Annotated in this window: 47 protein-coding genes and 2 pseudogenes (1 of these 49 running past the window's edge); 21 read left to right on the top strand and 28 right to left on the bottom strand. The window is 61.2% G+C overall.

What is annotated here, in order from left to right:
• The 7 genes in view from V6M90_RS28205 to tssA are tightly spaced (at most 32 nt apart) and all read right to left on the bottom strand, a layout consistent with a single transcriptional unit that may run on beyond the window.
• Positions 1-748, bottom strand: the 5' end (the start) of a protein-coding gene (locus tag V6M90_RS28205; protein WP_332847513.1) for an AAA family ATPase. Its footprint begins 1,685 nt before the window's first position; 748 of the gene's 2,433 nt are visible here — the first part of the coding sequence; the start codon lies at positions 746-748; its stop codon lies beyond the left edge, outside the window.
• A gap of 12 nt (positions 749-760) precedes the next feature.
• Entirely contained in the window at positions 761-1,768 is a 1,008-nt protein-coding gene (gene tssG, locus V6M90_RS28200) for a type VI secretion system baseplate subunit TssG (RefSeq protein WP_003174377.1), read from the bottom strand.
• On the bottom strand, positions 1,732-3,519 hold the full coding sequence (gene tssF, locus V6M90_RS28195) for a type VI secretion system baseplate subunit TssF (protein ID WP_332847512.1): 1,788 nt from the start codon (positions 3,517-3,519) through the stop codon (positions 1,732-1,734). The genes tssG and tssF overlap by 37 nt, the downstream gene beginning before the upstream one ends.
• On the bottom strand, positions 3,509-3,910 hold the full coding sequence (gene tssE / locus V6M90_RS28190) for a type VI secretion system baseplate subunit TssE (RefSeq protein ID WP_332847511.1): 402 nt from the start codon (positions 3,908-3,910) through the stop codon (positions 3,509-3,511). The genes tssF and tssE overlap by 11 nt, the downstream gene beginning before the upstream one ends.
• Positions 3,911-3,924: 14 nt before the next feature.
• Positions 3,925-5,400 carry a type VI secretion system contractile sheath large subunit gene (tssC, locus tag V6M90_RS28185; protein WP_003174380.1) on the bottom strand — a complete coding sequence of 492 codons (1,476 nt, stop codon included), beginning with the start codon at positions 5,398-5,400 and terminating at the stop codon, positions 3,925-3,927.
• 26 nt (positions 5,401-5,426) lie between these two features.
• A complete protein-coding gene (tssB, locus tag V6M90_RS28180) occupies positions 5,427-5,924 on the bottom strand; it encodes a type VI secretion system contractile sheath small subunit (RefSeq protein WP_305427278.1) in 498 nt (165 codons plus the stop codon).
• 32 nt (positions 5,925-5,956) lie between these two features.
• Positions 5,957-7,501: a type VI secretion system protein TssA gene (gene tssA / locus V6M90_RS28175; RefSeq protein ID WP_332847510.1), complete on the bottom strand. Its 1,545-nt coding sequence runs from the start codon at positions 7,499-7,501 to the stop codon at positions 5,957-5,959.
• A gap of 481 nt (positions 7,502-7,982) precedes the next feature.
• Between tssA and V6M90_RS28170 the strand changes: the two genes are divergently transcribed.
• Positions 7,983-8,498 (top strand): Hcp family type VI secretion system effector, encoded by a 516-nt coding sequence (locus tag V6M90_RS28170; RefSeq protein ID WP_003174383.1) that lies wholly within the window; start codon positions 7,983-7,985, stop codon positions 8,496-8,498.
• Positions 8,499-8,552: 54 nt separating this feature from the next.
• Here the strand turns inward: V6M90_RS28170 and V6M90_RS28165 are convergent, their stop codons facing one another.
• Entirely contained in the window at positions 8,553-9,374 is an 822-nt protein-coding gene (locus V6M90_RS28165; RefSeq protein ID WP_003174384.1) for an aldo/keto reductase, read from the bottom strand.
• 107 nt (positions 9,375-9,481) lie between these two features.
• Between V6M90_RS28165 and V6M90_RS28160 the strand changes: the two genes are divergently transcribed.
• The 12 genes from V6M90_RS28160 to V6M90_RS28105 all read left to right on the top strand — a co-directional run bounded on the left by V6M90_RS28160 (position 9,482) and on the right by V6M90_RS28105 (position 24,506).
• Positions 9,482-9,976 (top strand): DUF1543 domain-containing protein, encoded by a 495-nt coding sequence (locus V6M90_RS28160; protein ID WP_332847509.1) that lies wholly within the window; start codon positions 9,482-9,484, stop codon positions 9,974-9,976.
• 100 nt (positions 9,977-10,076) lie between these two features.
• Positions 10,077-10,358: a peptidylprolyl isomerase gene (locus V6M90_RS28155; protein ID WP_003174386.1), complete on the top strand. Its 282-nt coding sequence runs from the start codon at positions 10,077-10,079 to the stop codon at positions 10,356-10,358.
• 131 nt (positions 10,359-10,489) lie between these two features.
• Complete coding sequence (locus tag V6M90_RS28150; RefSeq protein WP_332847508.1) at positions 10,490-12,352, top strand: extracellular solute-binding protein; 1,863 nt, start codon at positions 10,490-10,492, stop codon at positions 12,350-12,352.
• Positions 12,352-13,413 (top strand): microcin C ABC transporter permease YejB, encoded by a 1,062-nt coding sequence (locus V6M90_RS28145; RefSeq protein ID WP_332847507.1) that lies wholly within the window; start codon positions 12,352-12,354, stop codon positions 13,411-13,413. Before V6M90_RS28150 ends, V6M90_RS28145 begins: the two co-directional genes overlap by 1 nt.
• Entirely contained in the window at positions 13,413-14,435 is a 1,023-nt protein-coding gene (locus V6M90_RS28140) for an ABC transporter permease (protein ID WP_078824968.1), read from the top strand. The genes V6M90_RS28145 and V6M90_RS28140 overlap by 1 nt, the downstream gene beginning before the upstream one ends.
• A gap of 10 nt (positions 14,436-14,445) precedes the next feature.
• Positions 14,446-16,020 carry an ABC transporter ATP-binding protein gene (locus V6M90_RS28135; RefSeq protein WP_332847506.1) on the top strand — a complete coding sequence of 525 codons (1,575 nt, stop codon included), beginning with the start codon at positions 14,446-14,448 and terminating at the stop codon, positions 16,018-16,020.
• Positions 16,017-17,417, top strand: coding sequence for a sigma-54 interaction domain-containing protein (locus V6M90_RS28130; protein WP_078733474.1), 1,401 nt, complete (start codon positions 16,017-16,019; stop codon positions 17,415-17,417). Before V6M90_RS28135 ends, V6M90_RS28130 begins: the two co-directional genes overlap by 4 nt.
• Positions 17,418-17,699: 282 nt before the next feature.
• Positions 17,700-19,091, top strand: coding sequence for a GntP family permease (locus V6M90_RS28125; RefSeq protein WP_305427283.1), 1,392 nt, complete (start codon positions 17,700-17,702; stop codon positions 19,089-19,091).
• A gap of 7 nt (positions 19,092-19,098) precedes the next feature.
• The gene (locus V6M90_RS28120) at positions 19,099-19,872 is read left to right on the top strand and encodes a 3-hydroxybutyrate dehydrogenase (RefSeq protein ID WP_078824972.1); all 774 of its coding nucleotides are present in this window, start codon (positions 19,099-19,101) and stop codon (positions 19,870-19,872) included.
• A gap of 59 nt (positions 19,873-19,931) precedes the next feature.
• Complete coding sequence (locus tag V6M90_RS28115) at positions 19,932-21,884, top strand: acetoacetate--CoA ligase (protein WP_141064001.1); 1,953 nt, start codon at positions 19,932-19,934, stop codon at positions 21,882-21,884.
• A 140-nt stretch (positions 21,885-22,024) separates the two neighbouring features.
• Positions 22,025-24,199, top strand: a complete 2,175-nt coding sequence (locus V6M90_RS28110) for a hybrid sensor histidine kinase/response regulator (protein WP_003174396.1) — start codon at positions 22,025-22,027, stop codon at positions 24,197-24,199.
• Between the two features lie 31 nt (positions 24,200-24,230).
• On the top strand, positions 24,231-24,506 hold the full coding sequence (locus V6M90_RS28105) for a peptidylprolyl isomerase (protein WP_003174397.1): 276 nt from the start codon (positions 24,231-24,233) through the stop codon (positions 24,504-24,506).
• Positions 24,507-24,543: 37 nt separating this feature from the next.
• Here the strand turns inward: V6M90_RS28105 and V6M90_RS28100 are convergent, their stop codons facing one another.
• From V6M90_RS28100 to V6M90_RS28065, 8 genes are all read right to left on the bottom strand, one after another.
• Positions 24,544-25,449 carry a sugar kinase gene (locus V6M90_RS28100; protein ID WP_305427284.1) on the bottom strand — a complete coding sequence of 302 codons (906 nt, stop codon included), beginning with the start codon at positions 25,447-25,449 and terminating at the stop codon, positions 24,544-24,546.
• A 45-nt stretch (positions 25,450-25,494) separates the two neighbouring features.
• Positions 25,495-26,703 carry an amino acid deaminase gene (locus V6M90_RS28095; protein WP_141064004.1) on the bottom strand — a complete coding sequence of 403 codons (1,209 nt, stop codon included), beginning with the start codon at positions 26,701-26,703 and terminating at the stop codon, positions 25,495-25,497.
• Between the two features lie 10 nt (positions 26,704-26,713).
• Positions 26,714-27,478 (bottom strand): IclR family transcriptional regulator, encoded by a 765-nt coding sequence (locus tag V6M90_RS28090; protein ID WP_042944833.1) that lies wholly within the window; start codon positions 27,476-27,478, stop codon positions 26,714-26,716.
• Between the two features lie 105 nt (positions 27,479-27,583).
• Complete coding sequence (locus tag V6M90_RS28085) at positions 27,584-27,973, bottom strand: RidA family protein (protein WP_010210958.1); 390 nt, start codon at positions 27,971-27,973, stop codon at positions 27,584-27,586.
• A 16-nt stretch (positions 27,974-27,989) separates the two neighbouring features.
• On the bottom strand, positions 27,990-28,772 hold the full coding sequence (locus V6M90_RS28080; protein WP_003174403.1) for an amino acid ABC transporter ATP-binding protein: 783 nt from the start codon (positions 28,770-28,772) through the stop codon (positions 27,990-27,992).
• The gene (locus tag V6M90_RS28075; RefSeq protein ID WP_003174404.1) at positions 28,769-29,431 is read right to left on the bottom strand and encodes an amino acid ABC transporter permease; all 663 of its coding nucleotides are present in this window, start codon (positions 29,429-29,431) and stop codon (positions 28,769-28,771) included. Before V6M90_RS28075 ends, V6M90_RS28080 begins: the two co-directional genes overlap by 4 nt.
• 12 nt (positions 29,432-29,443) lie before the next feature.
• Complete coding sequence (locus tag V6M90_RS28070; protein ID WP_003174405.1) at positions 29,444-30,106, bottom strand: amino acid ABC transporter permease; 663 nt, start codon at positions 30,104-30,106, stop codon at positions 29,444-29,446.
• A 52-nt stretch (positions 30,107-30,158) separates the two neighbouring features.
• Positions 30,159-31,007, bottom strand: a complete 849-nt coding sequence (locus V6M90_RS28065) for a transporter substrate-binding domain-containing protein (RefSeq protein WP_003174406.1) — start codon at positions 31,005-31,007, stop codon at positions 30,159-30,161.
• Between the two features lie 328 nt (positions 31,008-31,335).
• On the opposite strand from V6M90_RS28065, the pseudogene V6M90_RS28060 reads away from it, so the two are divergent.
• Positions 31,336-31,608, top strand: a pseudogene (locus V6M90_RS28060) (thioredoxin family protein); the annotation flags it as partial.
• Positions 31,609-31,645: 37 nt separating this feature from the next.
• Here V6M90_RS28060 and V6M90_RS28055 read toward each other — a convergent pair.
• Complete coding sequence (locus tag V6M90_RS28055) at positions 31,646-33,214, bottom strand: TerC family protein (RefSeq protein ID WP_332847505.1); 1,569 nt, start codon at positions 33,212-33,214, stop codon at positions 31,646-31,648.
• 406 nt (positions 33,215-33,620) lie between these two features.
• Complete coding sequence (gene sohB / locus V6M90_RS28050; protein WP_305427287.1) at positions 33,621-34,649, bottom strand: protease SohB; 1,029 nt, start codon at positions 34,647-34,649, stop codon at positions 33,621-33,623.
• A gap of 194 nt (positions 34,650-34,843) precedes the next feature.
• Here sohB and V6M90_RS28045 point away from each other — a divergent pair, with 194 nt between their 5' ends.
• Both V6M90_RS28045 and V6M90_RS28040 read left to right on the top strand, forming a co-directional pair.
• Entirely contained in the window at positions 34,844-35,554 is a 711-nt protein-coding gene (locus V6M90_RS28045; protein ID WP_078824983.1) for a histidine phosphatase family protein, read from the top strand.
• A gap of 56 nt (positions 35,555-35,610) precedes the next feature.
• On the top strand, positions 35,611-35,925 hold the full coding sequence (locus tag V6M90_RS28040) for an SCP2 sterol-binding domain-containing protein (RefSeq protein WP_003174410.1): 315 nt from the start codon (positions 35,611-35,613) through the stop codon (positions 35,923-35,925).
• 71 nt (positions 35,926-35,996) lie between these two features.
• Here the strand turns inward: V6M90_RS28040 and V6M90_RS28035 are convergent, their stop codons facing one another.
• Positions 35,997-38,624 carry an MGH1-like glycoside hydrolase domain-containing protein gene (locus V6M90_RS28035; RefSeq protein ID WP_332847504.1) on the bottom strand — a complete coding sequence of 876 codons (2,628 nt, stop codon included), beginning with the start codon at positions 38,622-38,624 and terminating at the stop codon, positions 35,997-35,999.
• A 69-nt stretch (positions 38,625-38,693) separates the two neighbouring features.
• On the bottom strand, positions 38,694-40,103 hold the full coding sequence (locus V6M90_RS28030; RefSeq protein WP_003174412.1) for an OprD family outer membrane porin: 1,410 nt from the start codon (positions 40,101-40,103) through the stop codon (positions 38,694-38,696).
• A 287-nt stretch (positions 40,104-40,390) separates the two neighbouring features.
• Here V6M90_RS28030 and hglS point away from each other — a divergent pair, with 287 nt between their 5' ends.
• On the top strand, positions 40,391-41,767 hold the full coding sequence (gene hglS / locus V6M90_RS28025) for a 2-oxoadipate dioxygenase/decarboxylase HglS (RefSeq protein ID WP_332847503.1): 1,377 nt from the start codon (positions 40,391-40,393) through the stop codon (positions 41,765-41,767).
• 167 nt (positions 41,768-41,934) lie between these two features.
• Here the strand turns inward: hglS and V6M90_RS28020 are convergent, their stop codons facing one another.
• On the bottom strand, positions 41,935-42,159 hold the full coding sequence (locus V6M90_RS28020; RefSeq protein ID WP_003174415.1) for a DUF465 domain-containing protein: 225 nt from the start codon (positions 42,157-42,159) through the stop codon (positions 41,935-41,937).
• A gap of 174 nt (positions 42,160-42,333) precedes the next feature.
• Between V6M90_RS28020 and tkt the strand changes: the two genes are divergently transcribed.
• The gene (gene tkt, locus V6M90_RS28015) at positions 42,334-44,388 is read left to right on the top strand and encodes a transketolase (RefSeq protein ID WP_332847502.1); all 2,055 of its coding nucleotides are present in this window, start codon (positions 42,334-42,336) and stop codon (positions 44,386-44,388) included.
• 182 nt (positions 44,389-44,570) lie between these two features.
• Here the strand turns inward: tkt and V6M90_RS28010 are convergent, their stop codons facing one another.
• Entirely contained in the window at positions 44,571-44,825 is a 255-nt protein-coding gene (locus V6M90_RS28010) for a DUF6124 family protein (protein ID WP_141064010.1), read from the bottom strand.
• 427 nt (positions 44,826-45,252) lie between these two features.
• On the opposite strand from V6M90_RS28010, the gene V6M90_RS28005 reads away from it, so the two are divergent.
• On the top strand, positions 45,253-45,636 hold the full coding sequence (locus V6M90_RS28005; protein WP_408637344.1) for a polymorphic toxin type 44 domain-containing protein: 384 nt from the start codon (positions 45,253-45,255) through the stop codon (positions 45,634-45,636).
• Positions 45,614-46,066, top strand: a complete 453-nt coding sequence (locus tag V6M90_RS28000; protein WP_141064011.1) for a hypothetical protein — start codon at positions 45,614-45,616, stop codon at positions 46,064-46,066. Before V6M90_RS28005 ends, V6M90_RS28000 begins: the two co-directional genes overlap by 23 nt.
• A gap of 26 nt (positions 46,067-46,092) precedes the next feature.
• Here V6M90_RS28000 and V6M90_RS27995 read toward each other — a convergent pair whose 3' ends face one another.
• From V6M90_RS27995 to lexA, 6 genes are all read right to left on the bottom strand, one after another.
• Positions 46,093-48,612: an excinuclease ABC subunit UvrA gene (locus tag V6M90_RS27995; RefSeq protein ID WP_332847501.1), complete on the bottom strand. Its 2,520-nt coding sequence runs from the start codon at positions 48,610-48,612 to the stop codon at positions 46,093-46,095.
• Positions 48,613-48,614: 2 nt separating this feature from the next.
• Positions 48,615-50,321 (bottom strand): ATP-binding protein, encoded by a 1,707-nt coding sequence (locus V6M90_RS27990; protein WP_078824994.1) that lies wholly within the window; start codon positions 50,319-50,321, stop codon positions 48,615-48,617.
• A 109-nt stretch (positions 50,322-50,430) separates the two neighbouring features.
• Positions 50,431-53,523, bottom strand: a complete 3,093-nt coding sequence (locus tag V6M90_RS27985; protein ID WP_332847500.1) for an error-prone DNA polymerase — start codon at positions 53,521-53,523, stop codon at positions 50,431-50,433.
• Positions 53,499-54,911 carry a Y-family DNA polymerase gene (locus V6M90_RS27980; protein WP_332847499.1) on the bottom strand — a complete coding sequence of 471 codons (1,413 nt, stop codon included), beginning with the start codon at positions 54,909-54,911 and terminating at the stop codon, positions 53,499-53,501. The genes V6M90_RS27985 and V6M90_RS27980 overlap by 25 nt, the downstream gene beginning before the upstream one ends.
• Positions 54,912-54,918: 7 nt before the next feature.
• Positions 54,919-55,533 carry a translesion DNA synthesis-associated protein ImuA gene (gene imuA / locus V6M90_RS27975; protein WP_003174423.1) on the bottom strand — a complete coding sequence of 205 codons (615 nt, stop codon included), beginning with the start codon at positions 55,531-55,533 and terminating at the stop codon, positions 54,919-54,921.
• The gene (gene lexA, locus V6M90_RS27970; RefSeq protein ID WP_003174424.1) at positions 55,533-56,150 is read right to left on the bottom strand and encodes a transcriptional repressor LexA; all 618 of its coding nucleotides are present in this window, start codon (positions 56,148-56,150) and stop codon (positions 55,533-55,535) included. The genes imuA and lexA overlap by 1 nt, the downstream gene beginning before the upstream one ends.
• 200 nt (positions 56,151-56,350) lie before the next feature.
• Here lexA and V6M90_RS27965 point away from each other — a divergent pair.
• Positions 56,351-57,671 (top strand): annotated as a pseudogene (locus V6M90_RS27965) (type IV secretion protein Rhs); the annotation flags it as partial.

The following is a 57,671-nucleotide window of genomic DNA, read 5'->3' as shown; positions in this document are numbered from 1 at the left end:
CGGCTTGCAGTAATCCCATATCGAGGGTGAGTATTCGCACATTTCTAAGAGGCTCCGGCACCTGCGACCGGGTAATGCGCAGGACCAGGCCCTCGACCACGGCGGTTTTGCCCACTCCGGCTTCGCCAACAAGGATCGGGTTGTTTTTGCGTCGGCGAACCAGAATGTCGATCAACTGGTCAATCTCGCTATCGCGACATAACACGGGATCGATACGCCCCTCTTGCGCCTGATGTGTGAGGTCGTGGGTAAACCGCGCCAACAATGATTCACTGCTCGCTGCCGAGACGGTTTGCGCCGCCTGGCTCAGCACAAAACCGAGCACGCGCTGTGCATCGAGGCGACTTAACCACTGTTGATAGCCACTGCCTGCATGCTGCTGCGGGTGACGCAGCAACGCCAGTAACAGCGCACCGTGATCAACATCGGTTTGGCGCAACTCCAGGTGGGCAACCATCAATGCCTGTTGCAGCCATTGCACGAGGGGCTGGGCGAACACCGGATTGCGCGAAGCACTCGCCTCGCCCTTGGGTTGCAGTATCGCTTCCAGCTCGCCGACCTCAAGCCCGGCGTCAGCCAGCGCCCGCGCTAACAGGCCATCACGATGCTCCAGCAGGATCAGTAGAAGGTCTTCAACCAGAACTTCCCTGCCACCGCGTGTCACGCAACGTTCAGCCGAGCGTTCAAGGTCTCGACGTGCCTGGGGAGTCAACGTTTGTATCAGTTGTTGCAGGTCTACATTCATCATGATCAATGGTTCCTAATGCGCATTGCCGGCCACGATGACCACGCCGTCGGCGCATTCGTGTGCCAGCCAACTGGTCCAGCCCAGTCGGCAGATGTTGTGTTCACCCAGGTGCAGCGGCCGCATGTGCTCTTTGGCCAAGACCAGCCGCAGGTCATATTCCAGCGGGTCCCGCGCCGTCAGTCGCACCAACGAACACAGCAGTGGGTAGTCGGGGCCGGTGGGCAAGAAACCATGAAAGCGCTGCCAGTCCAGGCCCTCCAGGTGCACCCTGAATTTGCCACCGCAGTCGGCAACCCGGCTTCCCAGCACCTGGTCCTGGCCCAGCACGCTATTGGCCTTCCCCAACCGGTTTCGCTGTGAGCAGGCGATGACCACCGAACGCTCGACCCATTGCTCGATAAACAAGCGGTTGTGTTTGAAGTAGTACCGCAGCACGGTCTCGATCAAGGCTGCCGAATGCGCCCGCAGGCCAAGCAATCCCAAATAGGGCAACAGCCGTCTGCAGTCCAATTGCGCAGCACCACGGATCTGCCTCCCGCGCAAACCAATCAGTGCAAACATCTGCTCGGAAAACGCGTCCCGCGCCCCGGCCTGAAAACATGCCCGGTAGCGGTATTTGCGCCAGATTGGCAACATCAATCGCTGCAGACGATGGTGAAACAGGTCCAGGAAATCCCGGGTCGCGTTCCCCTGGGCACCATCGGCAAACGCCTGCTCGCCGTAAAAGGCCGGCAATGGCGAGGCCGCACCGCACAGGCCCAGTACGTTCAGGCGAAGGCGAGCACGCAATTGGCCGTGCTCGACAAAAAACTCCAGCCGATCAATGTCGTGGCCGGGAAACCCAAGCCCCGGATTGGCTTGAAACTCCAACCGGTCATACAGCGCATTGTCATCCAGCAACGGATGGGCATCGCGCAGGCGTTCGATCACCTGCAAAATCGCCTGGAACAGCGAGTACTCGCGGATGATGCGCGACAGTTCGGTCAAAGCAGGGGTTGCAGGCCCATCCGAGGTGGCCATAGGTACACGTCTCCTTGTGTGCTGATGACTTGCAGTTCGTGGTAGGCATTCAGGCTGGCGTACAGCGCAAAGAACTCGTTGAGTACCGACGCGAACACAAACACTTCACCCTGGCCCAGGAAGCCCTGGGCGTCGATGGCCAGGTCGATCCGCACGCCTCGAAAGGGCATGCCACGGTGCAGGCGGTCGACGGCGGTATGACTGATCGATTGCAGTGCACCGAGCTTTCTTTGGCTGACCTTCTGCGCTTGCCGGTCGTGATAACGCGGCAGGTCGTAGGTTTCGAGAATCAGCTTCAGCGCATTGATATCGCTCAGCGACAGGTAGTTGAGCGACATGTTACTGATGAGCCGCCAGAGAAAATCCTGATCCAGGGGTGGCGCAAAACTGGCGGTCGGTGCGCAGATATTGCGAAACGACAAGCCCTGGGGCGTGTGTTCGCACGCCTGGTTGATATCGCCCGCCTGGAGTTGCCGAGGCAGGTTGTGGTTCGTGCACGTCAGCTCGATCGACAGTGTTTCCTGGCCATGGCCCTGACCACCACCAAAGGCCAGCCAGGTGTCGAGGCCTTCGTGATGGGCCGAGGTGCGCTGGCGAATGCTATAGCTGGGGGAGCCTGCCGATGCACCGTCACCACGGTCATGCTCAAAGGATTCAAACGGCACGTATATCTGGTGCCCCAGGCCGCCAGGACGCCACCCTGTAACCTCGTCGACGGAAAATACACAAGCGTTTCCCCGTGAGTACTCATCCGGAATCAGCAGGTACTCATCCTGCTTGCCATCCAGGCGAATCGGCACCGCATCGTGTTTGAACAGGTTGACGATGGGCGTGCAGTGCAACTTCACGTTATCCAAGGTCGGGCGCTGGGCGTCCTGGCACGGGGTGCGCAGCTCGAAGCACAAGGTCATGCCGCAGACCTGCCTGAGCACCTCATGAGGCAGCCGCTGCAGAACGTCCAGGCCCAGCACATCGACAAACAGGTACTTGTCCGCAAAGGCGAAGTATTCTTGCAGATGGCGATAACCACCAAAGGTATTGCGCGGATAGGGAATCAGTGCCTGATCCTCGGCAAACCCCACTGGCTGCACCTGGTCGGCACCAAGCCGCAACACCAGAGCCTGGCCGTGTGCATCATTGACCGCACGACCCTCGCGGTCGAACGGCAGCAGCACGATGCCTTCCAGTTGGCGCAACAGGCTCAGGTACAAACCCTGGCTGATATAGCGATCGCCCGTAAGGTGCAGGCGCAATTGATCGAACGCGCACTCACTGAAATTGCCCTCGGCACTCAGTTCCAGCCGCAGACTCAACAGCGCGCGTTCGCCCTGGACGGCGTATTCCAATGCGCTCAGTTGCAGCGGCAAGACCTGTGTGGCGTAACAGGTTCGAAAGCGGCAGCGCTCGCCATTGACCGCCGCGCTTTCGACGGGTGTGTCCCGTGCGACCATCACGCCGGGGCCTGCATGCTTCAACGAATCAAACTGCAGGATGCTGAACGCCGGCATCGGCCGCATATAGTTGGGCCACAGCAAATGCATCAAGGCGTGAGTCAGTTCGGGCAACTCATCGTCCAGCTTCTGGCGCAGGCGACCGGTGAGAAACGCAAAGCCTTCGAGCAAGCGCTCCACATCCGGATCCTGGCCGGCTTGCGCAAGAAACGGCGCGAGCGCTGGATTACGCTCGGAAAAGCGTCGTCCGAGCTGTCGCAACGCGCTGAGCTCGCGTTGGTAGTAAGGGCTAAGAGACATCCGGCAAGACCTCGACCTGCCCCGCGTCACGCAGGCGCGCAGTGAACAGCACAGGCTGCGTGACACCGTCGAGGCACAAGGTGGCTTCGATGGCAAACGCGAGGGCCAGTGCATCGTGGTCACGGGGCAATGCCCTCACCCGAACGTGCTTCAAGCGCGGCTCGTACGCGCGGATAAAGCGCTCGATCAGCAGCCGCGACTGGCTCAATGATTCGTGCAGGCTGCGGTTCATGTCATTGAAATCGGGCAAGCCGTAGTCGTGCAGCGTCTGCACGCTGCCTGCACGGATACTGAGCATTTTCCCCAGATGAGCCGCAACGGACGTCGCGCCACATGCCGAGGTTTTTGCCGGGCCTTCGAGTCGCTCGAACAGGCTTTGGTAACGGGTCATCCGCGGGGCCCCGTTCATTCTTTATCGAGCTTGCCGACCAGGGACAGGGTGAAATCCGCCCCCATGTACTTGAAGTGCGGCCGCACACTCAGATTGACGCGATACCAGCCAGGCTCGCCCTCAACTTCGCTGACGAGGATGCGCGCCGCGCGCAACGGCCGCCGACCGCGCACTTCGGCACTGGGGTTTTCCTGGTCTGCGACGTACTGACGGATCCACTTGTTGAGTTCCAGCTCCAGGTCGGTACGTTCCTTCCAAGAACCCAGTTGTTCGCGTTGCAGCACCTTGAGGTAATGTGCGAGGCGGTTGACCACCATCATGTAGGGCAACTGGGTGCCAAGGCGATAATTGAGCTCCGCCTCCCTGCCCTCGGCACTGATACCGAAATGCTTGGGTTTCTGCACGGAGCTGGCGGAGAAAAACGCGGCATTGTCACTGCCCTTGCGCATGGTCAAGGCAATGAAGCCTTCTTGCGCGAGCTCGTATTCACGCCGGTCGGAAACCAGAACCTCGGTGGGAATCTTGGTTTCGATTTCGCCCATGCTGTGGAAGTGATGCAGAGGCAAGTCTTCCACGGCACCGCCGCTTTGGGGGCCAATGATATTCGGGCACCAGCGAAACCGCGCGAAGCTGTCGGTCAAGCGCGTGGCAAAGGCGTAGGCGGTATTACCCCACAGATAATGCTCGTGGCTGTTGACCACGTTTTCCCGGTAGGCAAAGGTCTTGACCGGACATTCAAGGGGATCATAGGGCGTGCGCAGCAAAAAGCGCGGTACGGTCAGCCCGATGTAGCGCGCGTCTTCGCTCTGGCGAAAGCTCTGCCATTTGGCAAACTGCGGCCCCTCGAAATGATCTCGCAGATCCTTGAGGTCAGGCAGCCCGGTGAAGCTTTCCAATCCAAAGAACGCCGGCCCGGCTGCGGCGATAAACGGTGCGTGAGCCATGCAGGCCACGCTGGAAGCGTATTGCATCAGCTTCACATCCGGAGCACTGGGGGAAAGGAAATAGTTGGCGATGATCGCGCCCACCGGCTGGCCACCGAACTGGCCGTACTCGGCACTGTAGACATGCTTGTAGAGCCCGGACTGAGTCACCTCGGGCGAATCTTCGAAGTCATCGAGCAAGTCTTGCCGAGAGACGTTGAGCAGTTCGATCTTGATGTTTTCCCGAAAGTTGGTGCGGTCGATCAACAACTGCAACCCCTTCCAGGCGGACTCAAGGGCCTGGAAGTCCGGGTGATGCAAAATCTCGTCGATTTGCCGGCTGAGCTTTTCGTCAATCTCGGCAATCATTCGGTCAACCAGGCGTTTCTTGACCGGTTCCCCACTGTTATGCGGCTTGATCAGTTCTTCGATAAATGCCGAGACGCCGCGCTTGGCAATTCCATAAGCCTCGTCGTCCGCACTCAGTAACGTCTGGGCGATGATGTTGTCGAGGATGCTGTACTCGTCTGCGGCCTGGGCAGGTATCGGAGTATGTTGCAGAGTCATGGGTCAGTGTCCTTTTACTGAAAATGTCAGGCGGTTTGGCTGCTCAGCCCGAGCTCGGCCAATACCCGGGCGCGGGATTCGTCGTCGGCCAGGGCCTGTTCGATGGCCTTGCGAAAGCTCGGTGTATTGCCCAGGGGCCCCTTGAGCGCCATCAGCGCCTCACGCAAAGCCATCAGTTTTTGCAGCTCGGGAATCTGCTCGACCAGCTGTGCCGGGTTGAAATCCTTCATCGAATTGATGTGAACCTGAATGCCCAGCTCCTCGACGTCGGGGCATTCCTGCAGACGATTGGGCACATTCAGAGTGAGGCTCAACGCCTGCTTGGCCAGCACTTCATCGAGGGTGTTCTTATCGATGCCAATGGGCTTACGGTCTTCAAGCTTGCGTGGGTCCTCGCGCTGGATAAAATCCCCCAGCACCAGCAGCTTCAACGGCAGTTCAACGTCTTCCTGGGCATCGCCGATAGCGGGTTTGAATGTGAGGTTGATGCGTTCCTTGGGTGCTACCGAACCTTCTTTGGCCATGGTATTTCTCCTTGTTCGAGTGGCTCGAAAGCCTATTCAAGTACCGCTTCAAGATCGAAGAGGCACAGCCTGCGGTGGGTGTCTTCCTTGCGCTCGCGCACGGCGTGATCCTGGGGTAACAGGTCGCAGCAGCGGTGCAGGAGCCGCGTTACTTGAAGCGCCAGCTCGGGCTCCCAGCGTTCCAGGCCCGTGCGCTGCAACTCATGGTCCAGATGTTCGAGCTGGATTTTTGCCAGCTCGTGCTTGCCGGCCTGGACACACACACGAGCCTGGGCCAGCCGCCAATGGAAGCGGGCGCGGTCGCTGCGGGCCGCATGCAGGCCTTGGTTGAGTTCATGGATGGCGACCTTGAGTCCGTCTTTGCGCAACCTGGGCATCAGGTCCTGCAAGGCGAGTTCCCAGGGTTCGGTAGAGGTCGCCACGCCGGGTATCTCGGTTTTCCGCAGATGATGGGAAACGTGCTGTGCGATCCAGTCGCGCGTCGTGGCGTCGGCAAACGGCGCACCGTCGTGAAAGCGAAACTCAGGTAGATTCGGCAGACGCTGCAACAGCAGGGCGAAGCTCACTTCCAACTCCGTCATGGCCGGGTGAGCCTGCAACGCCTCCAGGCATTGCCAGACCATACGAACGCCGTCCAGCCAGAACATCGCCGTTGAGACACTGGCCTCGATCTCCAGCATCAAGTCGGCAAAATAACCCTGGGCAAAACGCTCTTCATAACGCTTGAGCTTGTCGGGTGCGGGGCCGCGCAATGCGGTGACCCGCTCACTGTCGGCATCCGGATAATTGACCAGAACCAGCCATGCCAGTGTCCGGTTCAAGCGCAAGGCCCGCAGGTCGGTGGCATTCTGGCGCAACCACCAGGTGCACAAGGGACGTGCTTGTTCCTGCAGGGTACGCAGTAATCGGTGGGCCTCTTTTTCGGTATCGATCGCCGGTCCGGGTTTGTGCAACTGCGTCGCAGCCTGTTTGACCTGGGCGATGACACCCGTCACCCCCGTGGCTGCGGCGTTCGCCAAGTCGATACGCTCGGATCGCTGGTCCAATTGCCGGCGAATCGGCAGCAACCGCGGCGCGCCGTCCCCCAGATACTCGGTCCAAAGCTCATCAAGCCGCGCCAGATGCTCACGCAGGGCTCGTAACAGAGGCCGCTGGTCCGGAGTCGACAGGCTTTGTTCCGGCAACGCTTCCAGGCGCAAGACCAACCAGCCAAATGCTGCGCCACGCGTACGCAACTTTTGCGGGTGAACCGCCGACCAGTGATGCTCGCACAGGTGGCACAGTACGCCGAGGCCCGCCAGCAAACCGGGGAAGGATTCGCGCTGATGCAGCGCCCAGGTCAGCCAGACGGCCACGCGCACATCCTTGGAATGCTCACGCAGCACAGATTCGCTGACCTCCAGAATCTTCTGCCAATCCGGCTGGCCGCCATGAATGGATTGCATCTTGCCCATTTCGGACTCCAGCGCTTCGTACTCACTCGAAAAACGCATATCACTGCCCGCAAAACAGTTTTGCAAACACGGCTGCCTTGCAAGTTCAAGGTAATAAGCGCTGAGTTTTTCCGAATAATCCATTTGGCAACACACGCAACTAATCAAGGCATGAGCGACACCTTCATTGCACATTAAACCGCGCAACATGGCGTCATATAAACTTCAGTAAGTGCATCACGAAGTTCGCAAACCTTAGCCACCCCCACACCATTCGGCAAGCAACACAGCAACACTTAAGAACTTTCCTACACTCCAGAAAATACGCTGCCTGCGCAGCATTTTGCACAGTAAAAATCCTACACCAAGCCAGAACACCGGGCGGGAACCATCGATTTAACGGGCAATAACCGTGAGCAACCAAATGCACACTTATGCGCAAATACAACCCGGCAATCCCGCTAAAAAAACATCCAAACTTATCAAACTAACAGCGCACTCCAACGCCACCCACCGTATTCATTGGCGCTCGAACTTTCCGGCATGCTTTTTGTTATAGGCATTCAGACCAGCCGGCACAGTGGTCGGTTGGTACTACCTCTTCAATCAGGCAAGGAAACCCGTCATGCCAACACCCGCATATCTCTCCATCACCGGTGTCAAACAAGGTTTGATTACGGCAGGCACGTTTACCCAGGACTCGGTAGGCAACATTTATCAGGAAGGCCACGAGGACCAGATTCTGGTCCAGGCTTTTTCCCATCAGGTCATCATTCCCCGTGACCCGCAGTCGGGCCAGCCAACGGGCCAGAGGGTTCACAAGCCGTTGATGATCAGCAAGGTCTTCGATAAATCCTCACCGTTGCTGTTCAGCGCATTGACCAGCGGCGAAGAGGTCAAGTGCAGGTTGGAATGGTTCCGTACCTCTTCGGCCGGCACCCAGGAGCACTACTTCACTATTGAGCTGGAGGGCGCGACCCTGGTGGATATCCAGTCACGCATGCCCAACTGCCAGGACCCGGACAACGCCCACTTCACCCACCTGGAGGATGTGTACTTCACCTACCGCAAGATTGTGTGGACCCATGAAGTGTCCGGCACCTCCGGCTCGGATGACTGGCGCAGCCCCATAGCCGGTTAAGCCGCGCGCACCCACGAACGGCTGCCAGGGATGGCAGCCGTTTGTATCGAACCGCTACACCATTGCCAGGGGATGCTTGCGTTGGGGCGCGCCGAACACCCGGTCGATGGCGTCCAGGTCGTGTTCGTCGAGTTTCAGGTTGGCGGCGGCGGCGTTAAGACGCACGTGCGCAGGCGTTACGGCCTTGGGAATGGCGATCACACCGTCCTGGCGCAGCACCCAGGCCAGGGAAACCTGGGCAGGTGTAACCCCGTGGCGCTGGGCAATCTGCTTGAGCGTCGGGCTGGACAGCAGTTGACCACCCTGGGCGATCGGACAGTACGCCATCAACGGCAAATGGTGCTGTTGCCACCAGGGCAACAGGTCGAATTCGATGCCACGCTCCTCGATGTTGTAGAGCACCTGGTTAGTGGCGCAGGCCGGGGATGCGAGTTCCTGCAGGTCGGCCACGTCAAAATTGGAGACGCCCCAACGGCCGATCTTGCCGGCCTCGCGCAGGCGTTCGAAGGCTTCGACGGTTTCTTCAAGGGGGTATTGGCCCCGCCAATGCAGCAGGTACAAATCGATATGGTCGGTACCCAGGCGCCGCAAGCTGGCGTCGCAGGCACGCGGAACGCCCTTGTGGCCGGCATTGTGCGGATACACCTTGCTCACCAGGAACACCTGGTCACGCTTGCCACGAATGGCTTCACCGACGACCTCTTCAGCGCCACCCTCGCCGTACATTTCGGCGGTATCGATCAGGGTCATGCCTTCGTCGATTCCCAGTTGCAACGCAGTGACTTCCTCCCGGCGCCGGCCCGGGTCTTCGCCCATGCGCCAGGTGCCCTGGCCGATGACAGGGACGGGAACGCCCGCCAGATCGATGGTACGCATGACAACCTCCTGATGAGTTCACGGATTAAACAGTGTGGCATTGACCGGACAAAAGGGTTCAACCGAAGTATGGTTGGCGTCCGCGAAGTCGCCAGGAAGGACCTGCAATGCTGTTTGTCGTGATGCTTGGGGGCAAGCACCCAAGGGCCAGGATCGAAGTCCATGATGTGGTGTTCACCGCCGCGGACACGCTGGAAGCCACCTATGCGCAACTGCGCGATGCGTGGTTCGGCAGCCCCAAGGGCGTGCACATCGATTCGTGGATGGCGGTCGACGGCGTGGATGGCTGGAGAGTCGAACTCAGCCACCTGGCGCCAGAGGCGGATGCGCATCACCTATACTTCATCAACCTTGGCGGTTATGAAGCCAACAGTTTTGGCGAAGCGCACCGCTATTCACTGGTGGTCGCCCGCAACAAACAGGAAGCCAGAAGCAAGGGCAAGCAACAGATGCTGCGGCATTGGTCCCAGGCGCATACGGACGCGGTGATGGACATCGACGACTGCCTGCCCATCGACCTGGTAGACGGTCGTTACCTGCACCTGGTGCCAGGCCCGCACCGCCCGATCCTGCAGCGCAACGACTATATCGTCCTGGGTTGAGTCGCGAGGTGCGCCACTCAGGCAATCCGTGGGAACTTTGCCAGGAAATAACCGCCTGAATCCGGTACGCTCACCCTTTTCATTCAAGGAGTTACTCATCATGGCCAAAGCCACCGCCCGTCACATCCTCGTTTCCACTGAAGACAAGTGCAACGAACTGAAGGCCCAAATCGAAGGCGGCGCTGATTTCGCAGAAGTTGCCAAAGCCAATTCCAGCTGCCCATCGAGCCGTCAGGGCGGCGACCTGGGTTCGTTCGGTCCAGGCCAGATGGTCAAGGAGTTCGACACCGTCGTATTCAGCGCCCCGGTCAATACCGTGCAAGGTCCGGTCAAGACTCAGTTCGGCTACCACCTGTTGGAAGTCACCAGCCGTCAGGACTGATCCCGACGTGCACTGATGCGAGAAACAACGGCCCGCCTTTTGGTGGGCCGTTGTGCATGTGATGACTGGCGACGCTGCGGCCGTTAGCGTACAAATCCCTATCCTTCTTCACCCGGCATTCAAGGCTGACAATGCGATTGGCTTTTTTCACACCACTGCTCAGTTCTGCATTGGCCATTCTATTGGCCAGCACCGCTGTGATCGCAGCCCCGCAACCCTACCTGACGGTCTACGGCGAACCCGCCAAGTACCCCGCCGGCTTCAGCCATTTCGACTACGCCAACCCCAACGCCCCCAAGGGCGGCAGCCTGAAGCGTTCGGCGATCGAGATCGGCCGCTTCGACCATGTATTGCCCTATATCGACAAAGGCATCGGCGTGACCCAGGTCGACGGCTGGCTGTATGCGCCCCTGGCCCAGCGCTCGCTGGATGAGCCCTATACGGTCTATGGCCTGGTCGCCGAGAAGATGGAACGCGCCGATGACGGCCTGTCGCTGCGTTTCTACCTGAACCCCAAGGCACGTTTCGCCGATGGCAAGCCGATTACCGCCGAAGACGTACGCTACAGTTTCGATTTGTTGATGACTCAAGGCAGCCTGCGCTTTCGCACATTGTTTGTCGACGTAAAACACGTCGAGGTGGAAGGCGAGCGCCAGGTGCGCTTCGATTTCTCCAGCAACGAAAACCGCACCCTGCCCCTGGATATCGCCACGCTGCCGGTGTTCCCCGAGCACTGGTGGAAAACCCGCGACTTCGCCAACGGCGGCGGCTACGAGGCGCCGCTGGGCAGCGGCCCGTACAAGATCAGCAAGATTGACTCCGGCAGCACCATCACCTTTACCCGCGACCCGGACTGGTGGGGCAAGGACCTGCCGGTGAGCCGTGGCCTGTACAACTTCGATCACCTGAGCCTGGAGTATTTCGGCGACACCGAAGTGGCGCGCCAGGTACTGCGTGGTGGCGCCTACGATTTCAACCGTGAATTTTCCGCCACCGGCTACTCCATCGGCTACAACGGACCGGCCCTCGACGACGGCCGCCTGCAACGTGCGCACTTGGCCAAGCAAATGCCACAACCGGCCCAGGGCTATGTGTTCAACGTGCAGAAGCCGATGTTCAAGGACCGCCGCGTACGCCAGGCTCTGGCAATGTTGTGGGACTTCGAATGGGCCAACCGGCAGATGATGCGCAATATGTACATCCGCCAGCAGAGCTTCTTCTCCAACAGCCCGTTGGCGGCCAGCCAACTGCCAACGAAGGAGGAACTGGCGATTCTCGAACCGCTGCGCGGGCAAGTGCCCGAGGAAGTCTTCACCCAGGTGTTCAAGGCGCCGGTCACCGATGGCAGCGGCATGATCCGCGACAAACAATTGCAAGCCCTGGCGCTGCTGGAAGACGCCGGCTGGGAACCGGACGGTGACAAGTTGGTCAATGCCGAGGGCGAACCACTGGAGTTCACTTTTCTCAACGCCCAGGCCGGCCTTGAGCGACTGTTGCTGCCATACAAGCGCAACCTGGCGCAGATCGGCATCACCCTGAACATCCGCCGTATCGATTCTTCCCAGTACGTCAACCGTTTGATGACGCGGGACTACGACATGATCGTCACCGGTTTTCCGGTCACCACCTCGCCAGGTATGGAGCTGTACAACTATTTCGGTTCAAGCGCAGCCTTCGATCCGGGCGCCAACAACTACATGGTGCTCAAGGACCCGGCCGTCGACAGCTTGATCAAAGGCCTGGTCAAAGCCGACACCCAGGCGCAGATGCTCACCTACGCCCATGCCCTGGACCGCGTGCTGCAATGGAATTACCTGTGGATCCCCAATTACTACCCGCCCGGCACCTCCGCCGCGTGGTGGAACCGTTTCGGTCGCCCGGCCATCGAGGCCAAAAACGATGAAGCCCTGGAAACCTGGTGGGAAATCAGCCCCACGCCGCTGACCAATGAGCAGATGAACGCCGAACTGAAAAAACGCGGAGGGGCCCGCTGATGTTTGCCTATATCGTGCGGCGCTTGCTGCTGATCATCCCGACCCTGGTGATCATCCTGCTGGTGAACTTCGTGATCGTGCAGGCCGCTCCCGGCGGCCCGGTGGAGCAGGCCATCGCCCATCTGCAAGGGATTGGCGGCGGTGGCGTCGGCGGCTCCTCCGGCGAAGGCATCGGCAGCGGTTCTCGCGCCAGCCGTGGCCTGGACCCGAAGCTGATCAAGGACATCGAAAAACAATACGGTTTCGACAAACCCGCGCCGGAACGCCTGTGGCTGATGCTCAAGAGCTACGCCCAACTGGACTTCGGCAACAGTTTTTTTCGTGGCAAGACCGTGATCGACCTGATCCTGGAAAAGATGCCCGTCACTATTTCCCTGGGCCTGTGGGCCACTCTGATCACCTATTTGGTGTCGATTCCCCTGGGCATTCGCAAGGCAGTGCGCCACGGCAGCAGCTTTGATGTGTGGAGCAGCACCGCCATCGTGGTCGGCTATGCAATGCCCGCCTTCCTGTTTGCGATGTTCCTGATCGTGGTGTTCGCCGGCGGCACTTCGCTGAACTGGTTCCCGGTGCGCGGCCTGGTCTCGGAAAATTTCGAGGAACTGAGTACCCTGGGCAAGATTGCCGACTACTTCTGGCACCTGGTGCTGCCGGTGACCTCATTGGTGATCGGCGGCTTTGCCACTTTGACCATCCTCACCAAAAACTCTTTCCTCAATGAAATCACGCGCCAGTACGTGGTCACCGCGCGCGCCAAAGGCTTGAGCGAGCGGCGGGTGCTGTACGGACATGTATTGCGCAACGCCATGTTGCTGGTGATCTCCGGGATTCCACAGGCGTTTATCAGCGTGTTCTTTGCCGGCTCCTTGCTCATTGAAGTGATCTTCTCCCTCGACGGCCTGGGCCGCATGAGCTACGAAGCCGCCGTGTCCCGGGACTACCCGGTGGTGTTTGGTTCGCTGTTTATCTTCACCCTGTTCGGCCTCTTGATAAAACTGATCGGTGACCTCTGCTACACCCTGGTGGACCCGCGTATCGACTTCGCCGCGAGGAACGCCTGATGCTCAACCTGTCTCCCTTGGCCCGTCGGCGTTTCGAGCGGTTCAAGAAAAACCGCCGGGGCTGGTGGTCGCTGTGGCTGTTTATCGGCCTGTTTATCCTGACCCTCGGCGGCGAGTTGATCGCCAACGACAAACCGTTGGTGCTCAGCTACAAAAACGAGCTGTATTTCCCGGTGTTCAAGCGCTACACCGAGCAGCAGTTTGGCGGGCAATTGCCATTCCAGGCGGACTACCGCAGCGACTACGTGCAAAAGCTGATCAAGCAGGACGGCGGCTGGATGCTGTTCCCACCGATCCCGTTCAGTGACGACACGCCCAACTACGAACTGACCCGCCCTGCCCCCAGCCCACCCTCGGCGGTGAACTGGCTGGGCACCGATGACCAGTCGCGCGATGTGCTGGCGCGGGTGATCTTCGGCGCGCGGGTGTCGATCCTGTTTGCCCTGGCGCTCACTGCGATCAGCGCCGCCATCGGCATTGCCGCCGGCGCCTTGCAGGGTTACTACGGCGGCTGGGTCGACTTGATCGGCCAGCGTGTCCTGGAGGTGTGGTCCGGCCTGCCGGTGCTGTACCTGCTGATCATCCTCTCAGGGTTCGTCGAGCCGAATTTCTGGTGGTTGCTGGGGATCATGGCGCTGTTTTCCTGGCTGGCGCTGGTGGACGTGGTGCGCGCCGAGTTCCTGCGCGGGCGCAACCTGGAATACGTCAAGGCCGCCCGCGCGCTGGGCCTGGGCGATGGCAAGATCATCCGCCGGCATATCCTGCCCAATGCGATGACCGCCACGTTGAGCTATCTGCCGTTTATCCTGACCGGGGCGATTTCCACCCTCAGCGCCCTGGATTTCCTCGGCTTCGGCATGCCCGCCGGCAGCGCCTCGCTGGGCGAGTTGATCGCCCAGGGCAAGCAGAACCTGCAAGCGCCGTGGCTGGGTTTGACGGCGTTTTTCACCCTGGCGCTGATCCTGTCGCTGCTGGTCTTTATCGGCGAGGCGTTGCGTGACGCCTTCGACCCACGTTCATGAGCGAATCCCTATGAACCTGATCGAAATACGTGACCTCAATGTCGCTTTCAGCGGCCAGACCGTGGTGCGCAACCTGTGCCTGGACGTGCGCCCCGGCGAATGCCTGGCGCTGGTGGGCGAATCGGGTTCGGGCAAATCGGTGACCGCCCATTCGATCCTGCAACTGCTGCCCGAGGCCGGCACCGAAACCACCGGTTCCATCACGTATCGCGGCCAGGCGTTGATCGGCGCATCCACCGCCACGCTGCAAAAGCTGCGCGGCAACCGTATTGCGATGATCTTCCAGGAGCCGATGACCTCCCTCAACCCGCTGCACAGCATCGAAAAACAGATCGGCGAAACCCTGCTGCTGCACAAAGGCCTGGGCGGCAAGGCGGCGCAGGCGCGTATCCTCGAACTGCTTGAACTGGTGGGTATCCAGAAATCCCAGGAACGCCTCAAGGCCTATCCGCACCAACTGTCCGGCGGCCAACGCCAGCGGGTGATGATCGCCATGGCCCTGGCCTGCGAACCGGAACTGCTGATCGCCGACGAGCCCACCACCGCGCTGGATGTGACCGTGCAGCGCAAGATCCTGCTGCTGCTCAAGTCGCTGCAACAACGCCTGGGCATGTCGCTGCTGCTGATCAGCCATGACCTCAACCTGGTGCGCAGCATTGCCCAGCGCGTGTGCGTGATGCGCGCCGGCGAAATCGTCGAGCAGGCCGAGTGCGAAACCTTGTTCACCGCGCCGCAACACCCCTACAGCCGCCTGTTGCTGGACGCCGAACCTTCCGGCGATGTGTTGTGCAGTGACCCGCGCGAGACGGTACTGGAAGTGAACGACCTGAGCGTCCAATTCCCACTCGGCGGCGGACTGTTTAGGCGCAAGACTTATTTGCACGCCGTGGACGGCATCAGCCTCAGCGTGCAGCGCGGCAAGACCCTGGGGATTGTCGGCGAGTCCGGTTCAGGCAAGTCCACCCTCGGCCAGGCGATCCTGCGTTTACTCGACTCCACCGGCAGCATCCGCTTCCAGGGTGAAGCCCTCGACCCGCTCAACCACCAACAGATGCGTCCGTGGCGCAAGCAGATGCAGGTGGTGTTCCAAGACCCTTATGGCAGCCTCAGCCCGCGCATGTCGGTGCAGCAGATCATCAGCGAAGGCCTGGAAGTGCATGCGCCGTGCAGCCTGGCCGACCGCGACGCCCAGGTGATCCAGGTGCTCAAGGATGTAGGTCTGGACCCTGCCAGTCGCCATCGCTACCCCCATGAATTTTCCGGAGGCCAGCGCCAGCGCATCGCCATCGCTCGCGCGCTGGTACTCAAACCGGCGCTGATGCTGCTGGATGAGCCGACCTCAGCGCTGGACCGCACAGTACAGAAACAGGTGGTCGCGCTGTTGCGTGAACTGCAGGAAAAATACGGCCTGACCTACTTGTTCATCAGCCATGACCTGGCAGTGGTGCGTGCCATGGCGCACGACATGATCGTGATCAAGGATGGCAAGGTGGTAGAGCGCGGCGCGAGCCACCAAGTGTTTGAGGCCCCACAGCATCCGTACACCAAGGAGTTGCTGGCTGCCGCGGGTGGACTGTCGACATGAACACGCGCCTGACGGACTACCAACACGTTCGGGGCCTGGCCATCCAGTCGCTGTTCGAGATCATCGAGCAGTCCAGCGAAGGCACGGTGATCGTCGACCGTGACGCGAATATCGTGTGGATGAACGAGCGCTACGCCAAGCGCTTCGGCCTCAAAAGCGCCGAAGAGGCCATCGGCCAACCGTGCGAACAGGTGATCTCCAATAGCCTGTTACGCCAGGTGGTGCGCAACGACCGGCCGATTTTGCTGGATATCCAGGACACGCCCAAAGGCCCGTTGGTGGTGATGCGCCTGCCGATCCACGACGATGCAGGCGGGGTGATCGGGGCGATTGGTTTTGCGCTGTTCGACGAACTGCGCAACCTGTCGCCATTGATCGAACGCTACCTGAGCATGCAGCAGGAACTGGCTTCGACCCGCTCGCTGCTGCGTTCACGCCAGAGCAAGTACAACTTCGCGCACTTTATCGGCACCAGCGCCGCCAGCCTGGAAGTCAAACGCCGGGCGCGACGCAGTGCGAGTGCCGAATCGCCGGTCTTGCTGCTGGGGGAAACCGGCACCGGCAAAGAGCTGCTAGCCCAGGCCATCCACGGTGCTTCCACGCGAGCGCACAAGGCGTTTGTCAGTATCAACAGCGCCGCCATTCCGGCAGACCTGCTGGAAGCCGAGTTCTTCGGCACGGCGCCCGGTGCGTTTACCGGCGCCGACCGCAAGGGCCGCCCCGGCAAGTTCCAGATCGCTCAGGGCGGCACGCTGTTCCTCGATGAAATCGGCGATATGCCCCTCGCCCTGCAAAGCAAACTGCTGCGGGTGTTGCAGGAAAAGGAATTCGAACCGGTGGGTTCCAACGAGATGCTGCACAGCGATGTGCGGGTGATCGCGGCCACGTCCATGGACCTGGAAGCAGCGATCAAGCGTGGCGAGTTTCGCGCGGATCTGTATTACCGGCTCAACGTGCTGCCGATTCAGGTGCCGCCGCTGCGGGAGCGGCTGGAGGATATTCCGGCGTTGAGCGAGGCGATCCTGGAAGAACTGCGCAGCCGGCATGAACTGGACCGCGAGGCCCTGGCGCTGTTGGCGCAGCATGCATGGCCGGGGAATATTCGTGAATTGCGCAATGTGCTGGAGCGTGCGGCGTTATTGACCGATGACTTGGTGCTGGATGCCGCGCAGATTCGCGCCGCGATTGGCACATTTACCCCGGTTGAGCGCAGTGAAGTGATGGCGATCGCGGGTGAAACCTTCGGTGCGGCGCGGGAGCGGTTTGATCGGCAGATCATTGGCGCGACGCTCAGGGACTGTGAGGGGAATGTGGTGGAGGCTGCCAGGCGATTGGGGCTTGGAAGATCGACCCTTTACAAAAAAATGGTTGCATTGGGTATCAGTGAATCTCAATAAAGAGACTAAATTCTCCATAAAAAGACAAACCCTGTGGGAGGCGGTTTGCTCCCGATAGCAGTATGACAGTCGCTGTATTAGTTGACTGATTCCACCGCTATTGGGAGCAAGCCCCCTTCCACAGTGATTTTTGCACGTCTCAAAAAAGAGACAAGCGTAAAAATCGCTTAAACAAAACCAACAAATACTCTTATATATCAATAAGTTGCATAAGTGGCATAGATCTCGCTTTAGCTTCCAAAGCTTTACCCCACAACAATAACAATTCGATGGAGACACACCATGAGTGTGATCATTGCCCTGGCCGCGCTCGCGCTGCTGATGCTGGCTGCCTACCGTGGCTATAGCGTTATCCTGTTCGCCCCCATCGCCGCCCTCGGCGCTGTGCTGCTCACCGACCCGTCCGCCGTCGCCCCTGCCTTTACCGGGGTGTTCATGGAGAAAATGGTCGGCTTCATCAAGCTGTATTTCCCAGTGTTCCTGCTCGGTGCGGTGTTCGGCAAATTGATCGAGCTGTCAGGCTTTTCGCGCTCGATCGTCGCGGCCGCGATCCGCTTGCTTGGCACGCGCCAGGCGATGCTGGTGATCGTGCTGGTCTGTGCCCTGCTCACCTACGGCGGCGTGTCGTTGTTTGTGGTGGTGTTTGCGGTGTACCCGTTCGCGGCGGAGATGTTCCGTCAGAGCAATATCCCCAAGCGCCTGATCCCGGCGACCATCGCCCTCGGTGCGTTTTCGTTCACCATGGATGCCCTGCCCGGCACGCCGCAGATCCAGAACATCATCCCCAGCACCTTCTTCAATACCACCGCCTGGGCGGCGCCATGGCTGGGCTTGATCGGCACGATTTTCGTGTTCTGCGCCGGCATGCTCTACCTGTCGCGCCAGCGCAACAAGGCGCAGCGCGCCGGTGAAGGTTACGGCACCGAGCTGCGCAACGAGCCGGAAACCGCCGAGAACCTGAGCCTGCCCAACCCATGGGTCGCGCTGTCGCCGCTGATCCTGGTGGGTGTGATGAACCTGCTGTTCACCCACTGGATCCCGCTGTGGTACGGCAAGACCCACAGCCTCAGCCTGGCCGGCATGAGCACTCCGGTGACCACCGAGATCGCCAAGCTCACCGCGATATGGGCGGTGCAGGCGGCGTTGCTGGTGGGGATTATCGTGGTGCTGGTGTGCGGTTTTTCGGCGATCAAAAGCAAGCTGGCCGAAGGCAGTAAAAGTGCGGTCAGCGGTGCGCTGCTGGCGGCGATGAACACCGCCTCGGAATACGGCTTTGGCGCGGTGATCGCCTCGCTGCCGGGCTTTCTGGTGCTGGCGGACTGGCTCAAGGGCATTCCCAACCCGTTGGTCAACGAAGCGATTACCGTGACCTTGCTGGCGGGTATCACCGGTTCCGCTTCGGGCGGCATGAGCATCGCCCTGGCGGCCATGTCCGAGAGCTTTATTTCGGCGGCCCACGCGGCCAATATCCCCCTTGAAGTGCTGCACCGGGTCGCGGCCATGGCCAGCGGCGGCATGGACACCCTGCCCCACAACGGCGCGGTGATCACGTTGCTGGCGGTCACCGGGCTGACCCATCGCGAAGCCTACAAGGACATTTTCGGCATCACGATCATCAAGACCCTCGCGGTATTCGTGGTGATCGGTACTTTCTACGCCACCGGCATTGTGTGAGGTTTGTATGACGACATTGAACGGCAAGACCGCGCTGGTCACCGGCTCCACCAGCGGCATCGGCCTGGGGATCGCTCTCAGCCTGGCCAAGGCCGGTGCCAACCTGATTCTTAACGGCTTCGGCGACGCCAGTGCAGTGATCGCCCAGGTGCAGGCGTTTGGCGGCAAGGTCGGGCATCACCCGGCGGACGTCAGCGACCCGGCGCAGATCGCCGACATGCTCGCCTACGCCGAACGTGAGTTCGGCGGTGTGGACATCCTGGTCAATAACGCCGGGATCCAGCACGTGGCGGCGGTGGAAGATTTCCCGGCCGAGCGCTGGGACCAGATCATCGCGATCAACCTGTCGTCGGTATTCCACAGCACACGCTTGAGCCTGCCGGGCATGAAGGCCAAAGGCTGGGGGCGTATCGTCAATATTGCCTCTGTGCATGGCCAGGTCGGCTCGGTGGGCAAGGCGGCGTATGTGGCGGCCAAGCACGGCGTGATCGGCCTGACCAAAGTGGTGGGGCTGGAGACGGCCACCAGCAACGTGACCTGCAACGCGATCTGCCCGGGCTGGGTACTGACACCGCTGGTACAGAAACAGATCGATGACCGCATCGCCACGGGCGTGGCCCCGCAACAGGCGCAGCATGATTTACTGGCCGAGAAGCAGCCGTCGCTGGAGTTCGTGACGCCGCCGCAATTGGGTGAGTTGGTGTTGTTCTTGTGCAGTGAGGCCGGCGCCCAGGTGCGTGGTGCGGCGTGGAATATCGATGGTGGCTGGCTGGCCCAATAACCCAGACATTTGATATGTGTTGGCTGTTAGATCCATACAAAGAACAAGAGACTTCACTTATGTCCGACATCCTCTGGCAGCCCTCCCCGGAACGCATCGCCAACACCCGAATGGACCAGTTCCGGCGCTTCATCAATGACCGCCACAACGTGCAGCTCAATGACTACCCCACCCTGCACCAATGGAGCATCGATCAGCGTCCCGACTTTTGGCGCGCCATCGTAGCGTTCTTCGACGTACAGTTTCGCAGCCCGCCCAGCGCGGTGCTGCTCGAAGACGTCGAGATGCCCAGCGCGCAGTGGTTTCCCGGTGCGACACTGAACTTCGCCGAACACCTGCTGCGCCGTCGCGACGATCACCCCGCAGTGGTCGCCATCAGCGAAGACGGCCAGCGCGAGCAACTGACTTACGCCGAACTGGCCGCCCATGTCGCCGGCCTGCAAAAAAGCCTGCGCGCAGCCGGTGTCACCCAGGGCGACCGCGTGGCGGCGTGCATGCCCAATACCTGGCAAACCTTGGTAGGCATGCTCGCCACTACCAGCCTGGGGGCGATCTGGTCGTGTTCCTCGCCGGACTTCGGCACCCAGGGCGTAATCGACCGTTTCGGCCAGATCGAGCCCAAGGTGCTGATCACCTGTGCCGGCTATCGCTACGCCGGTAAAACCATCGACCAGAGCGCCAAGCTCAATCAAATCCTCGACCGGCTGCCGTCCCTGCGGCAATTGATCGTGGTGCCCTATGCGCGCCCCCAGGCGCGGGTCGAGGACTACCGCACCCAGGCGAACGTCGCGCTGTGGCATGACTTTTACCAACCCGACGGCGAGCCGGAATTTGTCGCGGTGCCGTTCGACCATCCGCTGTACATCCTCTACTCCAGCGGCACCACCGGCGTGCCCAAGTGCATCATCCATGGCACCGGTGGTGTGTTGCTCACGCACCTCAAGGAACACGGCCTGCACGCCGACCTGTCGCACGAGGACTGCCTGTTCTACTACACCACCTGTGGCTGGATGATGTGGAACTGGCTGGTGTCGGTGCTGGCGATCGGCGCCACGGCGGTGTTGTATGACGGTTCGCCGTTTCACCCTGGCCCTGAGCGTTTGATCGACCTGATCGATGCCGAACGGATCAGCGTGTTCGGCACCAGCCCCAAGTTCCTCGCCACCTTGGAAAAAGCCGGGCTGCAACCGCGCCTGAGCCATGATTTGAGCAGCTTGAAGACGCTGATTTCCACCGGTTCACCGCTGTCGCCGCAGAGCTACGACTACGTGTACCGCGAGATCAAGGGGGAGCTGTGTCTGTCGTCGATGTCCGGCGGCACCGATATCGTCTCCTGTTTTGTGATCGGCAACCCGGTGCTGCCGGTACGGCGCGGCGAGATGCAGTGCAAAAGCCTGGCGATGGCCATCGAAGTGTGGGACGACCAGGGCCACCCCTTGATCGGTGAAAAAGGCGAACTGGTGTGCACCCGGCACTTCCCGGCCATGCCCATTGGTTTGTGGAACGACCCGGATCGAAACAAGCTGCGCGCCTCCTATTTCAGCCAGTTTCCCGGCGTCTGGTCCCAGGGCGACTACGCCGAGCAACGCCCCAACGGCAGCCTGTTGATCCACGGACGTTCCGACGCGGTGCTCAACCCCGGCGGCGTGCGCATCGGCACGGCGGAGATCTACCGCCAGGTGGAAAAAGTCCCCCAGGTGCTGGAAAGCCTGGCCATCGGCCAGCGCTGGCAGGACGACGTGCGTGTAGTGCTGTTTGTGCGCCTCGATGACGGTATCGCGCTGGATGATGCACTGGAACAGCAGATCCGCCAGGTGATCCGCGCCAACACCACCCCGCGCCATGTGCCGGCCAAGATCCTCGCCGTCACGGATATCCCACGCACCCTCAGCGGCAAGATCGTCGAGTTGGCGGTGCGCAACGTGGTGCACGGAGAACCGGTGAAGAACACCGACGCCCTGGCCAACCCGCACGCGCTGGAGGAGTTTCGCAACCGGCCCGAACTGGCGTAAAGATGAAAGGTTTCAGCCCAAACGCACACCGTTGAAGACAAACCCCCAATGCATGCTATTTTTTGGGGGTAGTCACCCTTTCCCGGCTCACGGGATAATGGGTGTTGTCATTTTTCAAAGCGTTACGCTCAGGGCTTTTTATGAAGGAAACATCCACCGGTAGCGAAGCCGCTGCGTTGATTGCACGGCTGGACTGGGCACAAAGCCCGCTCGGTGAGGCCAATGACTGGCCGCAAAGCCTGCGCACAGCCATTAACATCGTCATCGATTCGCCGATGCCGATGCTCCTGCTGTGGGGCAGCCAACTCACCCAACTCTACAACGATGGCTTCGCCTTGCTGGCGGGCAACAAACACCCCGAGGCCATGGGCCAGCCGGCGCACCAGACATGGCCGGAGCTGGAGAGCTTCACCGCGCCGATCTACGCTGCCGTGTTCGGCGGCGAAACGCGCACCTTCAGCGAGCAGCGCTTTGTGCTGCAGCGCGATCATCGCGACACCGAGATCTGGCTCGACCTGACCTACAGCCCGGTCCGCGATGAAAGCGGCGATGTGGCCGGCATCCTGGTCACCGCCATCGAAACCAACGAACGGCGCAGCAAAGCGCTTGAGTTGCAGCAACGTTCCGAAGACAGCCTCAAGGCCCAGCACGACACCGAACAACGCCTGCAACTTGCACTGGCGGCGACCGACGCGGTGGGCACCTGGGACTGGGATATCGGCGAAGACCGCTTTATTGCCGATGCCCACTTTGCGTATCTGCATGGCGTCGACCCCAGCGATGCGAGCCTGCTGCCCATCAGCGACTACCTGCACGGCGTCCACCCCGAAGACCGTGGCTCGGTGGCGCGCAGCATCAAGCATTGCATCACCCACGGTACCGAATACGCCGAGGAATACCGCCTGCTACAGGCCGATGGCCAAGTGCGCTGGGTGTTTGCCCGGGGCCGCTGCTACAAGGATCGCCACGGTCGCCCGGCGCGATTCCTGGGCGCCGCGCTGGACCTCACCGAGCGCAAGAACATCGAGCAGGCCTTGCGCAACCTCAACGAAAACCTCGAAGAACGCGTGGCCCAGCGCACCCAGGCGCTGGCCGAAGCCAACCAACGCCTGCAAAACGAAATGTTCGAACGCGAGCGCGCCGAAGACGCACTGCGCCATGCGCAAAAGATGGAGGCGGTGGGCCAGCTCACCGGCGGCATCGCCCACGACTTCAACAACATGCTCACCGGGATTATCGGCAGCCTGGACCTGATGCAGCGCTATATCGCTGCCGGGCGCAGCGAGGAAATCGGCCGCTTTACCGATGCCGCCGTGTCTTCGGCCCATCGCGCCGCCGCCCTCACCCACCGCCTGCTGGCCTTCTCGCGCCGCCAGTCGCTGGACCTGCGTCCGCTCGATCCGAACCAACTGGTGGCATCCCTCGAAGACCTGTTCCAGCGCACCAAAGGCGCGCATATCCACCTCAAGGTGCAACTGGGCCAGGATATCTGGCCGGTCAACACCGATGCCAGCCAACTGGAAAACGCCCTGCTCAACCTGGTGATCAATGCGCGCGATGCCATGCCGGATGGCGGCGAACTGCTGATCGAAACCGCCAACAGTTATTTGGACGGTACCGATATCACCACGCTCGAGCCGGTCAAGGCCGGTGACTACGTCATGCTTGGCGTGCGCGACAACGGCAGCGGCATGGCACCTAAAATCCTTGCCAAGGCGTTCGACCCGTTCTTTACCACCAAACCCATCGGCCAGGGCACCGGCCTGGGGCTGTCGATGATCTACGGCTTTGCCCAGCAGTCCGGCGGCCACGTAACCATCCAGAGCGAACCGGGCCAGGGCACATGCGTGCGCCTGTACCTGCCGCGCCTGCACGGCACCGCGCTGGAGAGCAACCTGCCCGCCAGCCTCGGCGAAGCGCCGGTGGCCTTGGCCGGTGAATCCGTGGTGGTGGTCGAGGACGACCCGGCGGTGCGCATGCTAGTGGTCAATGTGCTCGATGAACTGGGCTACACCGCACACCAGGCGGCGGACTCGCGCACCGCATTGCCGCTGCTGGAGTCGGACCTGCGGGTGGACTTGCTGGTGACCGATGTGGGCCTGCCGGGGATGAATGGCCGACAACTGGCGGAAATCGCCCGCCAGCATCGTCCGGATCTCAAGGTGTTGTTCATGACCGGTTACGCCGAAACGGCCGCCGAGCGCCAAGGCTTCCTGGAGGCTGGCATGGACATGGTGGCCAAACCGTTTTCGATTGACCTGCTGGCGACTAAAATCCGCAGCATGATCAACGCCGATGATCCAGTTCAGGCATAATCGCGCGCCGTCGCACACCTGGTAGAGCCTTATGAAAGCCCAAGCCCGTCATATTCTGGTGAAAACCAGCGAAGAAGCCGAACAGCTCAAGCAGCGCATCGCCAAGGGTGAAGCCTTCGATGTGTTGGCCAAGAAGTATTCCACCTGCCCGTCCGGCAAGCGCGGTGGAGACTTGGGTGAAGTTCGGCCTGGGCAGATGGTCGGGGCGATCGATGCGGTGATTTTCAAGAAACCGGTGAAAGTGGTGCATGGGCCGATCAAGAGCAAGTTCGGGTATCACCTGGTGCAGGTGTTTTACCGGGATTGACGATTCGACTTGCTCCCGATCCGCTGTAAGCGGCCATTCACCTCGGTATCAAGGCCCCCGGCACCTGAATCACCCGACTCGCCAACCGATGCCCCGCCAACGCCGCCTCTTCAGGCGAACCGCCCTTGAGCCGGCTGGCCAGGTACGCCGCACTGAACGAATCCCCCGCCGCCGTGGTGTCCACCACCTTCTCCACCTTCAGTGCCGGCACTGCACAGTGCTCGCCGTTGCAACGGATCAGGCATGCATCCGCGCCACGCTTGAGCACCACTTCGGCAATCGCCGGGTACGCGGCAAACACCTGCTCACTGTCGGCATAACCAAACAGCGCCTGCTCGTCGTCCTCGGTCAGCAAGGCGATATCCACCTCGGCCAACACCTGGCGATAGGCCGCGCGCGCGGCCTCGATGCTGGCCCAGAGGCGTGGCCGGTAGTTATTGTCGAACACCACCCTGGCACCACGCCGACGGGCTTCGATCAGCGCGCGCAGTAAGCGCTCACGCCCGACTTCCCCCAGTACCGCCAGGGTAATGCCGCTGAAATACACCAGGTCATACGCTGGCAACGCCGTCAGAATCGGTTCGGCCGCCGGCGTGGTGAAGCAGTCGCGCACGGCGGCCTCGTTGCGCCAGTAGAGGAATTTACGTTCGCCGTCGGCATCGGTCTGGATGCAGTACAAGCCCGGCAAGCGCCCAGGCAAACGCTGGACCCTGCTCAGCCCCAGGCCTTCGTCGGCCCACTGCTGGCACATGGCGTCGCTGAAGCTGTCATCGCCCAGCGCGGTGACGTAGTCGACGCTGCCGCTATCGCCCAACTCACGACGCAGATACACCGCCGTGTTCAGGGTGTCGCCACCGAAGCTTTGCTGCAGGCTGCCGTCAGCGCGGTGTTGCAGTTCGATCATGCATTCGCCGATCAGGGCGATGCGGGGTGGAGTGTTCATGGCTTGTGATCTCCGGTGTGGCTGATGGCCTCTTCGCGACTCGGTCTAGAAGCAGGTATGCAGGGTTTCGATCACGCGCAACTCTGAATCCACCAGGCACCCGACCTGCCACTTATCGAACGTCAGGCACGGGTGGGAAGTACCGAAGGAAATGATGTCGCCGATGCGCAGTTCAACCCCTGGCGCCACGACCATGAACGCGTGCTGGTCCATCACCGCCGTGACGGTGCAGGCGCTGACATCATCGCCTTCGGCCGGCACAATGCCCGCCTTGTAACGCTTGAGCGGCACCGGCAAGCCCGCGTCGTAGGCCACGTCGCGCTTGCCCAGTGCGATCACCGCAAACCCAGGCTCAGGCAACGATTGCACGTGAGCCCAGACTTCCAGCGCCGGGCGCAGGCCTTCGTTGAGATCACTGCGTCGATCAAGCACGCAGCATTGCGCGTCTTTGTAGATGCCGTGGTCGTGGGCCACATAGCTGCCGGGGCGCAGCACGCTGAGGAAGCGGCCGGCGGCGTTCTGCTGCTCAAAGGACTCGGCGATCAGGTCATACCAGGCCGACCCCGACGCGGTGATGATCGGCTTGGGCAAGTCGAAAGAACCGCTGTTTTGCAGGTCCACCGCCAAACGCACCAGGCTCGCGGCGAAGTCGCGGATGCCGCTGATAGCGTGCTCGCCATGGATCACGCCTTCATAACCCTCGATGCCGGTGAGGGCCAGGGCCGGCTGCGCCTTGATGGCCTTGGCCAGGTCGCGCACTTGCTGTTCGCTGCGGCAACCGCAACGGCCACCGACCACACCGTATTCGATCATCACGTTCAGGCGCAGGCCGCGGGCGGCGAAGAACAGGCCCAGGTCGGCGACATTGTCCGAGTGGTCGACCATGCAATGGAAGTCGAAATCCTTGTCCGCCAACAGGTCGGCGATCAACGCCATGTTCGGCGCGCCCACCAGTTGGTTGGCCATCAACACCCGGCGTACGCCACCGGCGTAGGCGGCACGGGTCTGCACCGCGTTGGCCAGGGTGATGCCCCAGGCGCCCGCCTCGAGCTGACGCTGGAACAGTGCCGGCATCATGCTGGTCTTGCCATGGGGCGCGAGTTCGGCGCCGCTGCTGCTGACAAAATCCTGCATCCAACGGATGTTGTGCTCCAGGGCCTCTCGATGCAGCACCAGGGCCGGCAGGCTGACGTCACGGACCAGGTGGGCACCGACGGCGGCGGCGCCTTTTTCAACAGCGTTGAGGGCAGACATGGAAAAACTCCTATTCGTTAATGCGACGGGCCAGGTGGTTGGCGCTTTCGATCAATACCCGGCGATAGTCGTTGTAATTTTTGATAGCGTCGGCCCGTGGCGCGACGATGCACAGGGTGGCGATGCTGACGCCCTGCGCGTCGCGCACCGGGGCGGCAAAGCAGTGGGTGAAGGTGTCGGCCACGCTGTCGAAGGAGAAGAACCCTTCGAGGGTAGCCTGACGGATTTGCGCCAGGAACGTCTCCAGCGCCAAGCGCTGGCCGTCCGGCAGGATGAAATCCTCGGGGTCGATCAGGTCGACGATCTGCTGGTCGCTCAAGTGCCCCAGCAACAGGCGCCCGGAGGCTGTCCAGGGGATCGGCGCGTTTTCGCCGATGTCCGAAGAAATACGGAAATGCCGCTCGCCTTCGCGCATCAGCGCCACGGTGTATTTGCGCCCGTTGAGCAGGCACATCTGCGCGGTTTCGTGGGTCTGGCTGACGATCTCCTGCAAGGCGTGGTCGGCCTCGCGGGTCAGGTCGAAGTGACGCAAGTGCGCCTGGCCGAGAAAGTACAGCTGACGGCCCAAGTACACGTGGCCGTCCTTGCCCACGGTTTCCAGGATGCGCCGCTCCAGCAGCGAGGCGACCAATTCGTAGACGGTGGACTTGGGGCTGCCGATGCCACTGGCAATATCATTCGGACGCAGGGGCTGGCCGATCTCCTTGAGAAAATCGAGGATATCGAATGCACGGTCCAGGCCTTTGGCGCGGCGTTTGATGGTGTCTTCGGTCATGACAGTTTTCGGTCCGGTAAAAGGGTTGTGCTGCACAGTGAACCCTGTGGGAGGGGAAAGCCCCTCCCACATTTGAGCTTCAGTGGGCTTCAAGAGTGGGGCAATTTAGCCCTTTTTCTTGTAGGCCACGCAATCGATCTCCACCTTGCAATCAACCATCATATTGGCCTGCACACAGGCCCGCGCCGGAGCGTGTTCCGGAGTGAAGTATTCACCGAACACCTTGTTGAAACTCCAGAAATCCCGCGGGTCTTCCAACCACACGCCCACGCGGACCACGTCCTTGAGTTCGTAGCCGGCTTCTTCGAGGATCGCTACCACATTGCGCATAGTCTGCCGGGTTTGCTCAATGATGCCGCCGGTGATGATTTCACCGTCCACTGCTGGCACCTGGCCCGAGACGTAGAGCCAGCCGTCCGCTTCCACCGCGCGGGCGAAAGGACGCGGCTGGCCACCGCCAGCGGTGCTGCCGGCGCCGTAACGAGTAATGCTCATAAACTTTGCTCCCTGATTAAAAACGAATGTTCTTCAAAAATTCCGCCAGGCGCGGCGACTGCGGTCGTTCGAATATATCCTTCGACGAGCCCTGCTCTTCAATTCGCCCCTGGTTCATGAATACGATCTGGTCCGAGACTTCATAGGCAAAACGCATTTCGTGGGTGACCAGCAACATGGTCATGCCCTCCTCCGCCAGGCCCTTGATCACACTGAGCACCTCGCCTACCAATTCCGGATCGAGGGCCGAGGTGACCTCGTCGAACAGCATCAGGCTGGGGTTCATCGCAATGGCGCGGGCAATCGCCACACGCTGTTGCTGACCACCGGACAACTGGCCGGGGAAGTGGTTGCGACGCTCCAGCAACCCTACACGGTCCAGCCATTTTTCCGCCAACGCCACGGCCTCGTCCTTGCCCATTTTCTTGACCTTGAGCAGGCCCAGGGTGACGTTTTGCAACGCGGTCAGATGCGGGAACAGGTTGAACTGCTGGAACGCCATGCCGGTCATCGCACGGTGCTGGGCAATCACCCGCTCCGGGTGGCGCACGCGCTTGCCGCCGACGTCGCTATAGCCGATGGACTCGCCGTCCAGAGTGATCTGGCCGCCCTGGAATTCTTCCAACAGGTTGACGCAACGCAACAGCGTGGTCTTGCCCGAGCCGCTGGAGCCGATCAAGGTCACGACGTTGCCGCGCTGCATGGACAGGTCGACGCCTTTGAGCACTTCGACTTCGCCGTATTGTTTACGCAAACCGCGAATGTTCAACAGCGGCTCGATGGTTTGAGCTTGGTTCATGGCAAGGCCACCCGCTTTTCAATGTAGCGCCCGAATAACTCGATGGCGTAGTTGATGACAAAGAACATAAAGCCCGCGAACAGGTAGAACTCCAGGGTCATGAACGTGCGTGCGATGACTTGCTGGGTGCTCAGCAGCAACTCGGCCACGCCGATCACCGAGAGCAGGGTCGAGGCCTTGACGATTTCCGTGGAGGAATTGACCCAGGTCGGCAGGATCTGGCGCAGCGCCTGGGGTAACAGCACGTAGGCCAGGGACTGCGGGAACGTCAGGCCGATCGCCTTGCCCGCTTCGAGCTGCCCACGGGGAATGGCTTGCAGCGCGCCGCGCACGATTTCCGAGACGTGGGAGCCGCAAAACAACGTCAGCCCGACCGCACCGGCCTGGAACGCGGTGATCTGCCAACCAAGCGCCGGCAGCATGTAGAAACACGCCAGCACCAGCACGAACACCGGCGTACCCCGGATCAAATCCACATACAACCGAAACGGCGCACGCATCCAGAATGTGCCGTAGGTCAGCACCAGCCCGGCAAAAATACCGATCAGGGTGCCGAAGACAATCGCCAGCGCCGAGCAATAGATGCTGGTCTGAAACCCCGCCCAGAGGGTGTCCCGGGCGATCCACAATTCATGCAGCCAACTGGGGGACTCGTACATGCAAACCCTCCTTTAACGACGGATCGCCAGACGCTGTTCCAGGTAACGGAGCAGCATGGCAATGAGGTAACAGGCCGCCACGTAGAGCGCGGTCGTGACCAGCCAGGTTTCGATCACCCGGTAGCTTTCAACGTTGATCTTGCGGGCGTAATACGTCAGTTCAGGTACCGCGATGGCAGCGGCCAGCGAGGTGTCCTTGAACAGTGAGATAAAGTTGTTCGACAGCGCGGGCAGCACGTTGCGCAGCATCACCGGCACGGTGATATAGGCGCGGATACGCCACTCGCCAAGGCCAATCGCCAGGCCGGCTTCACGCAGGCCCTTGGGAATATTCAACAGCCCGGCGCGAAACACTTCGGTCAGGTAGGCACCGGCGTAAAGCGACAGGGTGATGATGAACGAGGGGATCTTGTCCAGCCGGATGCCCAGGCTCGGCAAGGCGAAATAGATCAACAGGATCAGCACCAGGATCGGCGTATTGCGCACCACCGTCACATACACCGAGGCAAAGACACGCAAGGCGCGGTGCCTGGACAGCATGGCAAAGGCCATCAGCAGGCCGATCACGCAACCGATGGCGATCGACAGCACAGCCAGTTGCAGGCCCAGGCCGAGCCCCGCCAGCAAGGTGTCGAAATCGCGCCACACGGCGGCAAAGTTCAACTGATAATTCATGGTCAGCAGTACCTGGATGGGGCGCCTTGACGGGCGCCCCGGTTATTCCGAATTACTTGAATTCAACAGGGAAACCAATCGCCGGCTCCGGCAGATCGACGCCGAACCATTGTTTGAAAGACGCCTTGTAGGTGGGGAATTCCACGCCGGTCATGGCTTCATGCAGGGCGGTATTGACGAAGTTCAGCCAGTCCTGGTCGCCACGTTTGACAGCACACGCATAGGTTTGCGGGCTCCAGGCGTAGGCCGGGCTGCGGTAGCGGCCGGGGTTCTGCACCATCAGGTATTTGACCGAGGACTGGTCGGTGGCGGCGGCATCGGCGCGACCGGAGTTCACGGCCTGGTACATCAGGTCGACGCTGTCGTACTGGTCGACCTTGGCCTTGGGCAGGGCCTGGTGCACCAGTTCTTCGGCATACACGTTCTGCAGCACGGCCACAGTCACGCCATCACCCGCCGCCTGCAGGTCTTCGATCTCTTTGTACTTGCTGTTGTTCGGCAGCAGCAGGCCCACGCCTTCGCGGTAGTACGGCAGGGTAAACGCCACTTGCTGCGCACGGCTGGCGGTGACGGTGATGAACTGGCAACTCATGTCGACCTTATCGGTCAGCAGGTTGGGAATACGTGCGTCGGACGACTGCACCACAAACTCGACTTTGGACGGGTCATTGAACAACCCCTTGGCCACGATGCGACCGATGTCGATATCGAACCCTTGCAACTTGCCATCCGCTCCCTGGAAGTGCCACGGCGCATTGGTACTGCCTGTACCCACGACCAGGTGCCCACGCTTGAGCACGCTGTCGAGCTTGCTGTCTGCCGCCTGCGCGGTGCCTGCGAGGGAAGCCGATGCGGCGAAGAGAAAAACACACGCTTTGAACACGGAAGGTCGGTGATGCATGGCAAGCACTCCAGGGGTTGTGTATTCCGCTATACCGGAACTTGGTATGTAACAACGGAATAGACAGCAGAAAGTGTGCCATACGCTTCAATGGAAACCTATGCCCAATAAAAAACGTTAGTAATCAGTTGGATAAATCAGCGTAGGAAAAGCGTCGGCGCACCTGCGGCTGCAATCAAATGCTACCCGGGGCCCCACGCGGCGGTGACAGCGCCATTGCAGTGCGTCACCGCCCTGTTACCGCGCACCTGTCAAGGTTGACAGTAGACGGCAGCATTCCCTGGACCTAGCGTTGGCAAACCTCTTCGCTGCTCAAGGGAAGCTCATCATGGGAATTGCGACTGCGACCATTGCCAATGCCGAGGACTACCGACGCGCACTGAACACATCGCAGCCGGTGTTCATGCTATTTATTTCGCACCACTGCCCGGCGTGCGGCTCCTCCACTCCCCTGTTCGAGCGAATCGCGCGCGAGCACCCATCAGTCGTCAGCCTGGTGCTCAATTGCGCCGAGACGCCGAGGCACCCGAACGTTACAGGCACCCCGACATTGCTGATTTTCCTGAATGGCACCTTGATGGAGACCTTCAAGGGTTTCGGCCCTGAGGCTGAACAGGCTCAGGTGCTGACAGATATTTTCAAACGTTATGTTGACCGCAAGGCTGCAACACCACCTGCTTCACCCGCCGCTCCTCCACCGCAGCCACCGTCAAGCGCCAGCCCGCATGTTCCAGGCTATCGCCCACCACGGGCAGGCGATCCAGCAGACTCATTACCAAACCGGCCAGGGTCTGGTAATCCTCGGTCGCGACAGCCTTGAAGCCGGTACGCTGACGCACCTGGTCAAGGTTCAAAGCACCGTTGGCACGGAAGCCACCGCCCTCCTCGACGATATCCGGCCCTTCGATTTCGCTGGCATCCGGTAATTCACCGGCGATGGATTCAAGAATGTCGGTCATGCTCAACACGCCCATGAAGTCGCCAAATTCGTTGATCACGAAGGCGATGTGGGTCGACTCCTGGCGCATCTGCTCCAGGGCATTAAGGATCGAGAAACTCTCCAGCAGGTTGATCGCCCGACGTGCCAGGTGCGCAAGGTTCGGCTCGCTGCCGGCCAGGTATTCCTTGAGCAGCTCCTTCTTGTGCACGAAGCCTAGAGGCTCATCCACCGCGCCATTGCGGATCAACGGCAGGCGCGAGTAGGACGAGTGCATCAGTTTCAGGCGGATCGTGTCGGGAGCGTCCGCCAGGTCGATAAAGTCGACCTTGGCCCGTGGCGTCATCAACGTGCGGATCGGCCGTTCGGCCAGTTGCAGCACGCCGCTGATCATCACCCGTTCGCGGCGGTCGAACAGCGGACCCTGCGCGGCATCCGGTTCGCCCAGCAAGTCGGCGACCTCTTCACCCACCTCATCCACCGCCAGGCTGCGGCCGCCGAGCAAGCGCATCACCGCGTGGGCGGTACGCTCGCGCACCGGCAACGCACCCTGCGCCGACTTCCTGCGGCGGGCGCGGGCGATCTGGTTGAACACCTCGATCAGGATCGAGAAACCAATGGCCGCGTACAGGTAGCCCTTGGGAATATGAAAGCCCAGGCCTTCGGCGGTCAGGGCAAACCCGATCATCATCAAGAAGCCCAGGCACAACATGATCACCGTCGGGTGGGCGTTGACGAAGCGCGTCAGTGGCTTGCTGGCGACGATCATCAGGCCGATGGAGATAATCACCGCGATCATCATCACCGCCAGCTCATCCACCATGCCCACGGCAGTGATGACCGCGTCCAGCGAGAACACCGCATCGAGCACCACGATCTGCGCCACGATCGGCCAGAACATCGCGTAAGCCACATTGCCCGTACGCTGGGCCACATGGCCTTCCAGGCGTTCGTGCAGCTCCATGGTGGCCTTGAACAGCAGGAACACACCGCCAAACAGCATGATCAGGTCACGGCCGGAAAAGCGCTTGTCGAACACTTCGAACAGCGGCTGGGTGAGGGTTACCAACCAGGAAATACTCGCCAGCAGTCCCAGGCGCATCAGCAGCGCCAGGGACAAACCGATCAACCGGGCGCGGTCACGCTGCTGCGGCGGCAGCTTGTCCGCCAGGATCGCGATAAACACCAGGTTGTCGATACCCAGCACCAGTTCCAGCACAATCAAGGTCAACAAGCCGAGCCAGGCCGTTGGATCCGCTAACCATTCCATTTATAGAGTCTCTGTATTCGAAATATTCAGAATGTCGGGCACGGCAAGGCACGGTCATGGGACCGGAGCAAGGTGAGTCGACAGAATACAGGGTGCTTGAGCGGGAACAGCGACAGCGGATGTCTTGGGGAAAGACGACTGGGGGGCTCCGAGAGGGTGTTCATGCAAATCCTGCGATTAAGAAAGGACTTGAATCGTACAGCCGAAAAGCAAAGTTCCTACAACGCAGAACTATTACAAAATCTGTATGCCACGGTCACCCGCTTGATTGGTGTCGGATGGGGAGCGCTCCGCTGCAAAAAGCGGGAGTCTGCTGCGCAGACGGCGGGAGCAAGCTCCCTCGCCACGGCAATCCCCCTCACCAGAGCAAGCTCCCACAAGAAATCATCTGCACATTCAGAATCAGTTACCAGAAGCGCTGCTGGGTCAACCGGCTCCACCAAGTCAGCAACACGCGGTCCACCGAGCCACTGGCGGCCAGGCCCACGCGTTCCTGCAGGCTTTTGCGCTCGGCATAGTGCAGGTGGAACACCTCGGCGGTCTTGGCCTTGGTGGCCAGGTATTCGTCGCTGGTCTGCAGTTCGTCGACCAATTGTTTGTCGAGCGCTGCAACACCCAGCCACACTTCCCCGGTCGCGACCTCATCAATCGCCAGTTGCGGGCGATAGCGCGAGACGAAGTTCTTGAACAACTGATGGGTGATGTCCAGGTCTTCCTGAAACTTCTCGCGGCCCTTTTCAGTGTTTTCGCCAAACACCGTGAGGGTGCGCTTGTACTCGCCGGCGGTCAGCACTTCAAAGTCGATGTCGTGCTTTTTCAGCAGGCGGTTCACGTTGGGCAACTGCGCCACCACACCGATGGAGCCCAGGATGGCGAACGGTGCGCTGATGATCTTCTCGCCGATGCACGCCATCATGTAGCCGCCGCTGGCCGCGACCTTGTCGATGCACACGGTCAACGGCACGCCCGCCTGGCGGATACGCGCCAGTTGCGACGATGCCAGGCCATAGCTGTGCACCATGCCGCCGCCGCTTTCCAGGCGCAGCACCACTTCATCCTTGGGCGTGGCCAGGCTCAATAGCGCGGTGATTTCATGACGCAGGCTCTCGGTGGCCGACGCCTTGATATCGCCATCGAAATCCAGCACAAACACCCGCGGCTTGGCCTCGGGCTGCTTTTTCTTGCTGTTTTGCTTTTCGGTCTTGCTTTCGGATTTACGCAGGGCCTTGAGCTGATCCTTGTCGAGCAGGGTCGATTCGAGGCGCTCACGCAGGCCTTTGTAGAAATCATTGAGCTTGCTGACCTGCAATTGGCCGGCGGATTTGCGACGGCCTTTGCTGCGCAATGCCGCGAAGCTGATCAATACCACCAGAATAGCGATCACCAGGGTGACGGTCTTCGCCAGAAAGCTCGCGTATTCGGCCAGAAAATCCATGTTGCTCCTTACAAGTGCAGTGCGCCAGGCGCGGATTGCCCCAGCATACCGACGGCCAGGCGTTCGAGCCAGTGATCAAACCGCCAGCAATCCAGCGTTCCAACAGTCTTTTAAAACAAGCGTATGTTTTTTCATTGACAGCTCCCTGGCATCCTCATAACCTCGCCAGACTTCAACGTACCGGGAAAACGGACGTGGGCAGCATCTATCTGATTCGACATGGCCAGGCCTCCTTCGGTGCAGACGACTATGACGTCCTGTCACCCATTGGCGTGGAGCAAGCCCAAGTACTCGGCCGTCATCTGGCCGACATGGGCCTGGTATTCGACCGCTGCGTGGCCGGCGACCTGCGCCGCCAGCAGCACACCGCCAGCGCCGCCTTCGATCAATACAGCGCCCTTGGCCTGCCGGTTCCGCTGCTGGAAACCGACAGCGCCTTCAACGAGTTCGACGCCGACGCGATCATTCGCGCCCTGCTCCCCGACCTGCTTACCACCGAACCCGACGCCCTGGATATCCTGCGCAATGCCGCGCAAAACCGCAGTGAATTCCAGCGCATCTTCGCCCTGATCATCGACCGCTGGCTGGCCGGTACCTACGACCCGCCGGGGTTGGAAAGCTGGCTGGGGTTTGTCGAGCGCGTCCAGAGCGGTCTGCAACGCCTGCTGGAAACGGCGGACAACACGCAGAAGATCGCCGTGTTCACCTCCGGCGGTACCATTACCGCCCTGCTCCACCTGATTACCCGAATGCCTGCCGCCCAGGCCTTTGAACTTAACTGGCAAATTGTTAACACCTCGCTCAACCAGCTGAAATTCCGCGGTCGCGAGGTGGCACTGGCTTCCTTCAACAGCCACACCCACTTGCAACTGTTGAAGGCGCCGCAGCTCATCACTTTCCGATGAACTGCGGCCAACCGTGACCCCAAGGTCACTGGACTCTACCCTAAAGGATCGAAACCATGACTGACGTAGCTAAAGCCGTAGAAGCAATGAAAGCCAAATTCAACCCAGGCGCTGCCGAAGGCCTGGATCTGGTATTCGGTTTCCGCATTGACGACACCAAGAACTTCTCCCTGGTTGTCAAAGACAAGACCTGCGAGTTGCAAGAAGGCGAAAACCCGGACGCCCAAGTGACCCTGGTCATGGACAGCGAAACCCTGGAAGGCATCGTCGACGGTTCCACCGACGGCATGCAGGCCTTCATGGGCGGCAAGCTGCGCACCGAAGGCGACATGATGCTGGCGATGAAGCTGAGCGAGCTGTTCCCGTCCTGATTCACGGGCAAGCCTAACTCCAAAAATGTGGGAGGGGGCTTGCTCCCACCCACATTGGGTTGTGGTGTTGGTTAAGATTTCGGTTGCAACAGCAACGCCACCAAAGCACTCCATCCGGTCTGGTGTGACGCCCCCAATCCCCGCCCGGTTTCTCCATGGAAATACTCATGGAACAACACCAGGTCACAGCTGAGCGGGTCCGCTTGCAGCTGCGCATACCCCGCCATCGACGCTCGCAAGCCGTTTTCATCCCTTAAAAACAACCGGGTCAGCCGCTGACTCAGGCCGTCGGCCACTTCCTCCAGTGACGACAGATAACCGCTGCCTGTCGGGTACTCCACCGAGAAGTTGTCCGCGTAGTACCGGTGAAATTCGCGCAACGATTCGATCAACATGTAGTTCACCGGCATCCATAACGGCCCTCGCCAGTTCGAGTTGCCGCCGTACAAGCGCGAATCGGACTCGCCGGGCTGGTAGCACGCGCTCAAGGTATTGCCATTCATCTTCAACGCCAGGGGCTGCTCGGCGAAGGCTTTGGACAAGGAGCGCACCCCAAACGCCGAGAGGAACTCATCGTCATCGAGCATGCGCCGCAGCAGGTCCTTGGTGCGCTCGCCACGCAACAATGCCAGCAACAATCGATTGCCCTGCCCTGGTTCATTCCAGCGTGAGACCAATTCAGCCAGGTCCGGCCGGTGTTTCATAAAACCCCACAAGCGTTCGCGCAACCCTTCCAGGCCCTCATGCTCGCGCTGCTCCAGCACCAGCACGGCGAACAGCGGCATCAAACCGACGATGGAACGCAGGCGCACCGGCTCGTTCTGGCCATCGGGACGGTGCAGCACGTCGTAGAAGAACAGGTCCTGCTCGTCCCACAGGCCTTCGGCACTGTCATCGACACGGTTGATGGCGCCGGCGATGTACAGGAAATGCTCGAAAAACTTCACCGCAATGTCGACATACACGCCATTGCGCTTGGCCAGTTCCAGGGCGATGCGCATCAGGTCCAGCGCATAGGCCGCGACCCAGGCCGTGCCGTCGGCCTGATCCAGCTGATAGCCCGCTGGCAAGGCCGCCGAACGGTCGAACAAGGCGATGTTATCCAGCCCCAGGAAGCCGCCCTGGAACAGGTTGCGGCCCTCGGCGTCCTTGCGGTTGACCCACCAGGAAAAATTCAGCAGCAACTTGTGGAAAATCCGTTCCAGAAAATCCATATCACCGACACCGGTCAGCGCCTTGTCCTGCTGATACACGCGCCAACTGGCCCAGGCATGCACCGGTGGGTTGGCGTCGTCAAAGCGCCATTCATACGCCGGCAGCTGGCCGTTTGGGTGCATGAAACGGTCCTTGACCAGTAACAGCAGTTGTTGCTTGGCGTACCCCGGATCGATCAGTGCGATAGCCACCGCCTGGAAGCCTTGGTCCCACGAGGCGTACCACGGGTATTCCCACGTGTCAGGCATGGACAGGATGTCGAAGTTGGACAAGTGTCGCCAATGGGTATTGCGAATATGCAGGCGCTCGGGCGGCGGTGCGGGTTGGGCCGGGTCGCCGTCGAGCCATTGGTTCACATCGAAGTAATAGAGTTGCTTGGACCACAGCAAACCCGCCAGGGCCTGACGCTGCACATTGCGTGCGTCCGCATCGGCGATACCGTGTTGCAGGGCGGCGTAGAAGTCATCCGCTTCCTGGCGACGCTGCTCGAACAGCTTGCGCGCGTTGACCGGTGGCGCAACGGCGGGAGCAAAGCGCAGATACAGGGTTTTGCTCTGCAGCCCGTCCAGTTCAACGATGAAGCGGGCGGCGACCTTGGTGCCGCTGTCACGTCGAATCGCCGCTTCAAGGCCCTGCACCACGTAATCATTGATGCCATCCTTGAACGGCCCCGAGGCCATCAGCCCATCCAGCTTGACGACATTGCTTTCATTTTCGCAGAACAACCACTCCACCCCGTCCTGGCCCCAGGCGCTCAGATGGCGATCCGGCAACTCATGATGACGGGCCAACACGTGCTCGCCGTCCATCGACAACTGCGGCTTGGGTGCGTCAAAGGTCCAGCTCCAGTCATTGCGCGCCCACAGCTGGGGCAGTACCTGCAAACGGGTTGGCTGATCCGAACGGTTATGCAGCGTGATCCGCATGAAAACATCGTCAGGCTGATGCTTGGCATACTCGACGCCGACATCGCAATAACGGTTGTCTTCGAACACGCCGGTATCGAGGATTTCATACTCGGCGTCAGCCAGCCCGCGACGGGCGTTTTCGGTGATCAGGTCGGTGTAGGGAAACGCTGCATGGGGGTATTTGTAGAGCATGCGCATATAGGCATGGCTCGGCACACCATCGACGAAAAAGTACAGTTCCTTGACGTCTTCACCGTGGTTGCCCTCGGCGTTGTTCAGGCCGAACAGGCGCTCCTTGAGAATCGCGTCACGCTCATTCCACAGCGCCAGCCCCAGGCACCAGCGTTGCGCCTTGTCACTGAAACCAGCCAGGCCGTCCTCGCCCCAACGGTAGGCGCGACTGCGTGCGTGTTCATGGGGGAAGTAGCGCCAGGCATCGCCATCGGCGCTGTAGTCTTCGCGCACCGTGCCCCATTGGCGTTCGCTCAGGTAGGGGCCCCACTCGCGCCAGCGCTCGGCGTCTTCGGTTGCCAGGCGCTGGCCTTCTATTGTTTGGGTTACGGGCGTGGCCGTCATTGAGTCCTCCAACACCTACACAGTGAGGTGCAGTGTAGGACCCATCCACGCCCGGTTGCACATGAAGACTTAGAAGATTGCGTAGGTGTAGTTGAAGATCAGACGGGTCTGGTCCTGGTCGGCGGTGCCGGTGTTTTTGCCGTGATAGGTGCCGGTACGCAAGGTGGTACCGAAGCCTTTCAGCGGACCTGCCTGCACCACGTAGTCCAGACGGAAGTCGGCTTCGTTTTCTTTCTGGTCAGGCCCACCGGCGACATTGGACTTGATGTCCTTGCCGTCCAGATAGGCCACGGACGCCTTCAGGCCCGGTACGTAGGCCTTGAAGTCATAGGCATACTGGCCGAAGTTGACCTGCTCGCCCGCGCGGGAGAACTGGCCGACCACCGCATCGGTAAACAGGTAGAAGTCGCTGCCGCCGGCGCCCTGCGCGTGCGGGTCGGCCAGGCTGCCCTGGTTGACCCAGACGAAGCCACCGTCATCCCCCACGCCGATGTGGCCGAGCATCAGGCTGCTGCCGCCCAATTGATAGGTGAAGGCCGCACTGTAGGTTTTGTTATCCACTTCGCCGGCATGCCGGGCATAGCCGCCGTTGTTGTTGAATGCATAACCGCTCGAACCATTCTTGCCGTCGCTGGTGCTGTCGAAGTAGCGCAGGTCGGTCTTGAACGATTGGTCATTGCCCAACGGCAGCACATGCACCAGGCCTACATAGTTCTGTTTGTAGAAGTCCTGCAACTGCGCGTAGTAGTACTGCAGCGTCAGGTTTTTCGTAAGGGTGTTATCGGAGGAGCCGAAGGGTTTGTAGTCCACGCCACCGAACTTAAAGCTGTCGCTGTCACGCTGGCCACCGGCAACGCTCAAGCCCGTGGAATTACTGGAAGCACGACCTTCGGCGCGGTTCAACTCACCACCGGTGAAGGTCACGTTAGGGATGTCGTTCGAAGTCAGGACGCCGCCGTCGAAGGTCTGCGGCGCCACACGGCTGTCGTTGGCCACCAGGATCGGCAACACCGGCGCCAGGCCGCCGCCCACATGCAATTCGGTCTGGGAAATACGGAACTTCACATTGCCCGCCGCGCGACCAAAGGCATCGGCAGGTTCGGTACCGTTGTTCTTGGTCGGGAAGAAGCTGTTGCCGTTGCCCGCCAGGCCTGGGCCCGCGGCATGACCATCGCCGCCGTCCAGGCGCAGGGCGCCGAACGCCATCACATCGAAACCGACGCCGAGCGTGCCTTGGGTAAAGCCGGATTTGTAGTCAAAGCGCAGCGCGGTTGCGGCTTCGCGCAGGTCGTTGTTGGTGCCCGAGCGGTTGTCTGCGCTGTAGTACATGGTGCGTGAGCTGACGGACGCATGACTGTCCTCCACAAAACCGCTGTGCCCATTGCCCGTGCCCAGCGAGCCAAGCCCGAAATCATCCGCGCAAGCGTGTTGTGCAAGCACGGCGGCGGTGATGGATAACGCCAATGTAGATATTTTCATTAACGACAGCCCCTGAATATTTTTTTATGTCGATTGTGTGCAAAACGGCGTTTCACCCCTACAAACGTGACGATTGTTTCATGGGGACCGGGGCGGACGCCGTGAAGAAAAAGTTAGGAAAAGCCGCGAAAAATGAAATTATCCGTATGCCGTTTTTTGTCATATTCCGTTCATTTCATTCATTTGAAGAATGAAGTTCAGAGGATTCTTCGTTTGCGCGGCGGCGCGGTGCCCAACAAAATCGGTGAATGGTCATGCCTCTCTCCATCGTCATCAGGAATTTTTCTATGCCCAATGCCGCCCATGTCAGCCCCGACGAGATCCGTAAAGGCTTTTCCAAGGCCATGTCCGATATGTACCGAGATGAAGTTCCCCTGTATGGCGCGCTGATGGAGCTGGTGGCTGAGGTCAACGCGCGTGTGCTCGACAACGAACCAAGCCTGGCGCACCAGCTGCAACGCACCGGTGAAATCCAGCGCCTGGACAGGGAACGCCACGGCGCCATCCGCCTGGGCACCGCGGCGGAACTGGCGACCATCAGCCGCTTGTTCGCCGTAATGGGCATGCAACCGGTGGGCTACTACGACCTCACGCCGGCGGGTGTGCCGGTGCATTCCACGGCGTTTCGCGCGGTGCATGAGCACGCCCTGCAAACCAGCCCGTTTCGCGTATTCACCTCATTGCTGCGCCTGGAGCTGATCGAAAATCCCGAGCTGCGCGCCTTCGCCGAAACCGCCCTGGCCAAGCGTTCGATCTTCACCCCAGGTGCCCTGGCGTTGATCGAACAAGCGCAGAACGACGGCGGTCTCGACGCCGAGGACGCCGCGCACTTCATCCGCGAGGCCCTGGAAACCTTCCGCTGGCACCACACCGCCACCGTCACCGCCGCGCAATACCAGCAACTGAGCGACCAGCACCGCCTGATCGCCGACGTCGTCGCCTTCAAGGGCCCGCACATCAACCACCTCACCCCGCGCACCTTGGACATCGACCAGGTACAGGCCGCCATGCCCGGCAAAGGCATCACCCCCAAGGCCGTGATCGAAGGCCCGCCGCGCCGCCAGTGCCCGATCCTGCTGCGCCAGACCAGCTTCAAGGCCCTCGACGAAGCCATCGCCTTCACCGACGCCCAAGGCAGCCACAGCGCACGCTTCGGCGAAATCGAACAACGTGGCGTCGCGCTCACCCCCAAGGGTCGCGCGCTCTATGACCAACTGCTGAACGCCGCCCGCGACGAACTGGGTGCATTTCCCAACGAGGGCAACGCCGCACGCTATACGCAATTGATGGAACAGCACTTCCAGGCCTTCCCCGACAATCACACGCAAATGCGCGAACAGGGCCTGGCGTACTTCCGCTATTTCGTCACGCCCAAGGGCCTTGCGGCACGCGGCCACGCCGAGCAACCGCGGACCCTGGAGGCACTGGTCGCGGCCGGCCACGTCGATGTGGAGCCGTTGGTGTATGAGGATTTCCTGCCGGTGAGCGCGGCGGGGATCTTCCAGTCGAACCTGGGGGATGCGGCGCAGAGTCACTACGCGGCCCCTTCGAACCAGGCGGCGTTCGAGCAGGCGCTGGGGCGCCAGACGATTGATGAGTTGAAGCTGTATGGCGAGACGCAGCAGCGTTCGATGGAGGCGTGCTTGAACGCACTAAAGGCCTGAAACTCAGTACCCGCCCGGCTCACCGGCGCACTCCTTGCGCCGACCCAACTGGAACTGATTGTTGTGGCGAGGGAGCTTGCTCCCGTTCGGCTGCGCAGCAGACGCCAGGGCCGGGGGGCGCTTCGCACCCCGGCGGGAGCAAGCTCCCTCGCCACGGTCGTTGCTGCTTAGCCCAATCGCCCCACGATTTCATCTTTAATCAGAAGCCGCTTTTTCTTCAGTTTCTCAACATCCTCATCGCTGGCACTGGCTGATTCCGCCTTGAGCACCTCCCGGTCGGCAGCGTCATATTGCGTGAGCAGAGAGTCCAGGCGTTTATCGCTCGCCCTGCGTTCGTGAACGACTTCCTTGCTCAACCCCAAATCCTCACACAGGTCGTGTTTCACTGGCATGGCGTACCTCCGCATGTTGATCAATGGTCTACGCCCTTGAAGCTAGCCCATTCCTGGCCGTCTTGTCATATTTACGCGCAATACATCCCCGTTCGTCGCGGTAAAGGCGATGGGATCAAACCTTTGCGGCGCCCTGCCCTCCACAGTAGATCGCTACTTGAGGGAGACCGTTTCATGACGCTTACCGCCACCCCTGTCGACACCCTGTGCATCAACACCCTGCGCACCCTGGCAATGGACGCCGTGCAGAAGGCCAATTCCGGCCACCCGGGTACGCCCATGGGCCTGGCGCCGGTGGGGTATACGCTGTGGAGCCGGTTCCTGCGGTATCACCCCGAACATCCCGACTGGCCCAACCGCGACCGGTTTGTGCTGTCGGTGGGGCATGCGTCGATGCTGTTGTATTCGCTGCTGCACCTGGCCGGTGTGGTGGAGATCGATGCCCAGGGCCAGCGCACCGGGCAGCCGGCGATCAGCCTGGACGACATCAAGCAGTTTCGCCAAGCCGAATCCAAAACCCCTGGGCATCCGGAATACCGCATGACCACTGGCGTCGAGACCACCACCGGCCCTCTCGGCCAGGGCTGTGCCAACAGCGTCGGCATGGCCATGGCCGAGCGTTGGCTGGCGGAGCGCTTCAACCGCGACGGCCAGGTGTTGTTCGACTACAACGTATACACCCTGTGCGGCGACGGCGACATGATGGAAGGCATCAGCAGCGAAGCGGCGTCCATGGCCGGGCATCTGAAGCTGGATAACCTGTGCTGGATCTACGACAACAACACCATCAGCATCGAAGGCCACACCGAACTGGCGTTCAGCGAGGACGTGATCAAGCGCTTCCAGGCCTACGGCTGGCACACGCTGCACGTCACCGATGCCAATGACCTGCAGGCGCTGAGCACCGCCCTGGAGACCTTCCAGGCAAACACCGGCGCGCCGACGTTGATTGTGGTCGACAGCGTGATCGGCTACGGCTCGCCCCACAAGCACAACACCGCCGCCGCCCATGGCGAGCCGTTGGGTGACGAGGAAATCCGCCTGACCAAGGCGGCGTATGGCTGGCCGCAGGACTCGAGTTTCCTGGTGCCCGATGAAGCTCGCACGGTATTGCGCGATGCGCTGCACACACGCGCCGAGCCGCTGTACCAGCAATGGAACCAGACCCTGGCCAATCTTGAGCCGCACCGGGCCGATGAACTGCGACGGATGCGCGCCGGCGAGATGCCCGAACAGTGGCAGGCCGATCTGCCGCGCTTTGCGGCGGATGCCAAGGGCGTCGCCAGTCGTGCGGCAGGCGGTGAGGTGTTGAATGCCTTCGCCCAGCAAATCCCCTGGTTGATCGGTGGCTCGGCTGATTTGTCGCCGTCGACCAAGACCAACCTCACCTTCGACGGCGCCGGACGTTTCAGCGCCGACGATTACAGCGGGCGCAACCTGCATTTCGGGATTCGCGAACACGCCATGGGCGCGATTGCCAATGGCATGGCGCTGTCCTATCTGCGCCCGTACACCTCGACGTTCCTGGTGTTCAGCGACTACATGAAACCGCCGATCCGCCTGGCGGCGATCATGGAATTGCCGGTGGTGTTCGTGTTTACCCATGACTCCATCGGCGTGGGTGAGGATGGGCCGACGCACCAGCCCATCGAACACTTGACTCAGTTGCGGGCGACCCCGGGGTTGCTGACCCTGCGCCCTGGCGACGCGAATGAAACCCTGGAACTGTGGAAAGTCGCCCTGGCGCAAACCCATCGGCCGAGCTGTGTGGTGCTGTCGCGTCAGCCGTTGCCGACATTGGACCGCACGAAATATGCGGCGCCAGCCGGTGCAGCCAAGGGCGCGTATGTATTGGCCGGGGCGGATAAGCCCGAAGTGATCCTGATCGGCACCGGCAGCGAAGTCAGCCTGGCCGTGGCGGCCTACGAACAGCTCACGAATGAAGGGGTGGCGGCGCAGGTGGTGTCGATGCCCAGCTGGGAATTGTTCGAAGAACAGGACCAGGCTTACCGCGACAGCGTATTGCCGCCAGCGGTGAAAGCGCGGGTGGTGGTGGAACAGGCCGGGCCACTCGGATGGGACCGCTATGTCGGCCAGACCGGCGCCAAGGTAGTGATGAACAGCTTTGGCGCGTCGGCGCCGTTGGCCAAGCTGCAGGAGAAATTCGGGTTTACGGTGGAGCATGTGGTGGAACAGGCCAAGGCGCAAATCCAGCTGACTCAACGCTGAACCAAATGTGGGAGGGGCGGTGCGACGATTCGACTTGCCCCCGATAGCGGTGTGTCAGTCAATACATCTGGCACTGATATTCCGCCACCTATATCGGGAGCAAGCCCCCTCCCACAGGTTCAGGGCCACGCCAACATTGTGTAGATACCTATGCTGCGCTGAGGTCCTGAAGGACGACGCTGTTATTGCGCTCGTGCCTCGCCGTATCCATCTACTACCCGATCAACCAACAACTGCACGCCCTCTACCATTCGACAAAGCCCCAGCACCATACTTCGCTGCGGACCATCAACTTCAAAAGCGAGATGAGTCGCGATGGCACTGATGGATTCCAGATCCTGAGAGGCGTTGACCAGCACGGTTTCGGTGTCGAGGTTGGGGCGGAGGGTGAAGAGCAGGTTTGAATCTGAAGGAGGGTTTGGGCTGTCTTTGATCATGGTTTAGTTCCTGAGGTTAAAGGGCTACCACCAAGTTTTTCTCACGAACTGAAGGTGGCAGCTGTGCGCGGAGTGAGAAAACCAAGACCCCAGGAGCTTGGCCACGCCGAAGCGTGCCCGCGCACAGCCGCCATAACAGCGAGCATAAAAAGCGTCTGCACTGTATACGGTGGGCGCTTTTGCGCCAATGGAGTAGTTCGGATTTCTCACGTCCGGTCGCTGAATTGGCAGCGACTGGGAAAGACTAGTGATGCCTATGCCTAGCCGCAACCCTAAAAGGTCGTAGGAAGAAACTGGTTCCAGTGACCCGGCGCAAGGCGCGTCCTACTCCGCTGTACGAAGTTTCTTTTTCTGCTTTCATTGCTCAACAGCTTGTCTCTCCAATGTTAGGTTCCGCCGGAAGAACCTAATGCAAAGGACGCATGCAATGCCAAACCCAACGGCGCCACCCGGTGTATCACTCGGCGAAAATATGGCTACCGCCTTTCATAAAAAGAATGTGCTCAAGGCTGGATCAGCCTTTATGTATTCGTGGTTTTATACTCAAGTCCGAAATCGTGGACCTTGGGACTACAAGCAAATTTCCAAGGAGTATGAAGCGTTCGGAAACTTTCATTATGGTGCCGTAGGTATTGCTGCTGGCTTCAGTGAAGCAGTGCTTTTGCGTGCTGCTGGTCTTGCTCAGAATAGGGCTGGCTCGGACAAATCTGAATTTGGGAACTGGTGGGGCAGTGCGCCATTCGGCGATGATCCGGTCGACCAATATTGGATCAAGGAAGGAATCAGGTATGCCAGGTTCAGGAATTATTAAAAGATCACTTTATTCAATTATTACTACGATCACGCTGCTGCTTTGCTTGATTTACATCGGTGGTGGCTGGCTTTTTTCTCCGAGCCGTCCGCAACTGACGGAAATTGTGCTTCGAACGCCTCTGAATGCTGAGGCATCCGTCTATGGCGTAAAGGATGACCGTGGTGGTGCAACGGTTCCATTCAGCTACCGCTACTACGTTTATCGGACGTTGGCCGACGACCGTGAAATATTGTCTGCGCTCGAAGACGCCGGTCCGTTTCTGATTACTCGTGACGCCTCGCCAAAGGTTGATGTGCAGGGCCATACAATCATTATCTCGGTGATCGGAGAGGTGTCTGACTATCACAGCAGCACGTTGTATCGACATGCCGATGGCGGTGACTACACGACAGTGAACGTTTTCCTCAACAGCCGGCCGGAGGATTGAATTTACACATTGGCCCCCACCGCTTGTTAGATCAGCTCTCGAGCCAGAAACGGCGCGGTGCGGCTTTTTTTGCTTTTGGCGACCTTCTGGGGCGTACCGCAGGCAACCACCTTGCCGCCCAAGCCCCCTGCCCCCGGGCCGATATCGATCACCCAGTCACTCTGGGCCACCACGCGCATTTCATGCTCGACCACGACCACCGTGTGCCCTGCATCCACCAGATGGTTGAGCTGGCTGAGCAGGCGATCCACATCGCGCGGATGAAGCCCGGTGGTCGGCTCATCCAACACATACAAGGTCGCGCCCCGGGCATTGCGCTGCAGCTCGGTGGCCAGTTTGATGCGTTGCGCTTCGCCGCCGGACAGTTCGGTGGCCGGTTGGCCAAGACGCAGATAACCCAGGCCGATATCCCTCAGCACCTGCAACGGACGCAGCACGCCCGGCTGCTCGGCAAACACTTCCACCGCCTGCTCCACCGTCAGCCCCAATACCTGGGCGATGTTCAAGCATTGCCATTTGATCGCCAATGTTTCGGGATTGTAGCGCGCCCCGTGACAGGTCGGGCACGGCGCGTACACGCTGGGCATGAACAGCAATTCGACGCTGACAAAGCCTTCGCCCTCACAATGGGGGCAACGGCCCTTGGCGACGTTGAAGGAGAACTGGCCGGCATCGTACTGGCGCTTCTTCGCGGCGGGCGTGGCGGCGAACAGTTTGCGCACGGTGTCGAACAGCCCGGTGTAGGTCGCAAGGTTCGAGCGCGGTGTGCGGCCGATGGGCTTCTGGTCCACCTGCACCAGGCGGCGGATATGCTCCAGCCCGCCGCCGATGCGACCACCACTGGTTTGCGGCGCGTCGTCTTCCAGGCTCGGTTCTTCGTCGTTTTCAATCACCCGCCCGAGTCCCGCGCCAACCAGCTCCAACAGCGCCTGGCTGACCAGGCTGGACTTGCCCGAGCCGGAAATCCCGGTCACCGCCGTGAAGCAGCTCAGCGGAAAATCCACGCTCAACTCGTTGAGGTTATTGCGCGTCACGCCTTCCAACTGCAACCAGCCCTGCGGTTCACGGCGCACCTGATGCGACGGGCGCGGCTCAGCGAACAGGTACTCACGGGTCTGCGACGCCTGCACATCGGCCAACCCGGCCGGCGGCCCGCTGTACAACACTTGCCCGCCATGTTCACCGGCCGCCGGGCCGACGTCGATCAGCCAGTCGGCGCGGCGCATGGTTTCCAGGTCGTGCTCCACCACAAACAATGAATTGCCCGCCGCCTTCAAACGTTCAAGTGCGGTGAACAGTGCTTCACCATCCGCCGGGTGCAGCCCTGCCGACGGCTCATCCAGCACATAGATCACGCCAAACAGTTGCGAGCCCAGTTGCGTGGCCAGACGCAACCGCTGCAACTCCCCGGACGACAAGGTCGGCGTGCTGCGCTCCAGGCTCAGATACCCCAAGCCCAGCTCGGTCAAGGTGCTGACCCGCTCGAGCAAATCCTGGGCGATACGCTGCGCGGCCAGGCGCTTTTCCACCGACAGTTTCATCCTGTCCTGCCCCGCCGCCACGGGGCGCAGCAACTCGGCCAGTTGCGCCAACGACAGCTGCGATAACTCGCCAATGTCCACCCCGGCGAACTTCACCGACAGCGCCGCCCTGGTCAAGCGCTTGCCCTCGCACAACGGGCAGGCACTGCCCTGCATGAACTGCGCGACGCGCTTTTTCATCAGCGCACTTTGAGTGTGGGTGAAGGTGTGCAGGATATAACGCCGCGCACCGCTGAAGGTGCCCTGGTAACTCGGCTCGAGTTTGCGTTTGAGCGCGTCGCGGGTCTGCTCGGGGGTGAAGCCGGCGTACACCGGCACCGTGGGGGTTTCTTCGGTGAAGAGGATCCAGTCGCGCTGTTTCTTCGGCAGGTCACGCCACGGGATATCCACGTCATAGCCCAGCGTCACCAGGATGTCGCGCAGGTTCTGGCCCTGCCAGGCCAGGGGCCAGGAAGCGACCGCGCGCTGGCGGATGGTCAGCGATGGATCAGGCACCATCAGCGCTTCGGTCACTTCATAGACGCGGCCCAGGCCATGGCATTGCGGGCACGCGCCCTGGGGCAGGTTCGGCGAAAAATCCTCGGCATAGAGCATGGCCTGGCCTGGCGGGTAGCTGCCGGCGCGGGAGTACAGCATGCGGATCAGGCTCGACAAGGTGGTGACGCTGCCCACCGAACTGCGCGCACTCGGCGTGCCGCGCTGCTGTTGCAGGGCCACGGCCGGCGGCAGGCCTTCGATGCTGTCCACATCCGGTACGCCGACCTGGTCGATCAGGCGTCGCGCGTAGGGCGCCACCGACTCGAAATAGCGCCGCTGGGCTTCGGCATACACCGTGGAAAAGGCCAGGGACGATTTGCCCGAACCCGACACACCGGTGAATACCACCAGGGCATCCCGTGGAATGTCCACATCGACGTTGCGCAGGTTGTGCTCGCGGGCCCCACGCACGCGCACGAAGCCCTGGGGTTGTGCGGTGATCGGGGGGATGTTGCGCTGTGAAGTCATGGTCAACCTTGTCTTGCGGTGAGCACGCTGCGCACCCTCAGCGTCAGGGCCTCGGGGCTGTAGGGCTTGCTCAGCAGATGAATGTCGGGGCTCAGCAAATGGTTGCTGGAGAGGATGTCGCGGGTATGGCCGGAGGTGAACAGTACCGGCACCGCAGGTTCTTGCGCGCGCGCCCAATCGGCCAGGTCGGTACTTTTATAGCGGCCGGGCATCACCACGTCGGTGAAGATCAGTTCCGGTTTCAAGCCCGCCTGCAGCTTCGCCATGGCCTGGTCGCCGTCTTCTGCCGTGAGGACGGTGTAGCCCGATTGTTCGAGCACTTCCACCACGGTCAGGCGCACGCCTTCATTGTCTTCGACCACCAGGATCGTCTCCTGGCCGCCCACCGACACCACGGGTTCAGCCTGTGCCTGCGGGCATTCTTCGCCCAGGCTGCGCGGGAAATACAACTGCACCACGGTGCCCTTGCCTTCCTCGCTGCTGACGTCGACATGGCCACCGCTTTGGCGCACGAACCCGAACACCATGCTCAAGCCCAGGCCCGTGCCGTGGCCGTCGCGCTTGGTGGTAAAAAACGGTTCGAACACCTTGGCCTGGATCGCCGGCGACATGCCCACGCCCGTGTCGGCCACGGCCAGGCGCACGTATTCACCAGGGCTGATGCCTTTGCCAATGCAATCTTTGGGATTAAGAATGATGTTTTCGCCACTGATGCGAATCACGCCCTCGCCTTTCATGGCATCCCGGGCGTTGATCGCCAGGTTGAGCAAGGCGTTTTCCAGTTGGTTGCGGTCGACGTGAATGCGCCAGGGATCGCGCGGTAATTGCACATCAATGTGGATGGTTTCACCCAGGGCGCGCTGCAACAGCTCGCCCAGGTTTTCGTAAATGCGCAGGGGGTTGTAAACCGCTGGCGACAATGGCTGACGCCGGGCAAAGGCCAGCAGTTGCGTCGACAATTTCGCCCCGCGCTCCACGGCGGCGATGGCCGCACTGACGCGACGCTGCACCTGGGGGTTGTCCGGTTCATGGCGGGCCAGCAGATGCAGGTTGCCGGCGATCACTTGCAGCAGGTTATTGAAGTCATGGGCCACGCCGCCGGTGAGACCGCCGATGGCTTCGAGCTTTTGCGACTGGCGCAGCTTGTCTTCGGCGGCCGAACGCGCCTGCACTTCGGCGGCCACGCGTTGCTCCAGGTTGTGGGTGAGTTCCTGACGCACCTGCTCGGACTTCACCAGTTCGGTGGTCTCCACCACAATCGCCAACACCCCGGCCGGCCGGTGGTTGTCTCCGGCGACGGGGCTGTAATACAGGTCCAGCCACACCGTTTCCGGCTGGCCGTTGCGCAGCAGCACCAAGTCCTTGTTATTGAACGACAGCGTACCGCCGGCCAGGCAGGTGTCCACCACGTGCCGGTTAAAATCGGCCACTTCCGGCCAACCCAGCTCCACCGGGGTGCCCAGCAGGTACGGGTGGCGGCCACCAGCAAACGCCGAGTAGCTGTCGTTGTAGATCATGTAGCCCAGGCGCCCCCACAGCATCACCATCGGCACCGGCGACGCGAGCATCATTTGCACGGTACAGGCCAGGCTGGTGGACCACTGGTCGATGGGGCCGAGGTCGGTTTTTGACCAGTCAAAGCTGCGTATGCGCTGGGCCATTTCACCGGCCCAACCTTCACAGCCATGGGAGTTGGATAAAAATTGCATCGTTGGGCTCTGGGCAAAGAGAGGACAGTCGCAATTTTTGGAGCTTACACGGAGCAGATGGTTTCATTCGCTATAAATTTGGCAGTTATCATCGTGCAATCGTCCGGCCTCAGTGAAAATCCCGGCTGCGTACATGAATGCCCTCAAGCAACGAGGTGAGGTCGGTCAAACGCCCGGCGATCAAGTGTCGCACCTCGCCCACCGCCTCCCAGCGTCCATCCACCTTGAGCAGTCGCGAGCCGACCAGGGCCAGGCGCTGGCGTTCGGCCAGGTCGCGCCAAACCACCACATTGAGGTTGCCGAATTCATCTTCCAGGGTGACAAAGGTCACGCCACTGGCGGTGCCTGGGCGTTGCCGACCAGTGACCAGGCCCACCACGCTTACATTGCGCCCATGCTCCACCGCCATCAGCTCGCGAGAACTGCGGCAACGCCGCTTGCGCAGCTCATCGCGCAGCAACGCCAGCGGGTGCGGGCCGAGGGTGGTGCCGACGGTGGCGTAATCGGCGTGCAGGTCCTCACCCACCGTGGGGGTCGGCAACGCCACCACGGCTTCATCGGGGCCGGGCAACCCGGCAAACAGTCCCAGTTGTGTATGCACCCCGGCCACCTCCCAGCGCGCCTGATGCCGGTTGCCGGCCAGGGCGCGCAAGGCGCCGGCGTCGGCCAGCAGCGCCTGGGCACGGGCATCGAGCCCGGCGCGTTGGTCCAGGTCGGCAATGTCGCGAAATACGCCGCGCCGGCGTGCCGCTTCAAGGCGGCGCCCATCCTCTTCGCGAAACCCCGAGATCATACGCAAGCCCAGACGAATCGCCGGTTGCTGGCCATCGATGGGCTCCAGGCTGCAATCCCAGTCGCTGGCCTGCACATCCACCGGGCGGATCTGCAAACGATGGCGTCGCGCATCCTGCAGGATCTGGTCGGGGCTGTAGAACCCCATGGGCCAGCTATTGATCAACGCACAGGCAAACGCCGCCGGTTCGTGGCATTTGAGCCAACAACTGGCATAGGTCAGCAAGGCAAAACTGGCCGCGTGGGACTCCGGGAAGCCATAGCTGCCAAAGCCCTTGATCTGTTCGAAAATCTGCGCCGCGAAGGCTTCGGTGTAGCCGTTGTTGAGCATGCCGGTGCGCAGGCGTTCCTGATGCGGCTCCAGGCCACCGTGGCGTTTCCAGGCGGCCATGGAGCGGCGCAACTGGTCGGCCTCGCCTGGGCTGTAGTCGGCGGCGACCATGGCGATCTGCATCACTTGTTCCTGGAACAGCGGGATGCCCAGGGTGCGCTCCAATACCGTTTTCAGTTGCGGCGACGGGTAGGTGGTTTTTTCTTCCTTGTTACGACGTCGCAGATACGGATGCACCATGCCGCCCTGGATCGGCCCCGGTCGCACAATCGCCACTTCGATCACCAGGTCATAAAAAGTCTGTGGTTTGAGTCGGGGCAACATCGACATCTGCGCCCGCGACTCGATCTGGAACACACCGATGGTGTCGGCCTTGCTGATCATCGCGTAGGTGGCCGGGTCTTCCTTGGGGATCGTCGCCAGGGCCAGGTCGAGGTTGCGATGACGGCGCAGCAGGTCGAAGCAGCGGCGGATCGCACTGAGCATGCCCAGGGCGAGGATATCCACCTTGAGCAGGCCGACCGCGTCCAGGTCGTCCTTGTCCCACTGGATGATGGTGCGCTCGGCCATGGCCGCGTTTTCCACCGGCACCAGGGTGTCCAGCGGGTATTCGCTGATCACGAAACCGCCGGGGTGCTGGGACAGGTGTCGGGGAAAGCCGATCAACTGCTGGGTCAGGGTCAACACGCGGCGCAGCGACGGGCTGTCCGGGTCGAAACCGGCTTCGCGCAGACGTTCCAGCGGCGGTGCATCATCGCTCCAGCGCCCACAGCAGTCGGCCAGGGCGTTGATCTGGTCCGGCGGCAACCCCAACGCCTTGGCCACATCCCGCACCGCGCCGCTTGCGTGGTAACTGCTGACCACCGCCGTCAGCGCCGCGCGGGTACGACCGTAGCGCTGGAACACGTATTGCAGCACTTCTTCACGGCGCTCGTGTTCGAAATCCACATCGATATCCGGCGGCTCGTTGCGTTCCTCGGACAGGAAGCGCTCGAACAGCATGTTCGTCAGGCTCGGGTTGATCTCGGTGATGCCCAAGGCGAAGCACACCGCCGAGTTCGCCGCCGAGCCCCGCCCCTGGCACAGGATCGAGCGACTGCGGGCAAAGCGCACGATGTCGTGCACGGTGAGAAAATAGCTTTCGTAGCCCAGTCTGCCGATCAATGCCAGCTCGTGATTGATCTGTTGCAGGGTCTTGGCATCGATACCCTCCGGCCACCGCTGGGCGATGCCTTCTTCGGTGACGGTACGCAGCCAGGACGCTGCGTCATGCCCCTCGGGCACCAGCTCGCGCGGGTAGTGGTAGCGCAGCTGGCCGAGGTCGAAGGTGCAACGGCGCGCGATGCGCTGGGTCTCGTCAAGCAAGGCTTGCGGGTACAACGCACGCAACGCATCGAGGCTGCGCAGATGGCGTTCGCCATTGGGGTGCAGACGTGTGCCGGCTTCGGCCACCGGCACGTGATGACGGATCGCGGTCATGGTGTCTTGCAGCGCGCGGCGGCCACGCGCATGCATGTGCACATCACCGCAGGCCACCGCCGGGATCCGCAAGCTGGCGGCCAGGCGCAGGCGTTGCTGCAAATGGCGCGCATCGTCCTGACCGCAGTGCAAATGCACGGCCAGCCACAGGCGTTCGGCAAAGGTCTGGCGCAGCCATTGGATCGAGGTCTGGGTGTCGCTGTCTTCGGCCACCCACAGCGCCAGCAAGCCAGGCAGTGGCTGCGCGAAGTCATCGTGCAGCAGGCGATAGCTGCCCTTTTGCGCCCGTCGTCGGGCCAGGGTGATCAAGCGGCACAGGTGCTGATAACCGCTGAGGTCCTGCACCAGCAACACCAGTTTCGGACCGTTTTCGATGCGTACTTCGCTGCCGATAATCAGTGGCAAGTCCACCGCCTTGGCCGCCTGCCAGGCGCGCACGATGCCGGACAAGGTGCATTCATCGGTAATCGCCAACGCGCTGTAGCCCTGGCGCTTGGCGCGCTCGAACAATTCCAGCGCACTCGACGCACCGCGCTGGAACGTGAAGTTGGACAGGCAGTGCAGCTCGGCGTAGCTCATGCAAACCAGCCTTGCAGCCACAGGCCATCGGCTTGCCCCACCGTGCGGTAGGCCCAGCCTTGCTGGCCGGCACGGGTCTGGATCAGATAGTAGTCGCGGCGGATATCGGCGCCGTCCCACCAGCCGGATTCGATACGTTCCGGCCCCATGAGGATCTGCACGCCCTGCTCGGCCAGCAACGTGGGCTCGTCGAGCAGCCAGCCGGGGCGTTGCACCTTGTTCAAGGGCGAACATGGGCGGCTGTCGGCCGCCGCTTGCCAGGCGCACTCGGGACGGTGGTCGGCATGAAAGCGCAGGCCCTGCACCGCCTCGTCCCCCAGGCGTGCGCGCAGGCGTTCGCGCAGTTGCTCCCAGGGCAGGGTCTGGTGCGGGCGGTCATCGAACAGGTCCTGGCGCTGTGGCACAAACACCGGCAGGTCCTGGGCCACCAGGCGAAAGCCGCGTACCGGTGAAGTGACCTGTACATGCTCCAGACGCCCGCGAGCCAGCTCGAAGAGCATCGCCGCTTCACGCTCGGCGCTGAGCAGGCCGACCTTGATCACGCTGTCGGGCGCCTGAGCATGCTCCAGGTGCAGGTCGAAACGCTGTACGCCACTGTCGCGGCCGCAGAGGAAGGCGGATAAGTCCCCCGTCAATCGACGCAGGGGAAACAGCAGCGCCTGGTGGGACTGCACGTCGTAATTCAACTCGATGCGCACATCGAACCGATCCGGCGGCTGGTAAAACCCAAGGGCCAGTGGGCGCTGTCCGGTCAGCGCATCCAGGTGCTTGAGCAGCGTGGCGTCGAAGCGTCGCGCCAAGGTGTGCCGGGGCAAAGCCTGCACCTGGGCCAGGGTGCGCAGGCCCATGCGCGACAACGCGGTGGCGGCCTGGTGCTCAAGGCCGGCACGGTCGATAGGCAGCGGCGCCAGGGCTTGCGCCAAGGCGTCATCGCCAACGGCCAGGCCATCGTAAAGATTGGCCAGTACCCGTGCCGCCGCCGGGTTGGGCGCGGCGACGATACGGTGGCGAAAGCCCAGTTCGCTCAGCTCTTGGCGCAAACGCGCTTCAAAGCGTGGCCAGGGCCCGAACAGCCCCAGGCTCGATTCGATTTCAAACAGCAAGGCGCGTGGGTAATACAGGCTGACCTGGGAGCTGAATTGATAGGCCCAGGCGGCCAGGAACTGCTGCCAGCGCTCGATCTCGGCGGGGTCGTATTCGGCGCTGGCAAAGGTCTTGGTCAGCGCGTGCGCCGCCGTCAGCGATTGGCCTGGACGCAGGCCCAACGCGCGGGCGGCGTCGTTGACGGTTTGCAGCACGCGCCGCTGCGGCGTGCCGGCCAGCAACGCCAGGGGTTGGTCGGGCTCGGGGTGCACACGCTGCACCCCGTCCAGCGCCAATTGCGGGAAGACAATACACACCCAGCGCATGCCAACCTCAGTGCCCGGCCAGCGCAATCGGCGCCGGGTGAGCCAGACCGCCACGGCATTTGAGCACCCTCACTTGGGCAGGTCTGGCCTCGATGGCCAGGCGCAGGGCCGCGGGCGATGAGTTGAGCGCCTCACTGATCGAGCGCCAGGCAAACGCCAGGGTCTGCCCGGTTTCCGCCGCCACCTGCAAACGCCGCAACGCGCGATCATCGGCCTTGCGCGGCCAGCACAACACTGCGCCGCAACTGCCGGAACGCAGGCATTGCTCGACGGCCCACAACGCATCACGCGCCTCGGCCTGGATCACCGAGAGTTGGCGTAAGTCCACCCCGGCGTTCTGCCAGGCATGGGGGTACGGCGTATACGGCGGCGCCACCAGCACAATGCGCTCCCCCGCCGTGGACAAGCGCGCCAGGGTCGGCAGCACCAGTTGCAACTCGCCGATACCGTCCTTGGCCATGAGGATTTCACTCAAAGCCGACTCAGGCCAGCCGCCACTGGGCAGCACCGCATCCAGCGCCGCAAGCCCGGTAGGATGCACGCTGGCCGGCGGCGCGGCAGGCCGCCCCTTCCAGACGCGGCCGCCATTGAACAGCGTATCCAGCGCAACCACGGCGCCCATCAGCCTTGCCTCACCAGGCCGCAGAACACCCCTTCGATGGCCAGGTCCTGGTCAGGCCCCACCACAATGGGTTGATACGCCGGGTTGCGCGGCAGCAGACGCACGCTGTCGCCATTGCGCTCGAAACGCTTGATGGTGACTTCGCCATCCAGGCGCGCCACCACGATCTGCCCGTTCAAGGCCTCGGCACTGCGGCGTACGCCCACCAGGTCGCCGTCGAGAATGCCGTCTTCGATCATCGAATCGCCCTGTACCCGCAGCAGGTAATCCGGGGTTTTCACAAAGGTGGCGGGGTCCAGTTGCAAACGGCTGTGCACCTCGGCGTCGGCGCCAATCGGCCGGCCAGCGGCGACACGCCCGAGCACGGGCACATCCAGCCATTGCGGACGGGCGGGTTGATTAAGCAGGCGAATACCACGGGCCTGGTTGGGGTTGACCTCGATAAAGCCGGCTTCGGTCAGCGCCACCACATGTTTACGCGCGACGCTGCGCGAGGCAAAGCCGAACGCCTCGGCGATCTCGGCGAGGCTGGGGGGCTGGCCTTGCTGCGCGATACGGTCGCGGATGAAGGTCAGGATGGCGGTGCGGCGGGGGGTCAGGTTTGTCATGGAGTACATTTGTACTCCTGTGGGAAATTTCTGACAATAGCCGGTAGTCGCGTGGCAGAGCATGCGAGTGTCGAAACGTCCCACGTATATGCCGGATAAGCTCTACTCCCCTGCCCTGAAAACCTCTGCAAAGTCCCTCGCCTGAATACACAGTGCGAGGGAGTGCAGATGGTGACGGTCATTAAGGCCCCAGGCGACGGGGCTGCATCATGATCAACGGAACCAGCCAAGCCATTGGCTTTCTGGTACTGGCAGCGATGGATTCGAAGGCGCGTGATGTCGAGTCCGTCCTCAGCGATTTCCGGGGCTGCCTCAACCACTACGATGCCTGGGCCGAGAGTTTTTTCAGCTTTTCGGCACTGGATGTCGAGCAAGTGTTCAAGGTCGGTAACGAGGTGGCGCTCGTGGCGCCCATCAACCGCTCGCTCTTTCCCAGCACCACCGTCGCAGCGTGCCAAGCCACCGGGACCTTGACCCTGGTGCACATGTTCCAGAGTTCACGCTTCGTCCCGATTGGCAATACGCCGGTGGTGCTACAGCGCATCGACCCCAACGGCGGCCCACTGGGCGAGCCCATTCACGACACGATCGGCCCCAGCGGCATCCTCACCCTCACAGGGTGTGATCGTAACCAGCAGTACCGAGTCGGTTTCTACCCCAACGTTTCCAGGGATCACTTCAAGGCGCTCTACGCCTCCTACCAGTCAGTGATTGCGCCGCTGGAGGATTGGCTGCGCAGCGAGTGGAACAGCACGTTCGGACCGCTGTGGAAGGGTTATTCAGAAGCCAACTTTCTCAAACGCTACCTCCTCCTGCATCAAGCCTATGCCAGCGGGTTTGGCGACGCACTGTACGCACTCTGGGACAACCTCAAGCAACTTTACCAATGGCTGAGCAACCCGCTGGCCAACGCCGAAAAGCTGCTGCATTACCTCTCCCAGGACGAATTCGAACAATTGCTCGCGTTGAGCACCGAAACCCTCGCCAAGGGTTTGCTGATGCTCAGTGACGAGCCGCTGTTGTTTATCCATCTGGCGGCGCTGGTCAGCTGGATGCGGATGCTACCGCCCCCGTACATGAACGAAATGCTCGGAGAGATCAGCGCCGAAGTGCTGATCAATCTGCTGCTTGGACTGGCTACCGGCGGCATGGGCATGGCGGTGCGTATGAGTTCGAAAGTACTCGGCGCTATCAAGTCTGCGCGTGTGCGCAGGTGGCTGGAACAGATAGCCATGCAGTTCGGTACAGCGCGTTTGGAGGGGCATACCGACGTCCTGAAACCGGTGTTGCTCAAGCGTGAGGCCGTTCCTGTCAGGACCGTGCCGGATGTGCCGTTGAAGGCTGGGGAGCAGGTGGTTTCGAACCCTGTGCCGGCGGTTCGTAGCAAGTCTCAGCGGACGGTTTTGGTCAGGCAGGAGCATGTCGACGACGTGCCTGCTTCGGGGAAAAACCCGAACGGGGATGCGGCGGCGGCTTCGGATAAGACCGTGACTAATGGGTGCCCGGTGTCGATGGTGACCGGGGAGGAGT

Source organism: Pseudomonas lactucae (assembly GCF_036688725.1).
GTDB lineage: Bacteria > Pseudomonadota > Gammaproteobacteria > Pseudomonadales > Pseudomonadaceae > Aquipseudomonas > Aquipseudomonas lactucae.
Note: the sequence above shows the minus strand (reverse complement) of the source record. Positions and strands in the feature narration are given on the sequence as shown.

Bases quoted from the DNA above. Each gene is read 5' to 3' on its own strand.
- tssG (WP_003174377.1), bottom strand. From the start codon at position 1,768: ATGGCCACCTCGGATGGGCCTGCAACCCCTGCTTTGACCGAACTGTCG.
- tssF (WP_332847512.1), bottom strand. From the start codon at position 3,519: ATGTCTCTTAGCCCTTACTACCAACGCGAGCTCAGCGCGTTGCGACAG.
- tssE (WP_332847511.1), bottom strand. From the start codon at position 3,910: ATGACCCGTTACCAAAGCCTGTTCGAGCGACTCGAAGGCCCGGCAAAA.
- tssC (WP_003174380.1), bottom strand. From the start codon at position 5,400: ATGACTCTGCAACATACTCCGATACCTGCCCAGGCCGCAGACGAGTAC.
- tssB (WP_305427278.1), bottom strand. From the start codon at position 5,924: ATGGCCAAAGAAGGTTCGGTAGCACCCAAGGAACGCATCAACCTCACA.
- tssA (WP_332847510.1), bottom strand. From the start codon at position 7,501: ATGGATTATTCGGAAAAACTCAGCGCTTATTACCTTGAACTTGCAAGG.
- V6M90_RS28170 (WP_003174383.1), top strand. From the start codon at position 7,983: ATGCCAACACCCGCATATCTCTCCATCACCGGTGTCAAACAAGGTTTG.
- V6M90_RS28165 (WP_003174384.1), bottom strand. From the start codon at position 9,374: ATGCGTACCATCGATCTGGCGGGCGTTCCCGTCCCTGTCATCGGCCAG.
- V6M90_RS28160 (WP_332847509.1), top strand. From the start codon at position 9,482: ATGCTGTTTGTCGTGATGCTTGGGGGCAAGCACCCAAGGGCCAGGATC.
- V6M90_RS28155 (WP_003174386.1), top strand. From the start codon at position 10,077: ATGGCCAAAGCCACCGCCCGTCACATCCTCGTTTCCACTGAAGACAAG.
- V6M90_RS28150 (WP_332847508.1), top strand. From the start codon at position 10,490: ATGCGATTGGCTTTTTTCACACCACTGCTCAGTTCTGCATTGGCCATT.
- V6M90_RS28145 (WP_332847507.1), top strand. From the start codon at position 12,352: ATGTTTGCCTATATCGTGCGGCGCTTGCTGCTGATCATCCCGACCCTG.
- V6M90_RS28140 (WP_078824968.1), top strand. From the start codon at position 13,413: ATGCTCAACCTGTCTCCCTTGGCCCGTCGGCGTTTCGAGCGGTTCAAG.
- V6M90_RS28135 (WP_332847506.1), top strand. From the start codon at position 14,446: ATGAACCTGATCGAAATACGTGACCTCAATGTCGCTTTCAGCGGCCAG.
- V6M90_RS28130 (WP_078733474.1), top strand. From the start codon at position 16,017: ATGAACACGCGCCTGACGGACTACCAACACGTTCGGGGCCTGGCCATC.
- V6M90_RS28125 (WP_305427283.1), top strand. From the start codon at position 17,700: ATGAGTGTGATCATTGCCCTGGCCGCGCTCGCGCTGCTGATGCTGGCT.
- V6M90_RS28120 (WP_078824972.1), top strand. From the start codon at position 19,099: ATGACGACATTGAACGGCAAGACCGCGCTGGTCACCGGCTCCACCAGC.
- V6M90_RS28115 (WP_141064001.1), top strand. From the start codon at position 19,932: ATGTCCGACATCCTCTGGCAGCCCTCCCCGGAACGCATCGCCAACACC.
- V6M90_RS28110 (WP_003174396.1), top strand. From the start codon at position 22,025: ATGAAGGAAACATCCACCGGTAGCGAAGCCGCTGCGTTGATTGCACGG.
- V6M90_RS28105 (WP_003174397.1), top strand. From the start codon at position 24,231: ATGAAAGCCCAAGCCCGTCATATTCTGGTGAAAACCAGCGAAGAAGCC.
- V6M90_RS28100 (WP_305427284.1), bottom strand. From the start codon at position 25,449: ATGAACACTCCACCCCGCATCGCCCTGATCGGCGAATGCATGATCGAA.
- V6M90_RS28095 (WP_141064004.1), bottom strand. From the start codon at position 26,703: ATGTCTGCCCTCAACGCTGTTGAAAAAGGCGCCGCCGCCGTCGGTGCC.
- V6M90_RS28090 (WP_042944833.1), bottom strand. From the start codon at position 27,478: ATGACCGAAGACACCATCAAACGCCGCGCCAAAGGCCTGGACCGTGCA.
- V6M90_RS28085 (WP_010210958.1), bottom strand. From the start codon at position 27,973: ATGAGCATTACTCGTTACGGCGCCGGCAGCACCGCTGGCGGTGGCCAG.
- V6M90_RS28080 (WP_003174403.1), bottom strand. From the start codon at position 28,772: ATGAACCAAGCTCAAACCATCGAGCCGCTGTTGAACATTCGCGGTTTG.
- V6M90_RS28075 (WP_003174404.1), bottom strand. From the start codon at position 29,431: ATGTACGAGTCCCCCAGTTGGCTGCATGAATTGTGGATCGCCCGGGAC.
- V6M90_RS28070 (WP_003174405.1), bottom strand. From the start codon at position 30,106: ATGAATTATCAGTTGAACTTTGCCGCCGTGTGGCGCGATTTCGACACC.
- V6M90_RS28065 (WP_003174406.1), bottom strand. From the start codon at position 31,007: ATGCATCACCGACCTTCCGTGTTCAAAGCGTGTGTTTTTCTCTTCGCC.
- V6M90_RS28055 (WP_332847505.1), bottom strand. From the start codon at position 33,214: ATGGAATGGTTAGCGGATCCAACGGCCTGGCTCGGCTTGTTGACCTTG.
- sohB (WP_305427287.1), bottom strand. From the start codon at position 34,649: ATGGATTTTCTGGCCGAATACGCGAGCTTTCTGGCGAAGACCGTCACC.
- V6M90_RS28040 (WP_003174410.1), top strand. From the start codon at position 35,611: ATGACTGACGTAGCTAAAGCCGTAGAAGCAATGAAAGCCAAATTCAAC.
- V6M90_RS28035 (WP_332847504.1), bottom strand. From the start codon at position 38,624: ATGACGGCCACGCCCGTAACCCAAACAATAGAAGGCCAGCGCCTGGCA.
- V6M90_RS28030 (WP_003174412.1), bottom strand. From the start codon at position 40,103: ATGAAAATATCTACATTGGCGTTATCCATCACCGCCGCCGTGCTTGCA.
- hglS (WP_332847503.1), top strand. From the start codon at position 40,391: ATGCCCAATGCCGCCCATGTCAGCCCCGACGAGATCCGTAAAGGCTTT.
- V6M90_RS28020 (WP_003174415.1), bottom strand. From the start codon at position 42,159: ATGCCAGTGAAACACGACCTGTGTGAGGATTTGGGGTTGAGCAAGGAA.
- tkt (WP_332847502.1), top strand. From the start codon at position 42,334: ATGACGCTTACCGCCACCCCTGTCGACACCCTGTGCATCAACACCCTG.
- V6M90_RS28010 (WP_141064010.1), bottom strand. From the start codon at position 44,825: ATGATCAAAGACAGCCCAAACCCTCCTTCAGATTCAAACCTGCTCTTC.
- V6M90_RS28005 (WP_408637344.1), top strand. From the start codon at position 45,253: ATGCCAAACCCAACGGCGCCACCCGGTGTATCACTCGGCGAAAATATG.
- V6M90_RS28000 (WP_141064011.1), top strand. From the start codon at position 45,614: ATGCCAGGTTCAGGAATTATTAAAAGATCACTTTATTCAATTATTACT.
- V6M90_RS27995 (WP_332847501.1), bottom strand. From the start codon at position 48,612: ATGACTTCACAGCGCAACATCCCCCCGATCACCGCACAACCCCAGGGC.
- V6M90_RS27990 (WP_078824994.1), bottom strand. From the start codon at position 50,321: ATGCAATTTTTATCCAACTCCCATGGCTGTGAAGGTTGGGCCGGTGAA.
- V6M90_RS27980 (WP_332847499.1), bottom strand. From the start codon at position 54,911: ATGCGCTGGGTGTGTATTGTCTTCCCGCAATTGGCGCTGGACGGGGTG.
- imuA (WP_003174423.1), bottom strand. From the start codon at position 55,533: ATGGGCGCCGTGGTTGCGCTGGATACGCTGTTCAATGGCGGCCGCGTC.
- lexA (WP_003174424.1), bottom strand. From the start codon at position 56,150: ATGTACTCCATGACAAACCTGACCCCCCGCCGCACCGCCATCCTGACC.